The sequence below is a fragment of the Bacillus sp. XB1 genome, assembly GCF_053557995.1.
In genome coordinates this window covers 1,449,526-1,507,196 of the sequence record NZ_JBNRIL010000001.1, presented here as the reverse complement: position 1 = coordinate 1,507,196, position 57,671 = coordinate 1,449,526, and the positions used below count along the sequence as shown (strand labels likewise).

The 57,671-nt window shown below is 34.0% G+C and carries 55 protein-coding genes and 2 pseudogenes (1 of these 57 running past the window's edge); 47 read left to right on the top strand and 10 right to left on the bottom strand.

The features are described 5' to 3' along the window. Both ACK1U5_RS07560 and ACK1U5_RS07555 read left to right on the top strand, forming a co-directional pair. Nucleotides 1-509, top strand: partial view of an FMN-dependent NADH-azoreductase gene (locus ACK1U5_RS07560; protein WP_000170025.1) — the 3' portion only. It extends 127 nt beyond the left edge of the window; only the last 509 of its 636 coding nucleotides appear in the window; its start codon lies off the left edge, out of view; its stop codon occupies nucleotides 507-509. A gap of 110 nt (nucleotides 510-619) precedes the next feature. Further along, nucleotides 620-1,339, top strand: coding sequence for a lysophospholipid acyltransferase family protein (locus ACK1U5_RS07555; protein WP_000616577.1), 720 nt, complete (start codon nucleotides 620-622; stop codon nucleotides 1,337-1,339). 41 nt (nucleotides 1,340-1,380) lie between these two features. Here ACK1U5_RS07555 and trhA read toward each other — a convergent pair whose 3' ends face one another. Further along, nucleotides 1,381-2,037 (bottom strand): PAQR family membrane homeostasis protein TrhA, encoded by a 657-nt coding sequence (gene trhA, locus ACK1U5_RS07550; RefSeq protein ID WP_000136889.1) that lies wholly within the window; start codon nucleotides 2,035-2,037, stop codon nucleotides 1,381-1,383. 213 nt (nucleotides 2,038-2,250) lie between these two features. Here trhA and ACK1U5_RS07545 point away from each other — a divergent pair, with 213 nt between their 5' ends. From ACK1U5_RS07545 to ACK1U5_RS07530, 4 genes are all read left to right on the top strand, one after another. Continuing rightward, the gene (locus ACK1U5_RS07545; RefSeq protein WP_000492443.1) at nucleotides 2,251-2,436 is read left to right on the top strand and encodes a twin-arginine translocase TatA/TatE family subunit; all 186 of its coding nucleotides are present in this window, start codon (nucleotides 2,251-2,253) and stop codon (nucleotides 2,434-2,436) included. Between the two features lie 42 nt (nucleotides 2,437-2,478). Then, nucleotides 2,479-3,219, top strand: coding sequence for a twin-arginine translocase subunit TatC (gene tatC, locus ACK1U5_RS07540; RefSeq protein ID WP_069604970.1), 741 nt, complete (start codon nucleotides 2,479-2,481; stop codon nucleotides 3,217-3,219). A 329-nt stretch (nucleotides 3,220-3,548) separates the two neighbouring features. Next, the gene (locus ACK1U5_RS07535; RefSeq protein WP_000629012.1) at nucleotides 3,549-3,800 is read left to right on the top strand and encodes a DUF2535 family protein; all 252 of its coding nucleotides are present in this window, start codon (nucleotides 3,549-3,551) and stop codon (nucleotides 3,798-3,800) included. Between the two features lie 154 nt (nucleotides 3,801-3,954). Further along, on the top strand, nucleotides 3,955-4,797 hold the full coding sequence (locus ACK1U5_RS07530; RefSeq protein WP_001169470.1) for a DegV family protein: 843 nt from the start codon (nucleotides 3,955-3,957) through the stop codon (nucleotides 4,795-4,797). A 329-nt stretch (nucleotides 4,798-5,126) separates the two neighbouring features. Here ACK1U5_RS07530 and ACK1U5_RS07525 read toward each other — a convergent pair whose 3' ends face one another. Further along, entirely contained in the window at nucleotides 5,127-6,101 is a 975-nt protein-coding gene (locus ACK1U5_RS07525; RefSeq protein WP_001129628.1) for an MBL fold metallo-hydrolase, read from the bottom strand. A gap of 335 nt (nucleotides 6,102-6,436) precedes the next feature. Here ACK1U5_RS07525 and ACK1U5_RS07520 point away from each other — a divergent pair, with 335 nt between their 5' ends. Beyond that, nucleotides 6,437-7,024: an SCO family protein gene (locus tag ACK1U5_RS07520; protein ID WP_000833331.1), complete on the top strand. Its 588-nt coding sequence runs from the start codon at nucleotides 6,437-6,439 to the stop codon at nucleotides 7,022-7,024. A 34-nt stretch (nucleotides 7,025-7,058) separates the two neighbouring features. On the opposite strand, the gene ACK1U5_RS07515 is transcribed toward ACK1U5_RS07520, so the two are convergent. Further along, complete coding sequence (locus tag ACK1U5_RS07515) at nucleotides 7,059-7,526, bottom strand: Hsp20/alpha crystallin family protein (protein ID WP_016081782.1); 468 nt, start codon at nucleotides 7,524-7,526, stop codon at nucleotides 7,059-7,061. A gap of 217 nt (nucleotides 7,527-7,743) precedes the next feature. Between ACK1U5_RS07515 and asnB the strand changes: the two genes are divergently transcribed. The 17 genes from asnB to adhP all read left to right on the top strand — a co-directional run bounded on the left by asnB (nucleotide 7,744) and on the right by adhP (nucleotide 23,719). Beyond that, nucleotides 7,744-9,645 (top strand): asparagine synthase (glutamine-hydrolyzing), encoded by a 1,902-nt coding sequence (gene asnB, locus ACK1U5_RS07510; RefSeq protein ID WP_000333816.1) that lies wholly within the window; start codon nucleotides 7,744-7,746, stop codon nucleotides 9,643-9,645. A gap of 93 nt (nucleotides 9,646-9,738) precedes the next feature. Continuing rightward, nucleotides 9,739-10,098 (top strand): GNAT family N-acetyltransferase, encoded by a 360-nt coding sequence (locus tag ACK1U5_RS07505; RefSeq protein ID WP_000627522.1) that lies wholly within the window; start codon nucleotides 9,739-9,741, stop codon nucleotides 10,096-10,098. Nucleotides 10,099-10,149: 51 nt separating this feature from the next. Then, nucleotides 10,150-10,479: a hypothetical protein gene (locus ACK1U5_RS07500; RefSeq protein ID WP_000200459.1), complete on the top strand. Its 330-nt coding sequence runs from the start codon at nucleotides 10,150-10,152 to the stop codon at nucleotides 10,477-10,479. A 102-nt stretch (nucleotides 10,480-10,581) separates the two neighbouring features. Next, on the top strand, nucleotides 10,582-11,568 hold the full coding sequence (locus ACK1U5_RS07495) for an N-acetylmuramoyl-L-alanine amidase (protein ID WP_000779890.1): 987 nt from the start codon (nucleotides 10,582-10,584) through the stop codon (nucleotides 11,566-11,568). A 239-nt stretch (nucleotides 11,569-11,807) separates the two neighbouring features. Beyond that, a complete protein-coding gene (locus ACK1U5_RS07490) occupies nucleotides 11,808-12,770 on the top strand; it encodes an ABC transporter substrate-binding protein (protein WP_000581991.1) in 963 nt (320 codons plus the stop codon). A gap of 131 nt (nucleotides 12,771-12,901) precedes the next feature. Next, nucleotides 12,902-13,777 (top strand): D-amino-acid transaminase, encoded by an 876-nt coding sequence (gene dat, locus ACK1U5_RS07485; protein ID WP_044584419.1) that lies wholly within the window; start codon nucleotides 12,902-12,904, stop codon nucleotides 13,775-13,777. 98 nt (nucleotides 13,778-13,875) lie between these two features. Next, nucleotides 13,876-14,523 (top strand): nitroreductase family protein, encoded by a 648-nt coding sequence (locus ACK1U5_RS07480; RefSeq protein WP_001105284.1) that lies wholly within the window; start codon nucleotides 13,876-13,878, stop codon nucleotides 14,521-14,523. Nucleotides 14,524-14,781: 258 nt separating this feature from the next. Continuing rightward, nucleotides 14,782-15,270 (top strand): hypothetical protein, encoded by a 489-nt coding sequence (locus tag ACK1U5_RS07475; RefSeq protein ID WP_000713496.1) that lies wholly within the window; start codon nucleotides 14,782-14,784, stop codon nucleotides 15,268-15,270. 125 nt (nucleotides 15,271-15,395) lie between these two features. Further along, nucleotides 15,396-15,602, top strand: a complete 207-nt coding sequence (locus tag ACK1U5_RS07470) for a hypothetical protein (protein ID WP_061139345.1) — start codon at nucleotides 15,396-15,398, stop codon at nucleotides 15,600-15,602. Nucleotides 15,603-15,852: 250 nt separating this feature from the next. Continuing rightward, nucleotides 15,853-16,401 carry a cysteine hydrolase family protein gene (locus ACK1U5_RS07465; RefSeq protein ID WP_000816767.1) on the top strand — a complete coding sequence of 183 codons (549 nt, stop codon included), beginning with the start codon at nucleotides 15,853-15,855 and terminating at the stop codon, nucleotides 16,399-16,401. Nucleotides 16,402-16,751: 350 nt separating this feature from the next. After that, the gene (locus ACK1U5_RS07460; RefSeq protein ID WP_001245052.1) at nucleotides 16,752-17,189 is read left to right on the top strand and encodes an Hsp20/alpha crystallin family protein; all 438 of its coding nucleotides are present in this window, start codon (nucleotides 16,752-16,754) and stop codon (nucleotides 17,187-17,189) included. Between the two features lie 292 nt (nucleotides 17,190-17,481). Then, nucleotides 17,482-18,375 (top strand): mechanosensitive ion channel family protein, encoded by an 894-nt coding sequence (locus ACK1U5_RS07455; protein ID WP_000055433.1) that lies wholly within the window; start codon nucleotides 17,482-17,484, stop codon nucleotides 18,373-18,375. A gap of 179 nt (nucleotides 18,376-18,554) precedes the next feature. Then, a complete protein-coding gene (gene casK / locus ACK1U5_RS07450) occupies nucleotides 18,555-19,652 on the top strand; it encodes a two-component system sensor histidine kinase CasK (protein WP_170962673.1) in 1,098 nt (365 codons plus the stop codon). A gap of 14 nt (nucleotides 19,653-19,666) precedes the next feature. Further along, nucleotides 19,667-20,308: a two-component system response regulator CasR gene (casR, locus tag ACK1U5_RS07445; protein ID WP_069604971.1), complete on the top strand. Its 642-nt coding sequence runs from the start codon at nucleotides 19,667-19,669 to the stop codon at nucleotides 20,306-20,308. Nucleotides 20,309-20,511: 203 nt separating this feature from the next. Continuing rightward, nucleotides 20,512-21,366, top strand: a complete 855-nt coding sequence (locus tag ACK1U5_RS07440; protein ID WP_001119646.1) for a MurR/RpiR family transcriptional regulator — start codon at nucleotides 20,512-20,514, stop codon at nucleotides 21,364-21,366. Nucleotides 21,367-21,530: 164 nt separating this feature from the next. Further along, the gene (locus ACK1U5_RS07435; RefSeq protein ID WP_088045977.1) at nucleotides 21,531-22,388 is read left to right on the top strand and encodes a PhzF family phenazine biosynthesis protein; all 858 of its coding nucleotides are present in this window, start codon (nucleotides 21,531-21,533) and stop codon (nucleotides 22,386-22,388) included. 293 nt (nucleotides 22,389-22,681) lie between these two features. Then, nucleotides 22,682-23,719 carry an alcohol dehydrogenase AdhP gene (adhP, locus tag ACK1U5_RS07430; protein WP_069604973.1) on the top strand — a complete coding sequence of 346 codons (1,038 nt, stop codon included), beginning with the start codon at nucleotides 22,682-22,684 and terminating at the stop codon, nucleotides 23,717-23,719. Between the two features lie 150 nt (nucleotides 23,720-23,869). Here adhP and ACK1U5_RS07425 read toward each other — a convergent pair whose 3' ends face one another. Then, nucleotides 23,870-24,889 (bottom strand): ABC transporter permease, encoded by a 1,020-nt coding sequence (locus tag ACK1U5_RS07425; RefSeq protein ID WP_061139342.1) that lies wholly within the window; start codon nucleotides 24,887-24,889, stop codon nucleotides 23,870-23,872. Further along, entirely contained in the window at nucleotides 24,886-25,788 is a 903-nt protein-coding gene (locus ACK1U5_RS07420; protein WP_000932684.1) for an ABC transporter permease subunit, read from the bottom strand. Before ACK1U5_RS07420 ends, ACK1U5_RS07425 begins: the two co-directional genes overlap by 4 nt. 563 nt (nucleotides 25,789-26,351) lie before the next feature. On the opposite strand from ACK1U5_RS07420, the gene gntK reads away from it, so the two are divergent. Genes gntK through gnd form a run of 3 tightly spaced genes read left to right on the top strand, consistent with a single transcriptional unit; the run spans nucleotide 26,352 to nucleotide 30,169 of the window. Continuing rightward, nucleotides 26,352-27,890 carry a gluconokinase gene (gene gntK, locus ACK1U5_RS07415; protein ID WP_000450001.1) on the top strand — a complete coding sequence of 513 codons (1,539 nt, stop codon included), beginning with the start codon at nucleotides 26,352-26,354 and terminating at the stop codon, nucleotides 27,888-27,890. Between the two features lie 14 nt (nucleotides 27,891-27,904). Then, nucleotides 27,905-29,254 carry a GntP family permease gene (locus ACK1U5_RS07410; protein WP_000260202.1) on the top strand — a complete coding sequence of 450 codons (1,350 nt, stop codon included), beginning with the start codon at nucleotides 27,905-27,907 and terminating at the stop codon, nucleotides 29,252-29,254. Nucleotides 29,255-29,272: 18 nt separating this feature from the next. Further along, complete coding sequence (gnd, locus tag ACK1U5_RS07405; RefSeq protein WP_000765995.1) at nucleotides 29,273-30,169, top strand: phosphogluconate dehydrogenase (NAD(+)-dependent, decarboxylating); 897 nt, start codon at nucleotides 29,273-29,275, stop codon at nucleotides 30,167-30,169. A gap of 114 nt (nucleotides 30,170-30,283) precedes the next feature. Here the strand turns inward: gnd and ACK1U5_RS07400 are convergent. After that, nucleotides 30,284-30,363, bottom strand: a pseudogene (locus ACK1U5_RS07400) (DUF2711 domain-containing protein); the annotation flags it as partial. A 139-nt stretch (nucleotides 30,364-30,502) separates the two neighbouring features. Between ACK1U5_RS07400 and ACK1U5_RS07395 the strand changes: the two are divergent. The 3 genes from ACK1U5_RS07395 (at nucleotide 30,503) to ACK1U5_RS07385 (ending at nucleotide 33,593) form a co-directional block, all read left to right on the top strand. Then, on the top strand, nucleotides 30,503-31,723 hold the full coding sequence (locus tag ACK1U5_RS07395; protein ID WP_061139339.1) for a glycosyltransferase family 2 protein: 1,221 nt from the start codon (nucleotides 30,503-30,505) through the stop codon (nucleotides 31,721-31,723). Nucleotides 31,724-31,757: 34 nt separating this feature from the next. Continuing rightward, nucleotides 31,758-32,912 carry a hypothetical protein gene (locus tag ACK1U5_RS07390; RefSeq protein ID WP_061139338.1) on the top strand — a complete coding sequence of 385 codons (1,155 nt, stop codon included), beginning with the start codon at nucleotides 31,758-31,760 and terminating at the stop codon, nucleotides 32,910-32,912. Nucleotides 32,913-33,056: 144 nt separating this feature from the next. After that, complete coding sequence (locus tag ACK1U5_RS07385; protein ID WP_000780355.1) at nucleotides 33,057-33,593, top strand: NADPH-dependent FMN reductase; 537 nt, start codon at nucleotides 33,057-33,059, stop codon at nucleotides 33,591-33,593. 426 nt (nucleotides 33,594-34,019) lie between these two features. Here the strand turns inward: ACK1U5_RS07385 and ACK1U5_RS07380 are convergent, their stop codons facing one another. Further along, the gene (locus tag ACK1U5_RS07380) at nucleotides 34,020-34,829 is read right to left on the bottom strand and encodes a class I SAM-dependent methyltransferase (protein ID WP_000651153.1); all 810 of its coding nucleotides are present in this window, start codon (nucleotides 34,827-34,829) and stop codon (nucleotides 34,020-34,022) included. Between the two features lie 132 nt (nucleotides 34,830-34,961). Between ACK1U5_RS07380 and ACK1U5_RS07375 the strand changes: the two are divergent. The 9 genes and pseudogenes from ACK1U5_RS07375 to ACK1U5_RS07335 all read left to right on the top strand — a co-directional run. Then, nucleotides 34,962-35,459: pseudogene (locus ACK1U5_RS07375) on the top strand (MFS transporter); the annotation flags it as partial. A 64-nt stretch (nucleotides 35,460-35,523) separates the two neighbouring features. Then, complete coding sequence (locus tag ACK1U5_RS07370) at nucleotides 35,524-36,081, top strand: YdcF family protein (protein ID WP_003312004.1); 558 nt, start codon at nucleotides 35,524-35,526, stop codon at nucleotides 36,079-36,081. A 100-nt stretch (nucleotides 36,082-36,181) separates the two neighbouring features. After that, nucleotides 36,182-37,129 (top strand): ABC transporter ATP-binding protein, encoded by a 948-nt coding sequence (locus tag ACK1U5_RS07365; protein ID WP_145962409.1) that lies wholly within the window; start codon nucleotides 36,182-36,184, stop codon nucleotides 37,127-37,129. Nucleotides 37,130-37,132: 3 nt separating this feature from the next. Continuing rightward, a complete protein-coding gene (locus ACK1U5_RS07360) occupies nucleotides 37,133-38,644 on the top strand; it encodes an ABC transporter permease/substrate-binding protein (protein WP_113710716.1) in 1,512 nt (503 codons plus the stop codon). A gap of 213 nt (nucleotides 38,645-38,857) precedes the next feature. Continuing rightward, complete coding sequence (locus tag ACK1U5_RS07355) at nucleotides 38,858-40,285, top strand: basic amino acid/polyamine antiporter (RefSeq protein ID WP_448814784.1); 1,428 nt, start codon at nucleotides 38,858-38,860, stop codon at nucleotides 40,283-40,285. A 77-nt stretch (nucleotides 40,286-40,362) separates the two neighbouring features. After that, on the top strand, nucleotides 40,363-40,623 hold the full coding sequence (locus ACK1U5_RS07350) for a hypothetical protein (protein ID WP_000391445.1): 261 nt from the start codon (nucleotides 40,363-40,365) through the stop codon (nucleotides 40,621-40,623). A 105-nt stretch (nucleotides 40,624-40,728) separates the two neighbouring features. After that, nucleotides 40,729-42,546, top strand: a complete 1,818-nt coding sequence (locus ACK1U5_RS07345; protein ID WP_000766197.1) for an AAA family ATPase — start codon at nucleotides 40,729-40,731, stop codon at nucleotides 42,544-42,546. Then, nucleotides 42,536-44,386: a hypothetical protein gene (locus ACK1U5_RS07340; protein ID WP_001178734.1), complete on the top strand. Its 1,851-nt coding sequence runs from the start codon at nucleotides 42,536-42,538 to the stop codon at nucleotides 44,384-44,386. Before ACK1U5_RS07345 ends, ACK1U5_RS07340 begins: the two co-directional genes overlap by 11 nt. A gap of 276 nt (nucleotides 44,387-44,662) precedes the next feature. Further along, nucleotides 44,663-45,259 carry a hypothetical protein gene (locus tag ACK1U5_RS07335; RefSeq protein ID WP_000487794.1) on the top strand — a complete coding sequence of 199 codons (597 nt, stop codon included), beginning with the start codon at nucleotides 44,663-44,665 and terminating at the stop codon, nucleotides 45,257-45,259. A 96-nt stretch (nucleotides 45,260-45,355) separates the two neighbouring features. Here the strand turns inward: ACK1U5_RS07335 and racA are convergent, their stop codons facing one another. Continuing rightward, complete coding sequence (racA, locus tag ACK1U5_RS07330; protein ID WP_000456021.1) at nucleotides 45,356-45,898, bottom strand: chromosome-anchoring protein RacA; 543 nt, start codon at nucleotides 45,896-45,898, stop codon at nucleotides 45,356-45,358. Between the two features lie 354 nt (nucleotides 45,899-46,252). Between racA and ACK1U5_RS07325 the strand changes: the two genes are divergently transcribed. Both ACK1U5_RS07325 and ACK1U5_RS07320 read left to right on the top strand, forming a co-directional pair. Next, nucleotides 46,253-47,608 carry a hemolysin family protein gene (locus tag ACK1U5_RS07325; protein ID WP_061139334.1) on the top strand — a complete coding sequence of 452 codons (1,356 nt, stop codon included), beginning with the start codon at nucleotides 46,253-46,255 and terminating at the stop codon, nucleotides 47,606-47,608. A 132-nt stretch (nucleotides 47,609-47,740) separates the two neighbouring features. Beyond that, nucleotides 47,741-49,165: an aldehyde dehydrogenase family protein gene (locus ACK1U5_RS07320; RefSeq protein WP_000716459.1), complete on the top strand. Its 1,425-nt coding sequence runs from the start codon at nucleotides 47,741-47,743 to the stop codon at nucleotides 49,163-49,165. A gap of 102 nt (nucleotides 49,166-49,267) precedes the next feature. Here ACK1U5_RS07320 and ACK1U5_RS07315 read toward each other — a convergent pair whose 3' ends face one another. Then, nucleotides 49,268-49,660: a YueI family protein gene (locus tag ACK1U5_RS07315; RefSeq protein WP_061139333.1), complete on the bottom strand. Its 393-nt coding sequence runs from the start codon at nucleotides 49,658-49,660 to the stop codon at nucleotides 49,268-49,270. Nucleotides 49,661-49,894: 234 nt separating this feature from the next. Between ACK1U5_RS07315 and ACK1U5_RS07310 the strand changes: the two genes are divergently transcribed. Then, nucleotides 49,895-51,028, top strand: coding sequence for a BA2291 family sporulation histidine kinase (locus ACK1U5_RS07310; protein ID WP_000425086.1), 1,134 nt, complete (start codon nucleotides 49,895-49,897; stop codon nucleotides 51,026-51,028). 33 nt (nucleotides 51,029-51,061) lie between these two features. On the opposite strand, the gene ACK1U5_RS07305 is transcribed toward ACK1U5_RS07310, so the two are convergent. Continuing rightward, nucleotides 51,062-51,811 (bottom strand): DUF4397 domain-containing protein, encoded by a 750-nt coding sequence (locus tag ACK1U5_RS07305; RefSeq protein WP_069604897.1) that lies wholly within the window; start codon nucleotides 51,809-51,811, stop codon nucleotides 51,062-51,064. 949 nt (nucleotides 51,812-52,760) lie between these two features. Between ACK1U5_RS07305 and ACK1U5_RS07300 the strand changes: the two genes are divergently transcribed. The 5 genes from ACK1U5_RS07300 to ablB are packed head-to-tail and all read left to right on the top strand — an operon-like array spanning nucleotide 52,761 to nucleotide 57,593. Then, nucleotides 52,761-54,071, top strand: coding sequence for an aspartate aminotransferase family protein (locus ACK1U5_RS07300; protein WP_001205879.1), 1,311 nt, complete (start codon nucleotides 52,761-52,763; stop codon nucleotides 54,069-54,071). After that, nucleotides 54,068-54,766, top strand: coding sequence for an acetate CoA-transferase subunit alpha (gene atoD / locus ACK1U5_RS07295; protein WP_000208107.1), 699 nt, complete (start codon nucleotides 54,068-54,070; stop codon nucleotides 54,764-54,766). Before ACK1U5_RS07300 ends, atoD begins: the two co-directional genes overlap by 4 nt. After that, nucleotides 54,751-55,413, top strand: a complete 663-nt coding sequence (locus tag ACK1U5_RS07290; protein WP_000525278.1) for a CoA transferase subunit B — start codon at nucleotides 54,751-54,753, stop codon at nucleotides 55,411-55,413. Before atoD ends, ACK1U5_RS07290 begins: the two co-directional genes overlap by 16 nt. Before the next feature lie 15 nt (nucleotides 55,414-55,428). Then, on the top strand, nucleotides 55,429-56,697 hold the full coding sequence (locus ACK1U5_RS07285) for a peptidase (protein WP_069604896.1): 1,269 nt from the start codon (nucleotides 55,429-55,431) through the stop codon (nucleotides 56,695-56,697). Then, complete coding sequence (ablB, locus tag ACK1U5_RS07280) at nucleotides 56,694-57,593, top strand: putative beta-lysine N-acetyltransferase (RefSeq protein WP_069604895.1); 900 nt, start codon at nucleotides 56,694-56,696, stop codon at nucleotides 57,591-57,593. Before ACK1U5_RS07285 ends, ablB begins: the two co-directional genes overlap by 4 nt. Nucleotides 57,594-57,671 lie beyond the last annotated feature (78 nt).

The window sequence follows — 57,671 nt, the reverse complement described above, 5'->3', positions numbered from 1 at the left end:
ATTTATTCAACACTACAGTACCAGCAATTGATGCAGATGTATTTGCTGCTTGGGGTAAATTTGCAGCAGGTGAAGGCTTTGAAGCTTTAACTGAAGTTCAACAACAAAAAGTAGCAGCAATGAACACAAACTTAGAAACATTTATGAATGCAGATCGTTATGTATTCGTAACTCCAATGTGGAACTTTAGCTATCCACCAGTAGTAAAAGCATACTTAGATAACGTAGCAATCGCAGGTAAAACATTCAAATATACTGAAAATGGTCCAGTCGGCTTATTAGAAGGTAAAAAAGCACTTCACATTCAGGCAACAGGTGGCGTATATTCTGAAGGAGCATACGCAGCTGTAGACTTCGGTCGCAATCACTTAAAGACTGTATTAGGATTTGTTGGTGTAAATGATACTGAATATATCGCAGTTGAAGGTATGAATGCAAACCCTGAAAAAGCACAAGAAATTAAAGAAGCAGCAATTGCTAATGCTCGTGAATTAGCAAAACGTTTCTAATATAGAATGCTTAAAAAGTCCGAACACTTGCTGTTTGGACTTTTTTTCTTCTTTTTCCTTCGTTTGTCTAGTATAATGAAGGTCGGAATGATAATAGGTGGGGGTTCTGTATGATTCAAACGTTTTTTAAAATCTTTTATTTAATTTTAATCGTAATTGCGATTACACCGAGAATGTGGCGTCTTAAAAGACAAGTAAATACGATGGCGCCAAAAGAAAAAGATAATGCTGTGTATAAAACGACAAATTGGTTTGGTAAGAAAATGGTACGTGTAGCTGGAGGGGCAGTAGAAGTGAAAGGACTTGAAAATGTTCCGAAAGACAAGCCAGTACTAGTTGTAAGTAATCACCAAAGTAATATGGATATCCCTGTTTTACTAGGTTACTTAAATAAACCAATTGGATTCGTTTCAAAAGCAGAGATTAAAAAGTTCCCAGTTGTACCAACTTGGATGGAACTTATGAATTGTGTATTTATGGATCGTAGCGATCGTCGTCAATCTCTTCAAGCGATTAAAGATGGAATTGAACTATTAAAGAATGGACATTCTATCGTAATTTTCCCTGAAGGAACGAGAAGTAAGGGTGGCGAAGTTGGAGAGTTTAAGGCTGGTAGTTTTCATCTGGCAGTAAAGTCAGGTGTAGCAATTTTACCTGTAACGTTAGATGGTACATATAAGATGTTTGAAGCGAATGGAAATCGTATGAAGCCAGCTCATGCAACAGTAACAATTTCTAAGCCGATTACACCTGAAGATTATGCGAATATGGATATTAAAGAATTAACGAAGCATACACAGGAAGTTATCGCATCACAATTACATAAGTAATAAAAAAGGATTCAGCTTACGATAAGCTGAATCCTTTTTTATTATGCTGTAGGTAAGACATAAAAGAGTACACAGAAGAACATCATCGCACTACCACCTAAAACGAACAGGTGCCATATAGCATGGTTGAAAGGTAGCTTTTCCCAAAGGAAGAATATAGCTCCGACAGAATATAAAATTCCACCTGCTAAAAGTAGTGAAAAACCATGTCCAGTTAGATTTTCATAAAGTGGTTTAATGGCAACGATTATGAGCCAACCCATAATGATGTAACATAAAGTTGAAGCCTTTATAAAGCGACGTACAAAGAAAATTTTGAAGACGATACCTCCGATTGCTAGTGTCCATATTATAGCAAGCAACGTCCATCCTAATGGGCCACGAAGTGTAATAAGTAGAAAAGGAGTATACGTGCCAGCAATCAATAAGTAAATGGCTGAATGATCTAAAATAGTAAATATTTTTTCTACTTTAGGATGATGAATGCTATGTAGCAATGTTGAAAACAAGTACAGTAAGAACATGCTTACACCATAAACAGTAAATGCAACTACAGCTGATGCGGTACCGTGCTTAGAAGCATGAATAATCAATATGATTAAGGCAGGGATGCTTAAAATGGCACCGATACCATGTGTAATTGCATTTGCAATTTCTTCTTTTACAAATTGAGTCATTCGTGTCATTTTTTCAGTCATAATGCAAATCCTTTCTACTATCATAAAATAATATGTCATTTCCCTTACCATATCATACACAAGAGCAATAGAAAATGAAATTTGTATAATTGATTATATTTTTGAATTTTTTTGACAAAAGACAATGGATTTGTTGACGTTTTCAAACTTTTTTGACAAAATAAAATTATGTAATAGTAGGACAAGGAAACTACTAATAAAGGGGATGGGGAAATGTTTTCAAATATTGGCTTTCCAGGGTTAATTTTAATTTTAGTAGCAGTACTCATTTTATTTGGACCTAAAAAATTGCCGGAAATCGGGAAGGCTTTAGGAGAAACGTTAAAAGAGTTTAAAAAATCAACGAAAGAATTGACAGATGACGCATTTCAAGAAAAGGAAAAGAAAGAAAAAATGTAGTGTATTTTCCTTGTAATGGATAAATAAAGTGTGGTGAACGAGATGGAAGATCGGGAAATGAGCGTAGTAGAACATATTGTTGAGCTTCGAAAAAGAGTAATATATACGGTGTTATCCTTTGTACTATTTTTAATTATTGGATTTACTTTTACAAAGGATATTTATTTTTGGCTTGTAAAAGATTTACCAATGAAATTAACTGTTCTCGGTCCAAGTGATGTATTGTGGATTTTTTTCTCGATTGCTACAGTATTTGCTATCGTTTGTACAATTCCTTTTGCTGCTATACAAATTTGGTTATTTGTAAAACCGGGTTTACATCCAAATGAACAAAAGATGACAATAATGTATATACCGGTATTGTCTATATTATTTCTCGCAGGTTTATGTTTTGGATATTTCATTGTAATGCCGTTTCTATTTCACTTTTTAACTACGATAGGTAATGAAATGTTTAATACGATGTTTACGACAGAAAAGTATTTTCATTTTGTACTTAATTTAACAGTTCCATTTGCTGTGATTTTTGAATTGCCAGTCGTTGTAATGTTTTTAACTAGTATTGGAATACTTACGGCGGAATTTTTAATAAAAATAAGAAGGTATGCTTACGTAGCATTAATTATCATTGCATCTTGTATATCACCGCCAGACTTTTTATCTCATAGTTTAGTTGCAGTGCCGCTTATTTTTATTTATGAAGTAAGTATTGCGTTATCAAAGGTTGTTAGTAAGAGGAAAAAGAAAAGAGAAGAAATGCAGTCGAAAAGTGCCTCGTTATAAAGGCACTTTTTTATTTATTTGTTATACTATAGCTATAAACGTATACAATATATAGAAGAAAAAAATTATAGAATCTCCAAAATTTAGACAAACTTTGCGCTTTTATAAGCTTATACTAAATGTATTAAACAATTGATGGATAATGAGATTCCCGTCTCAGAGATATTTAGGACGGGAAGGTGAATTAGGTGGAGATGAATAGAGTATAAATCTTCTAGCCATAAGGACTACAGAAATCATATAAGTCTGATTTTACTCCACTTTAAACAACGTGTTACAGCGCAAAGTAGAGGAAGTTCAAAAATCCAATGAAAAAGAGGATTGATATTGTGATTACGAAAAGTTTTTATTTCACTCATTCAACAGGGGATTGCATTAAAATATTCGAAATCCCTGTCCTACAGGCACAGCATCCATTATCGTTTCTAATTCAGTCTCGTCTTCAATTATTTATTGCAAAAATTCAAAAACAAAAACACCCAAGATTTTCGTATTCTTTCCGTGAATATTTACAAAATTGTTTGAAGTGGAATGATTATTTAAATGTATATAAAACAAATACCCTTGAAAAAAATGCATGATACGAAGTACGGACAGGGTTAGTAAACTCTGTCTTTTTCATTTTAGATATGAAAATATAATTAATTTGATGAAATTTCGTTCCAAATTGTTGAAAGCAATGGGAATACTAGTATAATAACAAGGAGAGCGTATTGGAAAGGGAAGAAGTATAGTATGCAAAAAATTAAAATTGTAACAGATTCAACGGCAGATTTATCACAAGACGTAATCGAAAAGTATGACATTCATGTTTTACCATTATCAATCTCTGTAAATGGACAAACATATTTAGATCGCGTTGATTTACAACCTGACGAATTTATTGAAGAAATGATTAAATCAGAGGAATTACCAAAAACATCACAACCAGCTATGGGTACATTTGTAGAAATGTATGACAAGCTAGGGGAAGATGGAAGCGAAGTCCTTTCTATCCATATGACAAGTGGAATGAGCGGTACTGTAGCAACTGCAAATAGCGCTGCATCAATGACTGATACAAAAGTAACAGTTGTTGATTCTCAATTTATTACACATGCTTTAGCATATCAAGTAATTGAAGCTGCCAAAATGGCAAATGACGGACGCTCACTAGAAGAAATTTTAAAACGTGTAGATGAAGTAAGAAAGAATACTCGTTTATATGTAGTAGTGGATACATTAGAAAACTTAGTGAAGGGTGGACGTATCGGTAAAGGAAAAGCGTTTATCGGTTCGCTACTTAATATAAAGCCGATTGCTAGTCTTGAAGACGGTGTTTATAATCCTGTAACGAAAGTTCGTAGCCAAGGCCAAATTGTAAAAACATTAGCTAAGTTATTTGAGCAAGATACGGCTGGAAAAGTCGTAAAAGCTGTTGCAATTCCGCATGCGAAAGCAATTCCTTTAGCTGAAAGTATGAAAGCGGCGGTTGAAAAAGTGAGTGGATTTGCTCAATCAGAAATTTTCTACACAACGCCTATTATTAGTACTCATACAGGTCCGGGCGCAATCGGATTTATGTATTTAGCAGAGTAATAAAAAAGCTACTTGAAAATATATTTCAAGTAGCTTTTTTATGTAAATAGAAAGTAAGAAATAAGAAGAGCTACACAGGCACTACCGCTAATGATATAGCGAGTCTGTAAATATTCATTCATAGAAAACACCCTTTATCCCGCTATTTGCGGACAGTAAAACTCTCTACCTCAAATTTAGCTGGAGCAAAGAGGTTAGGTAGCGGGCTGCCCGTAAAAGCTTGATTGATGAAGGCAAATAATCAGTGGGGATGAAGAAATCCCACTAATTAAAGTTTCACTATAGGATTTTCTATATTATATGTTGGATATAGAAAATCAGTCATTACGTTACACATGTAAAGTTTCAATTTTTTCGTTTATTTGCTTATCATTTGTTGCGTTACTATAAATAAAAGTTTGACCTAAAAAGAGTACATGCAGTTGTTCCCACGGTAACATGCGCAAATTCCAATTATTTCGAAGTCTAGTTATTGCTTCACGAGGTGTTTCATCGGCGAGTGCAAAAGCTCCGTAATGCATTGGTATAAAATGTGTAGCGTTTAAATCTAAATAAGCTTGCACGGCCTCTTCAGGTGAAACATGAGATACTTTCATAAACCATTCTGGTTCATAAGCGCCAATGGGCATAAGAGCAATATCAATTAAAAAGCGTTCACCAATTTCTTTGAAACCTTGGAAATAGCCACTGTCGCCACAAAAATATATGGTTTCCATAGTCGTTTCATTATCAATAATCCATCCGCCCCAGTGAGACGTATTCATATCAAATAAGAATCTTCTCGTCCAGTGCTGAGCAGGTACGAAGTGAAAAGAAACTTCGTTAATTATCGTACTTTCCCACCATTTATACTCTTCTACATGTTTAAATTTCTTACGAGTAAATAATTTTTTTAATCCAATAGGTACAAGATATAGAACATCATCATTCAACTGACGAAGAGTTGAAAAATCTAAATGATCATAATGACCATGTGAAATAAGGACAATATCAATTTTAGGTAGTGCTTCTATAGAGAGTCCAGGTTCTGTAAGTCTTGGAACTAGCTTTAATTTATTAGCCCATACTGGATCTGTTAATATATTAAGTCCATTCGTTTGGATAAGAAAAGTGGAATGCCCAATCCATGTGATAGTCGTTTTTTCAACATTACTTTGCAAAAATGCACTTTGTTTAACGGGTGATTGTTCTACTAAGAAAGAAAAATCTTTTTTGTTTTGCTTTCGTTCTTTACGCCAGCGTAAAAAAGAGCGAATTGATTTTTTTGTACTAACATTATCCATATTTTCATAGCGCTTTGCCATGAACATCACCTCATTTAAAATCGTTGTATTTGTATTGTACCGAAATGTTGTTAAGGAATACAGTGTAAAACATGGATTAATGTTTAAGGAATTGTTAAAAAATAGGGAGAGGTATTTACAAAAGTAACAATGAAATTAGTTTTATCACTTTTATTTAGAGAAATAATAGTAAAAAAATATATTTTGTCTAGTAATTCGCTTGAAATAAAGAAGTAACATACGTAAATTCGTACGATTTCGTGAACAAATGTAGTAAACAATTTTCTCGTAGTGTTAACTTTTGTTATTATAAACATAACCTATTTAAATTTAGGATAGAGAAAAGAGGTTTATAAATGAAGCGTTATCAAAAAATAATTGGTCTTATGGTTGTATTTTGTCTCTTTGTACTTGCTGGATGTAGTGAATCAGGTTCAAAGCTTCGTAAACCATTAAATTGGGATTTAGAAACCTTCCAATTTACAAATCAAGATGGAAAGAAATTTGGTACAAAAGATTTAAAAGGGAAAGTTTGGGTTGCAGATTTTATGTTCACAAATTGTCAGACAGTTTGTCCACCAATGACTGCAAATATGGCCAAGCTTCAAAAGATGGCAAAAGAAGAGAAATTAGACGTTCAGTTTGTTTCATTTAGTGTAGATCCAGACCTTGATAAGCCAGAAAATCTGAAAGCTTTTATTCAAAAGTTTACAGAGGATACTAGTAACTGGAATTTATTAACGGGGTATTCGTTAGAAGATATTACAAAGTTTTCAAAAGATAATTTCCAATCACTTGTTGATAAGCCGGAGAACGGTCAGGTCATGCATGGGACATCATTTTATTTAATTGATCAAAACGGAAAAGTAATGAAAAAGTATAGTGGCATTAGTAATACGCCATACGAAGACATTATACGTGATATGAAGCGATTAGTGGGTTAAAAATAAGGGTGCATAGCACCCTTATTTTTTTGTATTAGTCTATCGATAAAATGTCATGTTGCTGGGGAAGTTTCGGCGCACGAATTTCTAATACGCCGTTTTGATAAGAAGCTTTTGCCGCTTTTTTATTAATTGAATACGGCAATTTAATCAATCTTGATGCTTCTGAAATGGAACGTTCTCGGCGATAATAGTTATGGGATGTTTGTTCTTCTTCTTCTTCTTCAAGTATCTCTTCTTTTACAGAGACTTTTAAGTATTCACTTTGTATTTCAATTTGGATTTGTTCTTTTTGTATACCTGGTAGTTCAGCTGTAACAACGAGTTCTTCACCAACTTCATATAAATCTACAGGGAATGTTAATAAACGGTTTCCTTTTTGGAAAAAATGATTTAAATCAGCGATTACATTGCGAAGAGGTGTTTGCTCGAAGAAATCATCAATTTGCTTTAAGTAATTACGAACCGGTGGGCGAGAAGAATCTTTTTTTTCTTCACTCATGGTATTCCCTCCTAGAAATCAATTTGCAATATCATATGACAAAAGCGGAGAAAGGTGAGTGCCTAGTTTTCATGTTTTCATAAAAAATTGTTAAAAATGTGAAATGGAGTGATTTTTTTATAGTTTTTGGTCGCCATATTCAGTTGATTATGCTAGTATAAATAGGGTTGATATAGTAGTATAGAGACAGAATGAAAACTGAAAGAGGGTAAGAAGTATGTGTGGTTTTGTAGGATGTTTATGTGAAAACCCTAGAGAGTTTTCAGAAACAGAAAAACATCAATTTGAAAATATGAACACGATGATTTTCCACCGTGGTCCAGATGACGAAGGATATTTTCGTGATGAACATGTACAATTTGGCTTCCGCCGTTTAAGCATCATTGACTTAGAGGCAGGACATCAGCCGCTAACTTATGAAAATGATCGATATGTAATTATTTTTAATGGTGAAATTTACAACTATGTAGAATTACGTGAAATGTTACTTGAAAAAGGTGCAACGTTTGCAACGCAATCTGATACAGAAGTTATCATTGCATTGTATGCACATATGAAAGAAAAATGTGTAGACTACCTTCGTGGTATGTTTGCATTTATGATTTGGGATCGTGAGGAAAAGAAACTTTTCGGTGCACGTGACCACTTCGGTATTAAACCTTTATACATTGCACAACAAGGTGATACTACATTCTTCGCATCTGAGAAGAAAAGTATTATGCATGTGATGGAAGATAAAGGCGTTAATCCAACGTCACTACAACATTACTTTACGTACCAATATGGTCCAGAGCCAGAAACGTTAACAATTGATGTTAATAAAATCGAGCCTGGTCATTATTTCGTAAAAGAAATCGGTAAAGAGATGGAAATCCATCGCTACTGGAAACCTTATTTCAACGCTTCAAGTGCAACGAAAGAGGAGCATATCCAAGCAATTCGTGATGTGTTATATGATTCAGTAAAAGTGCATATGCGTAGTGATGTACCAGTAGGTTCATTCTTATCTGGTGGTATCGATTCATCTATCATCGCTTCTATCGCAAGAGAAATGAATCCAAATCTTTTAACATTCTCTGTTGGTTTTGAGCAACGTGGTTTCAGTGAAGTTGATGTTGCGAAAGAAACTGCTGAGAAATTAGGCGTTAAAAACCATAACGTATTCATTTCAGCGAAAGAATTTATGGATGAGTTCCCAAAAATCATTTGGCATATGGATGATCCTTTAGCTGATCCAGCAGCTGTACCATTGTACTTCGTTGCGAAAGAAGCACGTAAACATGTAACAGTTGTTCTTTCTGGTGAAGGCGCAGACGAGCTATTTGGTGGTTATAACATTTACCGTGAGCCAAACTCACTAAAAATGTTCTCTTACATTCCTAGCCCAGGTAAGAGCGTTCTAAAAGCATTAAGTGGTGCTCTTAAAGAAGGATTTAAAGGTAAGAGCTTCCTAGAGCGTGGATGTACACCAATTGAAGAGCGTTACTATGGAAATGCTAAAATCTTCCGTGAAGAAGAAAAAGCTGAATTAATGAAGTATTACAATGAAAGTGTTAACTATATGGATATCACGAAACCATTGTATAACGAGATTAAAGATTATGATGATGTAAGTAAAATGCAGTACATTGACATGTTCACATGGCTACGCGGTGACATTTTATTAAAAGCTGATAAAATGACAATGGCAAACTCATTAGAACTTCGTGTACCGTTCTTAGATAAAGAAGTATTCGATGTTGCATCTAAAATTCCAACTGAATTTAAGATTGCTAACGGAACTACGAAAGCTATTTTACGTGAAGCAGCACGCGGAATCGTTCCAGATCACGTATTAGATCGTAAAAAACTTGGATTCCCAGTACCAATTCGTCACTGGTTAAAAGACGAAATGCATGATTGGGCTATAAATATTATAAACGAAAGTAAGACAGAGCATTTAATCGACAAACAGTATGTATTAAACTTACTGGAAGCACATTGTGCAGATAAAGGCGATTATAGCCGTAAAATTTGGACTGTACTTGCGTTTATGGTATGGCACCAAATTTATGTTGAGCATAAATACGATACGAATAAGTTCCATGAAGAAACAAAACGTGCGTATAGCTTAGTTTAATTAGAAAAACCTTAAGATCGCATACGGTCTTAAGGTTTTTTTCATAAATAGGAAGTATTATTGATACAATAATAGTAAAAGGATGGACAACATATGATTACGTTTGAGAAAGTTACTGTAGAAAATGAAAGCGTTGTTAAAGAAATGTTTAAATCGCATAGTTTAGGTGAGAAAAAGGTACAGTACTGTGTGAAAGTTGATGATACATATATTGGTGTAATAGATTATAGTGTACAAGAGGAACGGGCTGTTTTATCACAGCTAATTATTCATTTTGATTACCAAGGTTACGGTTATGGTACAAATACGTATTTTACATTTGAAGAAATGATGAAACAAAGAAATGTGAAAGAAATAAAAGTGCTACAAGAGAAATTAACAGAAAAGGCGAAGTCTTTCATAGAGAGTTTTGGTTTTGCTTCAGAAGATGAAGAGTATGTAAAGAAAATATAACGATGATTATTTATGCGATACAATAAATATAAGGCAGGTGGATGTATGACGATGACTTCTGGTCTTGTATTAATTGGAGGGTGCTTTATAGTAGCAGAATTATGTCATATAATCATTCGGAAAAGAATGAGTAAGAAAAAAAAGCCGTATGAATTACAATACATCCCTGTCTTTTTCATTATGTTTTGTATGCTTAGTACATTACAAAATTTAATGAACTTTCCACCACTTGTAAATGTTTTTTTAAAGTTTGGTTTACTTTATAGTGGTGTTGGAATAGCACTTTTATTTATTTTATTTTGCATACGTTATGTTCACTATCAATCGTATATATTTATTTTAAATTGGTTAAAGCAAGATGATAGAAACCGCCTTACATAAGGCGGTTTTTTTATTTGCAATTGTAACAGAACCTGTACATTTCACATAAAATAGGACGAGTAGAAATGCAAACATATTACAAGAAAGGGGCGGGGCAATAAAATGAAACTTGTTATAGACGCAGGGCACGGTGGATATGATTCTGGTGCTGTTGGTAATGGTTTAGTAGAAAAAAACTTAACACTTCAAATTGCTAGACGCGTTCGAGACATTTTAACGGTAAATTACCCAATTACAATTAAAATGACACGTGATAGTGATGTGTTTATTTCTTTATCGGAACGTGCTAATATTGCTAATGCTTTCAGTGCGGATTATTTTATTTCATTTCATATTAATAGCGGCGGGGGTACAGGTTTTGAAAGTTATATTTATAATGCGTTATCCAATAGCAGCACTGCATATGCAAAGCAACAAAAAATGCATACAGCTGTCAATCCTGTATTAACAAAATATGGTCTTCGTGATCGAGGAGCAAAAAAAGAAAATTATGCGGTATTAAGAGAAACCGCAATGGATGCAATTTTAACTGAGACTGCTTTTATTGATACAGCGTTTGATGCAAATTTATTAAAAAATCCACAATTTATTGAAGATCTAAGTCAAGCGTATGCAAATGGAATAGCAGCTATTTTTGGAGTAGCTCCAAATCCACAACCTCCTAACCCACAACCGACACCTCAAACGAAGGGAATCGCTTATATTCTTGGGAAAAATGTAAATTTAAGAAATGGTCCATCAACTTCTTCCTCAGTTATTCGTCAATTAAATTCTCCAGAATCTTACGTTGTATATCAGGAAAGTAACGGATGGCTAGATTTGGGGAATGGACAATGGGTGTATAATGATCCTTCGTACATTAATTTTGTAAAGACAAGCAATAGTGATGGAAGCCCGATTGGGGTTGCATATATACAAGGGATGAATGTAAATTTAAGAAGTGGTCCATCAACTACATCTGCAGTTATCCGCCAATTAAATTCTCCAGAATCTTATTTAGTATATATAAATGAAAATGGTTGGTTAAACCTTGGTGGAAATCAGTGGGTATATAATGACCCAGCGTATATTAAATATACTCAATATTAGGAATTAAAATGATAATGCAATATGGATGCGTATCCTTGTTATGTATAACAAGGATGCGCATTTTAATAACAACATTTATTTTCATACTTATGCACTATATTTTAAAAAGAAACATTAGAAAAGCGGATAGAATCTAAAAAGTATATATTAAAAAAGTTTTCTTATATACATTGACAATGTATGTAAGATACATTAATCTTTAAATGTTAATGATAATCGATTTCATCTAGGGAGGACATATGATACATACTAAAAAACTAATTATGTTCTGCATTATGATACTCATGGTTGTAATTGCAGGATGTAGTAAAGAAGAGAAAAAAGAAAATAATATATCAGCGAAAGCAAAAGATTCATATACGGTAAAGCATGCAATGGGTGAAACGACAGTAAATGGTACACCTAAAAAAGTTGTTGTTTTAACAAATGAAGGCGCAGAGGCTCTCCTAGCTGTGGGCGTAACGCCAGTGGGGACTACGAAACCACGTGCTGGTGATGAATGGTATCCTCATTTAGCGAAAGAGTTAAAAAACACGGAAGTTGTAGGAACTGAACGTGATATTAATTTAGAGGCTGTAATGAAGCTTAAGCCAGATTTAATTATCGGAAATAAAATGCGTCATGAAAAAATATATGATCAGCTAAAAGAAATCGCACCAACTGTTTATGCAGAAACATTACGCGGTGATTGGAAAGAAAACTTTACACTTTATACAAAAGCTGTAAATAAAGAAAAAGAAGGGCAAAAAGCTCTTGATGATTATAAAAAACGCATTGAAGGAATGAAAGAGAAGTTAGGCGATAAATTGAATTCTAAAGTTTCTATTATTCGTTTCGTGCCAGGTGATGTTCGCATTTATCAAAAAAACTCATTCTCGGGCGTTGTTTTAAATGATATTGGATTTAAACGACCACCATTACAAGATAAAGATGATTTTGCGATAAAAGGAATTACAAAAGAGCAGATTCCAAATATGGACGGAGACTACTTATTCTATTTCACGTCTGATAAAGATGCAGATAAGAATAATGAAGGAAATTCGTTAGCGAAGGAATGGACAGAAGATCCACTCTTTAAGCAACTACAGGCTTCTAAAAATAATAAAGTATTCCAAGTAGATGAAGTGATTTGGAATACAGCAGGTGGTATTGTAGCTGCAAATCTTATGTTAGATGATATTGAAAAATATTTTCTGAAGTAAATGAATAGTCGAGTGCATCCCTTTAAATAAGTGATGCACTTTTTTGTTTGTTAAAATACAGAAAATTCCTTCTTTTGAGTGTAGATAAGTTGTACAATTAAAACAATCATGTGATAAAGGAGTGGGGAAGAATGAAAGCTACTCATAAAGATTGGATTTTATTTAACGGAAGAATTGTAAATACGAAGGAAGAACAGCCGATGATTCCATTAGAGGAGAGAGGCTTTCAATTTGGTGATGGTATATACGAGGTATTCAGACTATATGACGGGAAGCCACATTTATTAGATTTACATTTAGAACGATTCTTTAACTCTATGGCAGAAATAAAACTAATTCCACCATTTACGAAGGAAGAATTAGTAGAAGAGTTATATCAAATGATTGAAAAAAATCAGTTTCAAGAAGATGGGAATGTATATTTACAAATATCAAGAGGTACACAACCGCGCAATCATGTATATGAATCAGATTTACAACCGACATATTTTGCAAATCTTGTTTCGTTCCCAAGACCAGTTGCTTCAATGGAGGCAGGGATTAAGGTGACAGTAGAAGAGGACATCAGGTGGAAGTTTTGCCATATAAAATCTTTAAATTTGCTTCCTAATATCATGATCAAAAACAAAATAAATGAACAAGGGTATCAAGAAGCAATATTAGTACGAGATGGTATTGTGACCGAAGGGTGTCATTCCAATTTCTTTATCGTGAAGAATAATAAGTTGATTACACATCCAGCGGATTATTTCATTTTACATGGTATTACACGTCACTACGTAATTACATTAGCGAAAGAGTTACATATCGATGTAGAGGAACGAGAGTTTTCATTACAAGAAGTATATGACGCTGAGGAGTGCTTTTTTACAGCGACGCCACTTGAAATATTCCCAGTCGTTCAAATTGGTGATGAACAGTTCGGGGCTGGTGAAAGAGGACCAATTACGAAAAAACTACAAGCTGCATACGAAGAGAGTATTCGTTTGTTTAAAGTGACAAATTAATCATGAAGAAAAAAGCTGGTATTCTTCCGGCTTTTTTTCATGATATAATTCAAGCATAGGACAAGTTTTGAAAACGCTGTAAAAAGGGGATTTAATATATGAATTATGAAGATTTTAAAGAAGTAATTCACGGAAGACGAAGTGTTAGAAAGTTTACAGATCAAGAAGTATCTACTAATGATATAAAAGAAATAATTGATTGTGCTCGTTACGCACCGAGTGATACGAATTCACAAACGTGGGAATTCTTAGTTATCATGAATCGAGAGAAGATTAAAGAAATTGAACAAATGACATGGGATGCATTACATAAACTTGCGGCAAAAGCAGCAGAAAATGGAGAAGAGAAAGCAGGGAAATTACTTACACGTTCTTTCGGACCATATGCAACAGCTTTCTCGGAGGCACCAGTATTAATCGTATGTTTGGCAACACCATATGAATCAAAGTTCCGTGAAAAGATATTTGATCCAATTGCTTTTGTTCCAGATTCAGTTTGGGAAGAAGAAGGCATTAAGAGTAGCTGTTTAGCGGCACAAAACTTAATGTTAGCTGCACATGCAAAGGGACTTGGTACTTGTCCAATGACAGGGCCAGTATTGCTAGCTCAAGATGAACTGCGCCAATATTTACAAATTGAGCCTGAAAAACAAATAAATATGGTTATTTCACTCGGATTTCCGAAAGATAAACCGAAGAAACTTCCAAGAAAAGAAGTAGATGAGATTACAACGTTTGTTTTTTAATTGCTGTATAGAAAAGACATTGAACTAACAATGTCTTTTTATTTTTGAGGGTATGTAATTCATATGTTGGGCTAAAATGATAGATAAGAGGGAATTACTATTTATTTCATAAAAAAAATTAATGTTCTATTAAGGAAAGTATGATACATTAATCGTGAGCAAGATTCTATTTGTTCATGAAAGTGTTGAAAGTAGTCTCAAAATTTAAAAGTTATTTTTGTATAATAAATTATAATGAAGTTACAGGGGGGATGAATTTTGAAAAAATTCATAATCACTGGATTGTCTGTATTGTTATTAGTTGGTTGCGGTGCTCCACAGGAAAAAGAGGACGCGCAATCAAAACAGGAAGAACAAGTTGTAAACGCAAGTGATGAGAATATGGTTGTATTTCCTGAAGGAGCAATGTCAATTGGAGAAGGGAAAGTAAAAGTTATTACTCCAGATGGTACTTCTGAAAACGGCAATATACCGACTGTATTCATCAAAAAGGATACGTTAATTCAGCAAGTTGAATTAGAACTTTCTAATTTTCAAAGTGATAAAGAAACATTCGTATTTGTAGATCAAATGTATACAGATAAACATCAAGTAACTAGTACAACGCAGACAACAGTGCAGTTAAAAGAAAAAACGCTGGAAACAGGTAGTCATACAATTACTGCAGTTCAGTATGAAAACAATGACCCGAAAGGAAAGGTTATTAGTTTTAATCAAGCAACATTTGAGACAAAACCTGCGTCTTAACAAGAATAAAAAGTACATTACTCAAAAAGTAGTGTGCTTTTTTGTTTGGACTAGAGTGTGCAAGAGTGAATAACTTATTTCATTTTCTAATACGATTAAATAGGAAGTAATCACTTGTTACTACTATGACAGAGAAAGAGGTTGAAGATGTGAATCGGTGTATTCGTATCGTCTTGATTAGTATGATGATGGCAGTATTTTGGTTTACGATACAAGAGATGATTCAAGCTACGCTCAATTATCAAATTCATGACTTATCAATAGGAGCTATTTGTTTTACCATTGTTTATCTATTATATCTCGCACTAACGGGCAGTAAGACCTTACCTTAAAACTCGGTATAGGTGAGGAGATTAGGTGGGAGATCAACTGCCTGTAAATGCACGATTGATGAGGGCTGATAATCATTGGAGATGAACAAACTCTCCAATGATTAAAGTTTCACTTTATGATAAACTCGGATTAAGGTGAGTTTTGCAAGAAAAATGTAGGTATTTCATTTGAAATGTCGAATAGTACATACGATGTCGTAATAACAAATTTTCTATTGTTTACTGTGAAACAGGAGAAGGAGAGATAGTAATGAAACGAGCTCTTATAAATATTGATTATACATATGATTTTGTAGCTGAGAAAGGCGCTTTAACATGCGGGAAACCAGGACAGGAAATTGAGAAGGAAATTGTACATATAACGAAGCAATATATTGAAAATGGAGATTACGTTGTCTTTGCTATTGATAAACATGAAGAAAATGATGTATATCATCCAGAATCAAAGTTATTCCCGTCTCATAATATAGCTGGTACAAGTGGAAGAGATTTGTTTGGTGAATTACAAGATGTGTACGAAACATATAAAAATGCAGAGAATGTATATTACATGGATAAAACACGGTATAGTGCATTTGCTGGAACGGATTTAGAGATGAAGCTAAGAGAAAGAGGAATTGAAGAGGTTCATCTTGTAGGGGTATGTACTGATATTTGTGTTCTTCATACAGCAGTAGATGCGTATAATAAAGGGTTTAAAATTGTTGTTTATGAAAAGGCAGTTGCATCTTTTAATGCGCAAGGACATGAATTTGCACTTGGACATTTTAAGTCATGCTTACATGCAGAAGTGAAGTGAAAAAAGAGGCCTTTAAAAAAGGTCTCTTTTATTTGTCCTTGTTCATTGAAAACAGCTACCGCAACGCCTAATAAATTGAGTGGTCTTGATCCGACAACTTTTCTAAGTTCTTCAATATATCCCATTGTATGTAACCTCCGTAAGAAAAAATAAGAGCAAATAAACTATTCGTTATTATGTAAATATATTCCTCTTTATAAGGGGAGAGAAGACATATAACTTATTTGTGTTATTTGGTAAAATATACATCAAAAAAGGTCAAACAAAACCTTTGACCTTTTTTGACCAAATGTTATAATAAAGGCAGAAAGAGATAATCTTTCATTCATAAATAATAAGGAGGAAAAAATATGCGTAATTTATTTCCAGAGATAACAAAACGTCAAAATGGTATTTTTGATTTTGGGCCTTCTTTATTAGAAGGGATGACAGATGCTTTCTTTAAGCCACTGAACATGGATACTTTTAAAGTAGATGTTCATGAGCAATCTGATAAATATACTGTGAAAGCAGATTTACCAGGTTTTCAAAAAGAAAACATTCAAGTTGATTTTGAACAAGATGTATTAACGATTCAAGCAACTAACCATAATGAAGTAGAAGAAAAAAATGAGAATGGCACATATATTCGTAAAGAACGTTCTATAGGTTCTGTAACTCGACGCTTTAGTTTTAAACAAGTTGAGGAAGAAAATGTTAGAGCAAATTATAAAGATGGCGTACTGACAATAGAATTACCAAAACTGAAAGAAGAAAAAAACAGTAAGACAACAATTAACATCGAATAAAAGAGCTGATGATTTCAGCTCTTTTTTGTACTTAGTTAATAAATTAATTGAAATCGTAATGAGTAGAATAAAGTTGTAATATTAAAAAATCACTATTAGCTCCCTTTAGATTATTAAAAAGGGTATATTTAAAGGGACAGGAAAAAGAACAGCTAGACATACTGTTTAAAGTGAATTAGTAATAGAGTCAAAATACATAGTAAGGGTAGTGGCATTTAAGATTAGGATAATAGATTTTTCTGGAACAAACTTAGGCGATTATGAATTTTTTAATTAGTAAGGAAGTGGTTAAATGAGCTTATTAACGTATACGGAAGAATTTTTTAATTATGTACGAGAGTTTTTACTTTTAAGATTTTTACTATTTGCTTTAGTTTTAATCATTATTTCTTTTGTAATAAACCGTATTATTGATTGGTTTTTTAGGAAATCAAGCTTTTTTGATGAAGAGGTAGAGCAGACAATTCAAAGTGTAATTCGATCTATTTTTAGATATATCATTATCATCAGTCTTATCATATATTTAATTAGCCAATTTGTAGATATAAAAAGTATTATTGCAGGTGCAGGGATAGCTGGAGTTGTCATCGGTTTTGCTGCACAACAGATGCTAAAAGATGTTATATTAGGCTTTGCAAGATTAGCGGACAAAGAGTTTCGGGTTGGTGATTTTGTAACTTTTAACGGAACAAATTCAGGAACTATTGAAGAGATTAGTATTCGTTTTATGCAAATTCGTGAATGGTCAGGAAAACTACTTACCATCCCGCACGGAGAGATTAGAACGATACAAAATTTTAATAAAGGATGGATGCGTGTAATTGAACGCATCACGGTAAGTTATCAGGAAGATCCAACAAGAGTGAAGGAATTGTTAGAAGAAGTATGTGTTATATGCAATGAAAAATTGAATCAAACTCTTTATAGAGTAGAGGATGAGGCTGTTGAACCATTTAAATACGTCGGTGTTACAGACTTAAATCCTAACTTGAAATATGTTGGCTATGAATTTTGTATTACAGGTTTAATAAAGCCAGAAGATTATTTTGAAACTTCTAGACAAGTAAGATTTGAATTAATGTCTATGTTCCATAAAAATCAAGTGCAAATGCCAGCAGCGAATATGGTTGTTACTACTGAAGGTTTACAGCATATCCATGGTGGACAATCTTTATCGGACAACTAAAGTAGAATCGTTTGTTAACAAAAATTCTGCTTCCAACATTGGATAGAATAACAATAATAAAATGATTGATATAAAGAAAGGGCTGAAGGAATTCGGTTCTTTTTTTATTTATAGAATTTAGAAATTTCTTAATGTTATAATTGTAGTTGGTGATGAGAATGAACTTTGAAGAAAAAGAGATGCGTCGTTTAGAAGCATTAAAAGAAATTGCTGAATTATTAAATGAAGCAACAAACTTACAGGATATGTTAGAAAAAGTGTTGCATACATTGTTACAAGTAATGAATTTACAAACAGGGTGGATATTCTTTATTGATGAAAGTGGAAAGCACAGCATGCTTGTAGACGAAAATTTACCAGAGGCTCTTACGTGGCAAAAGAAGAAGCCGATGTGTGAAGGAAACTGTTGGTGTGTAGAACGTTTTGTAAATGGGAGATTGGAAAAAGCGACTAATATTATTGAATGTAAGCGAATAGAAGATGCAATTGAATGTAATTGGGGAGAGACAGAAGATGTTACACATCATGCGACTATTCCGCTTAGGTCTGGATTAGAAAAATTTGGTCTACTAAATGTGGCTGCACCTCATAAAACTTATTTTTCAGAGGAAGAGTTAGCGTTATTAGAATCAATTGCATTTCAAATTGGAACGACAATACAACGTATTCAATTAGTTGAGAAAGAACGTAAATATGTAGTGGTAGCGGAAAGAAATCGACTTGCACGTGATTTACATGATTCAGTAAAACAATTGTTATTTTCTATTATGCTAACAGCGAAAGGTACTCTGAATATGACGCAAGATAGAGAATTGCAAGAGATGTTAAGTTATATTGGAGAATTATCACAAGAAGCATTACAAGAGATGACGCTATTAATTTGGCAATTAAGACCTGAAGGATTAGAGAAAGGATTAGCGGAAGCAATTCAAAATTACGGGAAGTTATTAGGAGTTCAAGTGGAAGTTCGAATTGATGGGATGGTTTCAATTGGGGATGAAATAGAAGAAGTTTTATGGCGTATTAGCCAAGAGGCGCTACATAATTGTAAAAAGCATGCTTCGTGTGAAAAGGTACATGTTCTTTTAAAAATAGAAAATAACCAGTTACATTTTTACATAGAAGATAATGGAATAGGATTTATACAAGAACAAGTAAGGGAATCAGCACTTGGTCTGAAAAGTATGAAGGAACGTATTCAGTTAATGAAGGGATCGTTTCAAATTATAACGGAGCTGAAAAAGGGTACAAAAATAGAAATTCAATTGCCGATTTGAAGGGGAGAATAAGGTTGAAGATTAAACTGCTACTAGTTGAGGATCATCATATCGTTCGAAGAGGACTTGTATTCTTTTTGAAAACGAGAGAAGAATTTGAAATTATTGGGGAAGCGGAAAATGGCGAAGAGGCATTACATTTCGTGCAAAAAGAAAAACCAGATGTCGTGCTAATGGATGTATCGATGCCGAAAATGGATGGAATTGAGGCAACAAAACGTCTAAAGCAATACGATGAGACGATAAAGGTACTTATATTAAGTAGTTTTTCAGAGCAAGATTATGTTATACCAGCACTTGAAGCTGGAGCAGATGGTTATCAATTAAAAGAAGTACAACCTGAGCAACTTGTCGCTTCTATTATTGCAATACATCAAGGAAATGCGAATTTTCACCCGAAAGTAACACCTGCATTAATGGGGCGTTCTGCAGTAAAGAAGGAAGTAGAAAATCCTTTTTCAATGTTAACGAAAAGAGAGCAAGAGGTACTTCGCGAAATTGCGAAAGGAAGAAGCAACAAGGAGATTGCAGCAGAACTTCATATTACAGAACAAACTGTGAAAACACACGTTTCAAACGTTTTAGCTAAATTGGAAGTGGATGATCGTACGCAAGCCGCATTATACGCAGTGAAACATGGAGAGAATTATTCATAAGCATGAATAATTCTGTTATATCGTATGACAGAATACATAGGAGCAATTAAAAATTATAGTAATCCCTAATATAGGTTTTTCTTCTTTCGATAATTAGGTACAATAAAGTGAAACTCTAATCAGTGGAGGACCATCCCCACTGATGATTAGTTTAACTAATCGGTTTTACAGGATAAAGCTACGATGGAAGGGGAGGATATGCTATGCCTGGTACAAGAAGTGGGATTGGAAAGATTCAGGCTTCGTTAAATGGTTTATCACCGAAATTGCGAAGTATTGCCGAACATATTTTGAAACATCCACAAGATGTTGTACATAAATCTATTACAGAATTAGCTGAAGTTACGAATAGTTCCGAAGCTACGATATTCCGCTTATGTAAAAACCTTGGTTTGCAAGGTTTTCAAGATTTAAAGATTACATTAGCTCGTGAAATTGTACATACACCGATGCAAAATATCCATGAAGAGGTATCAGCAGAAGATAGTATGGTAACTGTTGCTAAAAAAGTTTTTCATTCGCATATTACAGGACTGCAAGATACTTTACATTTGCTTAATGAAACGGCACTTGAGCAGGCTGTACGAGCCTTACAAGAAGCAAGTCGAATTGAGTTTTATGGAAATGGTGGCTCTGGTATTATTGCAATGGATGCGTATCATAAGTTTATGAGAACGGGTATTTCTTGTATCGCTCATACTGATTCGCATTTTCAAATTATGGGGGCAGGTTTACTCTCGGAAAATTCAGTTGTTATTGGTATTTCTCATTCTGGTAGCAATAAAGGATTACTTGAAGCGTTAGAAGTAGCGAAAGCAAGAGGAGCCAAAATTATTGCGATTACGAGCTATAAGAAATCAGCATTAAGTCAACTTGCTGATATAACGTTATATACATCAACACGTGAGACTGAATTCCGCACAGAAGCAAGTTCATCACGATTAGCACAGTTAAGCTTATTAGATACTTTGTATGTAGGGTTGTCGTTGCAGCGACAAGAGGAAACTCTAAAAAATTTACAAAGTATACGTGAAACGATTTCGATGAAGCGAATATAAAAAAAGCTCTTCAAATGAAGAGCTTTCAGACTGTAGACAAACTATTTTTGGAGAGTTCAAATGCTAAAAATAGTTTGTCTCTTAATTTATAGATAATTTATCCAATAGCATTTATATGTAGTTCTGTCTATACTACAATTTACTATAAGTGAGGAAGGTGTCTTATGAAAATATCTGTTTATGTTGCAAGTGCATTTAGCAAGGATCATAAAGGCGGAAATAAAGCAGGAGTGGTATTTATTGAGAATACATTGACCACTACTCAAAAAATGGAAGTAGCCAAACAACTGGGCTATGCGGAAACCGCATTTATATCAGAATCTGAAATTGCTGATTATAAATTTGAGTATTTTACACCAAAAGAAGAAGTTGATTTATGTGGTCATGCCACAATTGGCTCTTTCGCGATACTGATGCATTTAAATAAACTTTTCAGGAATCGCTATACGATTGAAACGAACAGCGGTGTTCTTACTATTACTATAAAAGATGACATCATATTCATGGAACAAAATAAACCGATATTCTATGATGTTGTATCTCCAAACGAGTTCATCGACTGTTTTGATAGTAAAGATATAGAAAATAAATACCCAATTCAAATTGTCTCCACGGGCTTAAAAGATATTTTAATTCCTATAAAAAGCGAAACACAATTACATGCACTGCAACCTAATTTTGAAAAAATTAAAGAAATCAGCAAGTATTATAATGTTGTCGGGATGCATCTATATACTTTTAATGACAATCGAATTATATGCAGAAATTTTGCTCCGCTATACGACATTAATGAAGAAGCAGCGACTGGAACTTCGAACGGTGCATTAGCTTGCTATCTTTATGAACAGGACTACTTGAAAAAAGAAGTCTATGTATTTGAACAAGGTTATTCTTTACACTCGCCTTCTGAAATATTAGTTAAATTAGCAACCAATAGCAAAAATAAAATAGAAAAAGTTTATGTTGGTGGCAAAGGATATTACTGTGAAACTAAGTGTTTACATGTAGAAAATATTGAGTGAAGAGCTTTTTTATCGGTGAGAAGTTTGTTAATTTATTTTGTTTTAGAAATATGTGACTTACTTATAGTCAATGATAAACTCTCATTTTTAAAAATTTAAAATAAAGACCGATTTGTGTAATAATTCAAATATTGTTCATAATTTCACAAGTTGTTTATGAAGTGTCATGTTATGATGAAGATGTAATGATGATTGAACACTTAAATTTGGTAGAATAACTAGCCAAAGTAGTGAAGAAAGTAGTTGTGAGATAAACTCATTAAAATGCTAAAACACTAAAGGGGAGATCACATATGAAAGCAGTAGTGGTTAATAAAAACAGCAAAGCAAACATCGAAGTGATTGACAAAGAATTACGTCCGTTACACTCAGGTGAAGCGTTAGTAGATGTAGAGTATTGTGGAGTTTGCCACACTGATTTACACGTTGCGAATCATGATTTTGGTAACACTGATGGCCGTATTCTTGGTCATGAGGGTGTAGGTATTGTTACGAAAATAGCTGATGATGTTACTTCACTAAAGATAGGTGACCGTGTAAGTATTGCATGGATGTTCCAATCTTGTGGACGTTGTGAATATTGCGTAACTGGTAGAGAAACATTTTGCCGTGAAGTTAAAAACGCTGGTTATTCAGTGGATGGTGGTATGGCTGAACAATGTATCGTTACAGCTGATTATGCGGTAAAAGTACCAGAAGGATTAGATCCTGCTCAAGCATCATCAATTACTTGTGCTGGTGTAACTACATATAAAGCTATTAAAGTATCAGATATTAAACCTAGTCAACCTATTGTAATCTATGGCTGCGGTGGATTAGGTAACTTAGCTATCCAATATGCTAAAAATGTATTTGGTGCAAGGGTAATCGCAGTAGATATTAATGACGACAAATTAGCCTTAGCGAAAGAAGTTGGTGCTGATATGACTATCAATCCAATTTCTCAAGGTCCTGCTGATAAAATTGTGCAAGAGGAGTTTGGTGGCGCTTATGCTGCGGTAGTAACAGCAGTCTCTAAAGTAGCCTTTAACTCAGCAGTTGATGCAGTACGTGCTTGCGGTAAAGTAGTTGCAGTAGGGCTACCAGTAGAAACAATGGACTTAAACATCCCACGACTTGTACTGGATGGAATTGAAGTAGTTGGTTCTCTAGTTGGTACTCGTAAAGATTTGGAAGAGGCGTTTATGTTCGGGGCAGAAGGAAAAGTAGTGCCAGTTGTTCAAACTTGTTCTCTAGATAAAGTACAAAATGTATTCGAAGAAATGGAACAAGGTAGAATTCAAGGGCGTATGGTAATTGATTTTAAAAAACATAATTGTGATTGCAAATAATTCACTTTAAATATAAAAAGCATGAGTCTAGCAAAGGACATGTAAAAAAGTTAGACAGTATAAGAAGATGATCCCTGTATTTAATAGGGTTCATCTTCTTTATTTTCTACTAATATCAATGCCAATTAATACTTGATTAATGAGAAATGATTAAAGGTTTACTTTATTTGCAAACGAAAAGGAATCTTTATGTTTAACAATTTTTTTATGATCTGGAACGTTTTGAATTGCTACAATTTGCGAATCTCTTACTTTCAGTGCATCTTGAATCCCGATGGTCATAAGCTTAATAAATAGAATCGTAATAAAGAATGAAGCGAGAGTATAAAAAATAATCCACCATGAAAGATTCATTTCATTACGATTTAATCCAATAAGACCTGCCCAATCATTAGATAGAGAAACAGGTTTGAGCACTCCGTCATAGAGTTCACGCATTTGTATGCCACCAATTACAATGTTAAGCAACGCTAAATGGATAACGAGTATGAGTGTTTGGACGATATGTTCCATAAATAATACAAATAAGCGGTCAAGTAATAAGACTCGTAAGTGTTTTTTCATAATATGAAAACGACTAGCCCCCAGTAATTGTGAACTTAAGATGTAATCTTGTTTCATAAATTCATCAACCTCTGAGGATATGTATAAAGAAAGTGTAGGCAGAGCGACGAAAATAAGTACGAGTACTTGATAAAACGTAAATGAAATATTTGGATCTACCCCATCAGCATTTGATGTGATTATAATATTAACGGGCGTGATGAGTATGAATGCGATAAATAGAGTTGGAATATAATAAAAAACTTCTGAGCATGACTGGAAAAATCTCTTGAGTTTTGGAGCAAATAAACTTAAGAGGATTCCTATACATGTTCCGCATAAAATTCGAAAGAAGCTAATTGCCACGGCTAATAAAATAGTGAATTTTGCTCCTTCTACAATTTGTAAGAAAACAGACTCTCCAAAACGATCAGATCCAAAAGGTGGAATTAACGATGGCGGAAAGGGGGCCTTTCCAAGTAATTCGTTATTTTCATTGTAAAGTAACTGAGGAGGTTTTGGGATGTTATCTTTAAAGAACCAACTATAAATAAAACTAGCTGAAATAAGTATGAATAGATAAGCAAAGCCGATTAAAAAGCGTTTTGATTTCCAAATAGATTTCATAATGATACTCCTTTCAATTGCTTTTTCCATCTATTCATCATGAATGAGACTATTTGGAAAATGGCGTAAAATGGTAAAACAATCATAACAAGTATGATAAATGCAGCTGGAGGTGAAACAAACGCCTTATTAAATAAAAATTGAATAATGCCTTCCATATTAAAAACAAATTCTAAAATGAATAAATTAGAAAGTAAGAAAACAAAAATCGTTTTTAAATGGTGGAAGAAGTGGATAGATATATTTTTGAATAAATGAATGCATAGTATATAACTTGATGAAAGGCCTTTTCCATATGCAACCTCTACGTAATGTTTTCCTTGCTCTTCTTTTATGTATAACACCATCATCCGAAACATTTGTAATGTAGGTAAGACAGCTAATGATAAAATAGGAAGTAAATAAGCTCGATTTTCATTAAAAGAAATAATAGTGACAGGAGATTCCCCAAATTTCTGAAGTACCCATATGAAAAATATTTGCAAACAAATCATCATCATCATATCAGGGACAGCTTCTAATATGAACACAATTCGGTTTATCCATTTTTTTATATAATCTTTTGCTAAAAAATAAAAAAATGCCATGCTAGATGATAAAAAGAGAGCAAGAAAAAAGGCTAAAAATAATATAGTAAATGAATATAGGTAAGGTTCTAAAACAGTTGGAAATAATGGTGTTTTTTTGAAATGGCCAAACTTCGGGTCTGATCCTATAATCACTAATGATTCAGGGGAAAAAACCTGTTTTAACATAGTAACGGTCTGATTAAAAAAATAAATTGGTTGAAAGGTAAATCCTTGTTGAGTGATAAATAAATAAGGTAAATTTAATAATAGTAAGAGTGATAAAAGAATTGATGAAAGCTTAATTGTGAATTGAGATATTTTATTTAACATTAAATCCCTCCGACATCTTTTTACAACATTATACAATAAATTTCATGTTATTGTTTTTATTTTTCTGAAAAATAAAAATACTTTTCGGTTTTATAGTATGCAAGATATATTTACAAGATAAAAAAGTGATAGTAGGGGGCCGCGCTCTATGTTTATCAAGATAAAAGGACTAGTGAACCTAAAACAATAAACAAGAGCAAAATGCACAGAATTCTCATTCTGCGGTTAGTTACTTTTCTTGGCTTGATGGTGATGTTACGTGAATCCTAAAAATGAATATTGCGTTTCAACTCTTTCTTCATGCAAATAAGTAGAACGTATGGAGGAGTATGTATGTATTGTTAATGGGAGGAAAGAGTGTATTGCGTAACGAATATAACGTAAGTTTACCGCATGGAAAAGCTAAATGTAGTATATAAGTGAAATGGAATGAGGGGATTTATTTTTTTGGTATGAAAAAAATTTTCTTTGTATAACTTGATAAATGAAAAAATATTTTATATACTAATTCATGTAAACGGTTTACTAAATCGTATTTTGCTAGAAATGAAGGGAAGATTCGCATGGAAACAAGGGGGAGAGTAATCGGGATTGATATCGGTACCACAAGTACAAAAACGGTTGTGTTCACAGAAAAAGGAAAAGTCATTGCATCACATGCAATCGATTACCCAATTATTCAACCGAATGTAGGATGGGCTGAGCAAGATCCTGATGTAATATGTGCCGCTGTATACAAAAGTGTAAGCGTTGCCATTGAAAAAGGTAATGTATTACCAGAAGATATTTCTTCAATCGGTATTAGTACAGCTATGCACGCATTAATTGCAGTAGATGAAAATGGTGCGCCATTAACGCGTTCTATCATTTGGGCAGATAATCGAAGTACGAAGCAATCAGAAAAATTATTACAACAAATGAATGGGCATGAAATTTATAGACGTACAGGTACACCGATTCATCCGATGTCACCACTTTCTAAATTGTTATGGATGAAAGAAGAGGAACCAGAGTTATATACAAGTGCCTATAAATTCATTTCCATTAAAGAGTATGTGATTTACCAATTATTTTCACGCTACGTAGTTGATTATTCGATTGCTTCTGCTACAGGGTTATTTAATTTAGAAACATTAAACTGGGATGAAGATGTTTTAACTATGTTACATATGTCACCAGAACAATTATCAACCCCAGTACCAACTACATATATTTTATCGGGTATGAAACGAGAAATAGCACAAAAGATGGGTATTCGTGAAGATACTCCAGTTGTTATTGGTGCAAGTGATGGTGTTCTTGCGAATGTAGGCGTTGGGGCAATATCGCCTGGCTCAGCTGCGATTACGATTGGAACGAGTGGTGCAGTTCGAACAATCTCATCAAATATAAATACAGATGAGAAAGGGAGAACGTTTTGTTACGCATTAACAGATGAGCACTGGGTAATCGGTGGTCCAACGAATAACGGCGGAATATTACTGAGATGGTTACGTGATGAATTTGGTAGTCCAGAGCAAGAAGTAGCAAGAAAGCTCGGCATTGATCCTTATGATTTATTAATTAAATATGCAGAAAGCGTACCAGCTGGAGCGGATGGGCTATTGTTCTTACCTTTCTTATCTGGAGAACGCGCACCTTACTGGAATGCAAATGCTCGTGGTACATTCTTTGGAATCAATCTTCAGCATAAGCGAGAACATTTTATACGTGCAGTGATGGAAGGTGTTTGTATGAGTGTATATTCAGTAGCACTCGCAATCAGGGATTGTACAGGGCCACTTACTGAAATACGAGTTTCAGGAGGGTTTGCAAAATCTGCATTTTGGAGACAAATGTTGTCCGATATGATGGGAAAAGAATTGCTTGTACCTGAAAGTCATGAAGCATCTGCGCTTGGGGCAGCGGCAGTTGCTTTGTATGCTGTAGGAAAAATTGATTCTCTTGAAGAGGTAAAGGATTGGATTGATATTGTCCATCATCATGTACCGAATAAAGAAAATACGGCTATATATTTAGAAATGTTTTATATGTATGAACGACTTTACAATCGCTTGAAAGAAGAATTTGATTGTATAGCTGCTTTCCAACGTAAAAAATAGGGGGATTGGGAGAAATGGTAGTTGGGATCGTACTAGCGGCAGTTGTCATACTACTTTTACTTATTACGGTAGTAAAATGGCATCCATTTGTCGCATTAATTTTAACAGCAATTGGTGTAGGATTAGCAATGGGAATGCCTTTAATTGGAACTTCACCAAAAGATCCAGGGATTATTGATTCTATTAAACTAGGGCTTGGTAATACGTTAGGATTTTTAGCAATAGTTTTAGCACTAGGAACGATGCTTGGAAAAATGATGGCCGAATCTGGTGGTGCTGAACGTATCGCTAACACATTAATTAATCGTTTTGGGAAGAAACGAGTTCACTGGGCGATGATGTTCGTTGCATTTTTAGTAGGGATTCCGGTATTTTTCCAAGTTGGATTTGTACTATTAATTCCGTTAGTATTTACAATTGCATTAGAAACAGGGGTATCACTTATTACAATCGGTATCCCGCTAGTAGCAGGACTATCCGTTGTGCACGGACTAGTGCCGCCGCATCCAGCGGCAATGGCGGCAGTTGGTATTTTTAAAGCAGATGTAGGGAAGACAATTTTATATGCATTAATTGTCGGACTTCCAACTGCAATTATTTCAGGTCCACTTTACGGGAAATGGATTGGTGCTCGTATACATAAGGAAGTACCATTAGATATAGCGGAGCAATTTATTGAAAAAGATAATAAAAAAGAGCTTCCAAGCTTTGGGAATACATTGTTTACAATTTTACTTCCAGTATTTCTTATGCTTGGTGCATCAATAGCGGAAGTTGCATTAAATAAAACAAGTCAACTAGCACAAGTATTACACTTTATTGGAGATCCGATTGTCGCTTTATTAATTGCAACCATTTACTCTTTCTTTAGTCTTGGATATGCAAAAGGTTTCTCAAAAGATAAAGTGTTACAATTTACAAATGATTGCCTTGGACCTATTGCAAACATATTGTTAGTGATTGGTGCAGGCGGCGCATTTAATAAAGTACTATTAGATTCTGGAATTGGAACGACAATTGCAGATATGGCGAAAGAATCACATATTTCACCGATATTATTAGGGTGGGGAATTGCGGCACTTATTCGAATTGCAACTGGATCGGCAACTGTTTCTATGATGACAGCAGCTGGTATTGTTGCGCCGATTGCAGCAAGCACACCAGGTGTAAATGTTGAATTATTAGCACTTGCAACAGGCGCAGGTTCATTAATTTTATCACACGTGAATGATTCAGGATTTTGGATGATTAAAGAGTATTTCGGAATGACTGTGAAAGAAACATTATTAACATGGACTGCAATGGAGACTATATTATCTGTAGTAGCACTTGGGCTAATTTCGATATTAAATATATTTGTATAGAATAGGAGATTGATTAATATGAAACTAGGTTTAATTGGATTAGGAAAAATGGGATTCCCATTAGCTGAACACTTATATGAAGACAAGCATGAAGTAGTAGTATACGATGTAAATAAAGAGCTTGTTGAAAAGGCAGGAAAACTAGGAATTACTGCACGTCATACATTAAAAGAAATGATCGCTGAACTAGAAGCTCCTCGTACAATTTGGGTAATGGTGCCTGCAGGAGAAGTTGTAGAGTCAGTACTAAAAGATGTTTATCCGTTATTAGATGAAGGTGATATCGTTATTGAAGGCGGAAATTCATTCTATAAAGATACGTTACGCCGTGCTGAAGAAGCAAAAAGCTTCGGATTACATTATGTAGATATCGGTACATCAGGCGGTGTAGAAGGAGCTAGATACGGTGCTTGCTTAATGGTTGGTGGAGAAAAAGAAATTTACGACCAATTAGAACCTTTATTTAAAGATTTAGCAGTAGAAAATGGCTATTCTTATGCTGGCCGTGTTGGTAGTGGTCATTTCTTAAAAATGGTTCATAACGGTATTGAGTACGGCATGATGCAAGCAATCGCTGAAGGATTTGAAGTACTAGATAAGAGTGACTTTGATTTCAATTATGAAGATGTTGCAAAAGTATGGGCGAACGGATCAGTTATCCGTGGTTGGTTAATGGACTTAACTGAAAAAGCATTTGCAGAAGATCCGAAACTAGATGGCATTAAAGGTGTAATGAACTCTTCAGGAGAAGGAAAATGGACTGTTGAAACTGCACTTGAACTTCAAGCTGCAGCACCAGTAATCGCTATGTCATTATTTATGCGCTATCGTTCTCAGGAAGATGATACATTCCATGGAAAAGTAGTTTCAGCACTACGTAATCAGTTCGGTGGACATGAAGTTGTGAAAAAATAAGGATGTTTTTGAAAAGAAACTTGTGCATAAGCGCAAGTTTCTTTTTTATAGTTTAAGAAACTACTAATTTAAAAATACCAATCAATCATCGTTTTTTTGTCACAAATGACACTAACCTCCTCTTAGACTTTGAAATGTACGGATTCCCGCATTATGTTTTTTGTATTGATTGTATCAAATATAAAGCGCTGCATGAAATATGTCCCAACATAAAAGTAAGAATAAATAAAATGAAGTTTTCATAAATAGTAAAAGGGTGCTTATGTCATCAGTATAGCTAAGAAATGTTGTTACATATGAGAAGAGCGTGTTAATAAAATATGAGGTGGTTAAATGGAAAATGAGCAAGTGAAGTCTGTAAAGGAAGAAAAAAAGTTATGTCTTTGTATGATCGTCAAAAATGAGTCTAGAATTATGGAAAGATGTTTAAATGCAACAAAATCAATTGTAGACTTTGTTTCTATTTGTGATACTGGATCGACGGATAATACGCCTGAAATTATTGAAAATTGGTGTAAGGAAAATGAGATACCTGGGACGGTTCATCATGAGCCGTTTAAAAACTTTGGTTATAACAGAAGCTTAGCTGTTTCGTTAGCGCAAAAAACATACCCAGAAGCAGATTATTTATTAATATTAGATGCAGATATGATTTTAGAGGTTGGTCCGAATTTCGATAAAACGAGCTTAGCGGAAGATCATTATCTTACATTACAATATGATGTTCATATTAAATATTGGCTTACGCGTCTTTTAAAAGCTTCTTTACCATGGAAATCTGTCGGTGTTACTCATGAGTATTGGGATATAGATCGTTCAAAAGTTGGAGCGAATTACAATACGAGGGTAGCTCGGTTAGAGACTCTTGTCGTGAATGATCCCGGAGATGGCGGGAGCAAAGCTGATAAATTTGAAAGAGATGAGAGGTTGTTGTTACAAGGAATAAACGACCCAGAAACAACGCCAGATTTGCATATAAGATATTTATTTTATTTAGCTCAGACTTATTTTCATTTAAGTCAATTTGAGAATTCAATTAAATGGTATAAAAAACGAGTGGAAGCAGGAGGATGGGTTGAAGAGGTATTCTATTCGTTATTGCGAATAGGATTTTGTTATGAGCAGTTAGCAAATCGTTCAGCAAATAAACAAAATGAAGTGACAGATGCTGATGAAAAAGAAACTGTTAAAGGGCAAGAAGAGCAATATTTAGCATTAGCTGTTTTTTATTTTCAAAAAGCTTGGGAATATAGACCAACCCGGGCTGAACCATTATACCAACTTGCAAGGTTGTATCGATTACGATCTCAAAACAATATTGCTTTGATGTACGCTCTGCAAGGGAAGGAAATTCCTTTTCCAAAGGATGATCTTCTATTTGTAGATTATCATGTGTATGATTACTTATTTGACTATGAAATTTCTATTAGTGCTTTCTATATACCTCATAAAAAACATTTAGGGGCGGTATCGCAAAAGTATTTGGAATCGATAAAAGAAAAGATTCCATTTCATATAGCAAATATAGTAGAGAATAATGCGAAATTTTATTAAATACATTTTCGGTTAAAGGAGTAGTGGAGTAATCATGGAATTAATGAGATGGGCGATTGAACTAGGAGAATCGGTGCATGGAAATACGTATGAAGAATTGATGCCACTACTAGACTATTATTATGATCGTGATCATTTAAAAGCGTATTGTATCGCAAATCTTCTTTTAAACATGGATGTATTAGATGAGGACCGGGAAAGAATCGAATTAAGAAGATGTATCGCTGCTTATTATGCTGGATTATATAAAGTAGCAAGAAAACATGCAAATGAGTTGGTACTTAAACATCCAGATGTAGATTTATATAAAAATAATTTAAGATTAATGGAAGTTTATTTGAATAAAGAATATGATTATTGTCTTTTTATATGCCCAAAGACATACGGTAGTTTCATAGATGTTGCGCGAGCTTTAAAGTGGCGGTTGGAGCAGGAGGGTAATACAGTAATTATATCAGAAACAATACTGGAAAATGCAAAGAATACAGTTGTTTTTGGAGCACATACATACGCATATAACCCGAATCTTCTTCCGAAAGATGCAATTATTTATAATTTAGAACAGCTATACGAAGGAAGTCCATATGCGCATCCCCTTTATTTAATATTATTAAAAGATAGAGTGATTTGGGATTATAGTAAACAAAATATAGAATGGCTTCAACATAAAGGGGTAGGAAAAGAAATAAAACATGTAGAAATGAACTATGCTCCAACTTTGGAAATAAAAAAAGATGCGTTTGAAGATGAGATTATTGAAGATATTGATATTCTGTTTATAGGTGCTCTTAATCCGAGGCGACAAGCTATTTTTGATCATCTAAAAGCGATTGCCCCGAATTTAAATATAGTTTTTAAAAATAATGCGTGGGGAATTGTTAGAAATGAATTGATTGCTAGAGCTAAAATTATATTAAATATTCATTTTTACTTATCAGGAATTCTTGAAACACCTCGCGTGTCTTATGCAGTTGCGAATAAGAAATTTATTATTTCCGAAAATAGTAATCCAGAAGATGAGGTAGAGTGGCCAGGAATTGTATTTACTCCGTACGAAAAAATAATTGAAAACGTAATGAAATATATAGAATTACCAGAAGAACGGAAAAGATTAGCGGAAAAAGCATATAATCATTTTGAAGCAAATGAAAGTTTAGGTACATTGAGCATGAGAGATGAATCAAAGTAATTGTACGAAACTCATACGAAAGTATGAGTTCTTTTTTGTTTATCATACTATTTTATGAAACAAGTTAACTCTTTATATTGTGTTTTGTATAGAAATTTCTGATAATATATAAGTAGAACTTGAAAACAAAGGGGAGAAATAATCATGAAACTAGTCGTTATTAACGGTACACCAAGAAAATTTGGTAGAACTCGCGTGGTGGCAAAATATATTGCGGATCAATTTGAAGGGGAATTATATGATTTAGCAATTGAGGAGTTACCTTTATACAATGGAGAAGAGTCGCAACGTGATTTAGAGGCAGTAAAAAAATTAAAAACGTTAGTGAAAGCTGCGGATGGGGTTGTATTATGTACACCAGAATATCATAATGCGATGAGCGGTGCGCTGAAAAACTCTTTAGATTACTTAAGTAGTAGTGAATTTATTCATAAACCAGTTGCATTGTTAGCGGTTGCTGGTGGCGGTAAAGGTGGAATAAATGCATTAAACAGCATGCGAACGGTCGCTAGAGGTGTTTATGCAAATGCAATTCCAAAACAAGTTGTGCTTGATGGATTACATGTGCAAGATGGTGAACTTGGGGAAGATGCAAAACCATTAATTCATGATGTAGTTAAAGAATTGAAAGCATATATGAGCGTATATAAAGAGGTGAAAAAACAACTAGGAGTGGAATGATATGTCCTCACTTTATCATGATTCTCGCTTGTATTACATTCTAGGAGCCAATAGTCTATCTGCTATTGGTTCCGGAATTGTATGGTTCGAATAAACCTTCTTTTTCATTATTAATTACTTTCCACTTTATTTCTTCTAGGTAAGGAACTCTTTTTTAAAAAACGAAAAACACCTCCTGAATTTGCATACTAAGTATGCAAATTCAGGAGGTGTTTTTATCATGTACCACTATTCGGGTTCACTTCAGTGAGAAATGCTCTTTTTTAGTGTAATCGTCATAAAAAAGAACGGTTGTTGATCTATTTTATGTAGTAATATAAAAAACAAAAAGAAAGAGCATCTAGAAACGAGGTTTGGTAAGATGTTTTTTTGACATTAACCAGTAGATACAGGGTGATTAGGATAAAGAACTAAAAAGTGTAATAGTTAATATTCTAAATAGTCAGGTTCAATGTATTTTTCTGTTTCAGGTGAGCTTTTAATTTCTATAGGATATTTCTTAAAAGCTACAACAGTAATTCTATCTCCTTGGACTAAACTTCTGGATTCATTTATAGAAGAGAAGCCTGTTCGCGTTAAGAAATTATATAGAGAAGGTTTTGTCATCCAAAAACTAGTAATGTTATCTAATGATGCCCACTTTGATTGTAAACGTTCTTCTAATGATGAATTGGCAGGATGTTCTGGTATTGTGTGTCCCTTATATTCATAATTTTTATAGAATACTGATATATTAGAGGTGTATGCAATATGGGTATCAATTATTACAAATCTTTTGCATACTTCATACAATTTTTCTAAAAAAGGAAATACGTCTGAACTGTCTAAATGGTATAAAATACCAGAACATAAAACGATATCAAATTGACCATATTTTTCAGCACTTAAATTTCTTACATCATCTTGATAAAAGGTTACATTTGCTAAATTTAATGTATCTTTAGCAAATATAGCTTTTTGTATGTTTGATTCTCTTCCTTCAATTCCTACAACGGTTGCTCCTTGCAAAGCAAATTCAATGGCATAATGACCCTCTAAACAAGCTAAATCTAAAATTCGAAGGTTTTTAAAATCACATTGTGTGATATCTTGAATCATTGTCACAATTTTTTTTAATGGAGGATTGGGTTGTCGAATATCCTTTGTATATAGAGTTTCAGTTAATTTAATATCATATGCAGTCCATTCACCATATTTACGAATAATGCTTTCTTTTTCGAAATCAAAATCTTTCATTATACACTTCGCCACCTTTTACATAATATTAGGGTACTATATACTTTTATACGATCAATGTATGTCTGTATAACTTGTATTTAGACGGAGATAAACTTTTTATTTCGCTCAAGTTACATAATTAATAACGAGAGCAGTTTACTAAAAGCCAATGCCTCTGTATACATAATAGAGGGCACGATGTACGGTGTCGGAGCGGTTGTTGCAGGAATCTGTATTCCACTCATAATGAAATATGTAAAAACAGAAGTTTCAATCGTTATGACGATGTTCATTTATGTAATTTCAATTACCGCAATGATTATTGAACCTTCCGTAATTTTCTTATATGGACTTGCAATTTTTCAAGCAGTTGGAAATGCGGGTACAAGAGTGGCGAGAAATGTATTGATGATGGAGGAAATTCCAAACGAAGTAATGGGACGTGTAGACAGCTTATTTCGCCTAATTGGTACTGGAATACGAATTGTATTATTAATGCTGTTTACAGCGGGTGTATCTAAAGCCGGAGTAATGCTTCCGTTTTACGTATTAAGCTGCATATTGATCTTCTCATTAGGAATCGCTATTTATTATGTACTATCACAACGTAAAGTAGCGGCGAATGTTTCTAATAAATCAATCGTTTAAAAAAACACTTCTGCCGCCCTTTCTTTTTCTGTATAATAAAAAGAAAGGGAGTGCAAACTTATTTATGAACAAATGGATCTTTCTTATCATTTTATTATTACCGCCACTATACATCATTTATATGACGTTTAGAATGAACAAAGTTGCTCGTGAAAAGTTGAGCTATCACTCTCCGTACGTTCTTATACTGGGTGCAAAGTTATTTGGAGATAGACCGTCTTTATCTCTTCAAAATCGTTTGGATGTAGCGTTGGAGTATTTATTTTCCCATCCTGAAGCGAAAGTAATTGTTTCAGGTGGTCAAGGAGAAGATGAAGATATACCGGAAGCTCACAGCATGAGAAACTATTTAATGGTACACGGTATAGATGAGAGTCGTATTTTAATAGAAGATCAATCTACAAATACGTATGAAAACTTAAAGTTTAGTATGAATTTATATAATGTGAAACATGCGGTAGTTGTAAGTAATACGTATCATTTATATCGAACGAAAATAATTGCAAAGCGTTTAGGCATGAAGATGGAGGCACTAGCTGCTGAAACACCAATTCGTTCTAAGAGAAAAATGTATGTTCGCGAATATGCTGCTATTATGAAAACAATATTGTTCGACCGTTAGAGCTCAAATGTGAGCTCTTTTTTAATTTAAAAGCGTATCATTTGAAATGAATGCCATATTCCATCAAAATAAAGGAAACAACAGTAAAGGAGTTGTATTTGTGATTCAATTTAATCATGTGTCAAAATCGTATGAAGATGGCACGAAAGCAGTGGATTCATTGCATTTAGAAATTAAAAAGGGAGAATTTTTTGTTCTCATCGGTCCGAGTGGTTGCGGGAAAACAACGACAATGAAGATGATTAATCGTTTAATCGAAACGACTGAAGGATCGATTTTAATCGATGGAAAAGATATTCAACAATATAATATAAACGAATTACGTTGGGATATAGGATACGTGTTGCAACAGATTGCTTTGTTTCCTCATATGACAATTGCTGAAAATATTGCAGTTGTTCCTGAAATGAGGCAATGGAGCAAAAAAGAAATTAAAGCACGCGTCGATGACTTGTTACATATGGTTGGATTAGATCCGGATATTTATCGAAATCGTATGCCTGATGAATTGTCAGGAGGACAAAAACAACGTGTCGGTGTCGTGCGAGCATTAGCCGCAAACCCGAAAATCGTTCTTATGGATGAACCATTTAGTGCGTTAGATCCATTAAGTAGGGAACAGCTTCAGAAGGATATTGTACAGTTGCAAAAAAAGATTCAAAAAACAATCGTGTTCGTAACACATGATATGCAAGAAGCATTATCACTTGGAGATCGCATTTGTATTATGAAAGAAGGAAAAGTTGTTCAACTAGATACACCAGAAGGAATTATACATAATCCGAAAAATGAATTTGTAGAGGAGTTCATTGGAAATCATGGGCGAACTTGGTATGAGGGGAAAAGTGTAGCAGATGTATTGCCACTTGATCAAAGTGTGCAATTAGAAGGGCAGGCGCTATCATTACATTCTTCCTTACAAGAAGCACTAGTTCGTGTGCGTGATGAAGAGGTCGTTCCAGTTGAAGAAAACGGTCAATATATTGGAGCGTTAACAAGTCGTCATATTGTCAATTACATTGTTGAACAAATAAAGGAAAGAGGCTAAACAGTGACTAATTTTATACAAACGTTCCAAGAACGAAAAATAGAATTACTAACTGCATTAAGTGAGCATTTACAAATATCGCTTATTTCATTATTTTTTGCAGTAATTATAGCAGTGCCACTTGGCATCTTATTAACAAGAAAAGAACGAATGGCTGAATTTATAATAGGAACTTCTGCAGTAATGCAGACAGTGCCATCACTTGCATTGCTTGGACTCTTAATTCCGTTAGTAGGAATCGGAAAACTTCCAGCGATTATCGCATTAGTTGTGTATGCACTATTACCTATTTTACGAAATACATATACAGGAATAAGGGAATTAGATGAATCTCTAATAGAAGCCGCGAAAGCTATGGGGATGAATAGTTGGAGAAGATTGTGGAAGGTAGAACTTCCTCTTGCATTGCCTATTATTATGGCCGGTATTCGTACAGCGATGGTATTAATTGTTGGAACGGCTACATTAGCAGCTCTCATTGGTGCTGGTGGGCTCGGTAAGCTTATATTATTAGGTATAGATCGAAATGATCATGCACTTATCATTTTAGGGGCCGTACCAGCCGCGTTACTCGCTTTATTCTTTGATATAGTACTTCGCATACTTGAACGACCAAAACGCTCTTCTAAGCGTGTTATATTGACGATATGTTTTGTTTGTATAATGATTGCTTCTCCACTTCTTTGGAGTACAGAAAAGAAAGATATTGTTATTGCGGGCAAACTTGGATCAGAACCTGAAATTTTAATTCAAATGTATAAGCAGCTTATTGAACAAGATACAGATTTACACGTACAATTAAAACCAGGTCTTGGGAAAACAGCATTTGTATTTGAAGCGTTGAAATCAGGAGAAGTAGATATATACCCAGAATTTTCAGGAACAGCTTTATCTACTTTCGTGAAAGAAGAACCAAAGAGTACAAATCGTGATGAAGTATATGAGCAGGCTCGCATTGGAATGGAAAAGAAATATAATATGATTATGTTGAAGCCAATGGAGTATAACAATACATATGCACTAGCTATGCCGAAAAAAATAGCAGATCAAAAGAATATAAATACAATTTCTGATTTAGGGAATGTTGCGCAGGAAGCCAAAGTAGGATTTACATTGGAATTTGCTGATCGTGAAGATGGTTATAAAGGAATGCAAAAATTATATAACTATAAGTTCTCGAATGTTAAAACGATGGAGCCGAAGCTGCGTTATAGCGCAATTGAATCTGGAGATGTTAACGTAATTGATGCATATTCAACAGATAGTGAATTGGAGCAATACGGACTGAAAGTGCTAAAAGATGATAAAGGGTTATTCCCACCTTATCAAGGAGCACCATTATTAAGAAAAGAAACGTTACAGAAATATCCTGAACTTGAAAAGGTATTAAATAAATTATCTGGAAAGATTACAGATGAAGAAATGCGAAAAATGAATTATGAAGTTAACGTAAATGGTAAAAGTAGTGAAGAAGTCGCAAAACAATTTTTACAAAAAGAGAAGTTACTTCGTTAAATTTACAAGAAATATACAAATTTATATGTTTGAAATGGCCGTTCATTACAAAATGAGCGGTTTTTTTGTGCATACTTATACATTTTTTCAAAAAAGTATTCCATTTTTGCTCATTTTCTTTTAGAATAAGTAATGTTTTCCTGAAAAAATATAAGAGAAACGTCTATTAGAGAAAAAGGTGACTTTAATAGTTGAACGAACATAACACCTAGAATGACAGATGGGGTGGTACAAATAGAAAAGAAGTTAGGATTTTTTCCATTAATCGCATTAGTAGTTGGAACAATGGTTGGTGGCGGTGTTTTTAGTTTACCGCATGATTTAGCAGTAGGAGCAAACAGTGGTGCAATAATAATTGGCTGGTGTATTACAGCGATGGGAATGATTCCACTTGCGCTCGTATATCAAACGTTAGCAAGACAAAAACCGGAACTTGAAGGTGGAATTTATAGTTATGCACGTGCTGGTTTCGGTGAATATATTGGATTTAATAGTGCTTGGGGATATTGGCTAGCAGGAATCTTAGGTAATGTCGCAACAATTATGTTACTGTTTAGTACATTAGGTTATTTCTTTTCAATTTTCAAAGGAGGAAATAATGTTGCGTCTATCGTTGGGGCATCACTTTTATTATGGACACTTCATTTTTTAATTTTATTTGGAATTCGTGAAGCTTCTATTATGAATGTGATCGCAACAATAGGGAAGTTAGTTCCAATCGTTTTATTTATTGTTGTAATGGTAACAGCCTTTCGCTGGGACACATTTACACATGATTTTTGGGGAGAAGGAACGATCTCACTTTCCGCTATACTTGGTCAAGTGAAAAATACAATGCTTGTAACACTTTGGGTTTTCATTGGAGTTGAAGGAGCAGTTGTATTATCTGGAAGAGCGAAGAATAGTCGAGATGTTGGAAAGGCAACAGTATTGGGACTTATTTTAGTAATGTCCATTTATATTTTAATTTCTGTCCTGTCAATGGGAGCTATGACAAGAGGCGAACTTTCTGTGTTAGAAACCCCTTCAATGGGGCATGTATTAGAGCACGTTGTTGGTCCATGGGGTGCAGTTGCGATTAACATCGGATTAGTTGCTTCACTTGTCGGTACATTAATTGGTTGGTTTTTACTTGTTTCTGAAATTTCTCATGTGGCAGGAAAAGATGGCGTATTTCCGAAAGTCTTTACGAAAACAAATAAAAAGCAAACACCGCACATGGCATTATGGATTTCAAATGGTGTTGCCCAAACTATATTTATCATCGTTTTGTTTTCGGAATCAACATATCAAATTATGTATTTCATTGCCTCAACATCAATTTTATTACCATATTTATTATCAGCGTTATTCCAATTTAAATTAGTCATTACAAACGAGCTAAAAGACGCTAAATTAAAAAACGGAGCGTTAGCTTTAATTGCTTCTATTTACTCTGTATGGCTTCTTTATGCAGCTGGTTTAAAGAATTTACTACTCGTTTCAATTGTGTATGGAATTGGAATTATTGTTTACACATTTGCAAGAAAAGAACAAGGGAACCGTTGCTTTGTAGGTGCAGAGAAGTATGTGATGTGGGCAATTATTGTTGCGGCTATCACATCCATATATATGTTATTAACTGGAAATATAAAAATGTAAAAAGTCCTTTTCATTTAAAGGGCTTTTTTCTTTGTTTAGAGAATATTTACTACATAAGATATTCAGGAGGGATGAGAATGGAAGAAAAAGAACAGTTGTCTAGAATAATTGATTTAGCTAGTGAGTTAAGGAAAGTATTAGTGCAAGAATCTTTTTTTAATCATCATCCTGAACTAAGAGGAGTCATTGAAAATTTAGCAAGTTCTGTTGAAAATTTGGCGGAATTACAAATAAGTAAAGATGAAAACGCTGAAGATCGATTACGTTACGTACTTGCGAAAATGAAAATTGCTCATAATGCAATTTTACAGGAGAAAAAAGCATTTCCTTCTCATTAATATAAGTTTTTATTTTGAACCTGGCGGATAACGTCAGGTTTTTTATTTCTAGTTTTTCGTTTCTTTCATACACTAAGAATAGTATGAAAAAAGAAGGTGACTAAGGTGAAATTACATAAAGCTCTTCAGCCAAGTTTTATAAAACGAATGTACTATATGAGATTTTTAGGGAAATTTACAAAAGCTGAGAAAGAGAAGAGTGGAGAGAATTTCTTTGTACAATGCTTATCGCCAATACCATTCACTTTACAGGAACAATTTACAAATGAACCATATGTATTTGAAGGGTTATGTAGCAATAAAAAGAATGAAAAAATCTTTTCGGAATTAAAGAAGAGGAAATTAGAAAAGCAACTAGTAATGTTTCGTCTTTATTATGAAAGAGGAAATGTATACGTGGAGTTAATATGTACAGAAGAACCGAAAGAAATAGCAAGCAGCTATAAAATGATTCCGGCACCTAAAGTTACAAATAATAAAAAAAGAGAATCTTTAGAACGAAAACTTAGCAACGGTTATTTATCATTTCTTATGCCAAAATTTCCGAAAGACTTTGAGCCTCCCGAATTATTGTGGCACGATGGAAGACTTTACGGAAACATATCCCTAAAGTCATCAATTAGCTCAATCGCCTATTTTGAACAGAAACGTGAGTGTAAATATATAAACTGCAGTGACTGGACGAAGTATGTAGAAATAGCGGTAGAAGATCAATTATATTTTGTAAGTGATTATGTGTATGAGCAATTAAAAAAACGAATGCATGAAGAAGGTAAGCTAGTTGAAGTAGAGGATATAAAAGTACAAAAAGATGAATGGGAATGGGATGAGCGTGAATCGTCTTTTTTACAGTATGTACAAAGTATGGTGCATAATAAAGGGTTATATTTGGATGAAACGGATATTTATAATTTCCATATAAGTGTAAAAACAAATATGTTAACGATTCTTGGTGGTATACCGGGCGTTGGGAAATCACGGTTTGTGCAAACTTATGCAGAAGCATTAGGGTTACAGTATGGGGAAGAGTTGGTTTGGATTCCGATTTCGCCATCGTATCAAGAACCACATGATTTACTTGGTTACCTTCATCCAAATGGTACTTTTATTGAAAGTGAAACGAAGTTAGTTAGGACGTTAATGAAGGCGAAAGAAAATCCAAATCAACTGTATATAATCGTTTTTGATGAAATGAACATGTCTCATATTGAGCATTGGTTTACTCCGTTTCTATCTGTTCTTGAACTTGAAACAAAAAATCGTATTTTAAACTTGTATGAGGGTGTACAGGACATAGAGAATTCAATTCCATCAACAATTGAAATTGGAGAAAATATTATATTTGTAGGTACTGTGAATTTTGATGAAACAACAAAAGAGCTCTCTGATCGATTATTAGATCGAACGAACCTAATAACGTTACAGAAAATTCCGTTTTGTGAGATGGACATGGAACAGGGGAAAGTCGTATTACATCCACCTTTGAAAGTAACAGCGGGAGAATTTCGGATAAATTGGATGAGAAATAAAGCGATGATTGAAGTGTTTTCTGAAGAAGAATTAGAGCTATTAGATAAGTTGCATGTCGTATTGTCATCACATGACGCGTCTAAGGGAATTTCTTTCCGATGTGCAAATGCAATTGCGACTTATTTGCAAAACATACCGTTCCAAAATAATCATACCTATATGATCAGTAGAGAAGAGGGGTTTGATTTACAAATAAAGCAGCGTGTATTGACGAAAATCAGAGGGACCGAAATGATGGTTGGGCCTTTACTTTCTGAAGAAGCAAAAAGGGGGGCGACCTTAGTACCTCTTTTGCAATCTGCACTTGCAAACAGAGTATCTACATTTGAACACTCTTTAGCATATATACGAGAAAAACGTAGAGAACTGGAGCTGTATGGATATGCAAAATGAAGGGCGTTACGAAACAAAAATCGTTGATACGAATGAAACGCTCCCTTTTGTATTAAAGTTAATCATTGGAAATGAGGGGAAAGGAGATTATATTTTATTAAATCGTCTTTGTACATCTACTACAGCATTAGTTCAATGTATTTATAAAGTACAAGAATTAAAACCAATAAGATTGCAGTACAATTATGAAATTCCAATGAATATTACTTTTATATGGAATAAAGTATATGAGGGACAGAAAAATATAAAAGAGGCTCAATATGAAATAAATGAAAAAAAACAAAGAGTATTAATATATGAACATGGGAAAACAGAATTCTTTTATCCATGGCGCTGTGGTTTATACCATTTTGAAGTGCGTATAGAAGATACAACGTATTATGGCGCATTTCAAATCGTACCGAAAAACTTTTTTGATGATCAATTTGAAATGATTCAAGACTATGTGAAGTCAATTTTAAATGAGTTGATTTTGGATAGAGGTTACTATAAAAAGACCTTCTCTGCACTTAGCGATATTGAGGATTCTTCTTATTTAGTGTTACTTAGAAAGTTACCCCAAAAAATGAAAATGATAAAGCAAATCTTTAAGAAAATAGAATCAAGCTCAAAATTTATAAATGAATATAAATGGGAAGGAAAAGAGCGAAGGCCAACAAGAAAAGGAACTATAGTGGCAGAACGAAAACCTTATGCCAAACATTATAATCGTAAGTTTATGGAACAAAAAAATAGTAAGGAAAATGCATTTCTTAAATATAAAGCGATGCAATTTTATCATTATTTAATTGAAGCAAAAAGTTTTTTACGTCAAACAATTGAAATCTTAGAAAGAGAAAAAAAGAAAAAATCAGAAGAGTTTCAAGCCGTAAAAACGATTATACAAACAATTGAGCGTAATGGATCGGTAACTGATAGAGAGAAGCAAAAATATAAAAATATACATTTACTAAAAGAAGCCGATTTACGAAAGAGCTCAATGAAAATACAAGAATATAAAATATTGGCGCATATTGTGCGTGAAAATGTACAATACTTTCAAATGTTAATGCATTCTTCGTTTTGGAGGGAAGTTACTGAAACAAGTAACATGAACTTACATGATTTACCGATACCACATCAACAATTACTACATCATTTAGAAGTACTCCCGCAATATACGGATCAATCTCCATCGTTATTATTTGTTTATAAGCCAACGTTTTTAGTGTATGAATATTACGCTTTTTTTATCGTTATTTCAATTTTAGAGCAAATTGGTTTTGAAGCTAGAAACTCTATCCGTGAACAAATACAAGAACATTTTTATGTAGATGGATTACAAGATGGAACGACAGTAGTTTTAGAACGGGATGATATAAAGGTGCATGTTGCATTTAATGACTTAATTGAAACACATCCTCTTATTGCATTAAGTAAAGGTAGTAATTTTTACAATGGTGAGGATACGAAGAAGCCAGATATTCGCTTAGACTGTTATGTAAAAGAAGATGGGAAATACGTATATAAATCTTCTATTATTATTGAAGTGAAGTATAGTCCAATGTACAATATTTTTCAGCACGTCGGAAATACGAAAGCAACTGAGCAAATGTATAAGTACTGGTCTATAAAGTATGTAGAAGAACAGGATGGAAAGCGAGTCTATTATCGAAGGTCAATTTATGAAGTCATTTGTGTATATCCAGGAAGCCATATGCACAGTAAAAAAATTGAGTCTGGATGCGGTGTTTTCTTGCAGTTATATCCATATAAGACGAAACAAGGGGAAGAGAAATTAGCTGGAAAACATGGGATGGTACAAATTTTTGAAAAATGGTTAAAAAGCATTAAGAAGTAAAAGAAATCCTTTTTCATAAAGGATTTCTTTAGATTAAGAAGAATTATATGCTGTATGGAAAGAAACATAATGTAATTTAGATTTGAAAAGTGCTACAAATGTGTTATTAAAAGGAATGTGAGCGCGGGATAAAAGTCGATTAAATTGGAATCTAATTCATTTTGCAGAATATAATAAGTCATAAATATTTTTAGTTGCATACGAAGATTTGTTCTTATATGATAGATAGTGAAAGCGTTATCAAAAACAGAGCGACGATGGGAAAGGCGGTTAAATATGTTCCAGCGTGTTCAAACAAAGGAAGAACATTTTGGGTTCGAGCAACTATGGGGAGATTTTTGTGAAGAAAGAAACTTAATGTTCGTAGAACGTAATTTAAATCCATCACGATTTTTATTAATAGAAGATGAACATCCTATTGGTACAGTAGAATGTATTAAGTATACGATACCTGAACAATCAAATTCTGAGTTTTTCTATCCGTTTTCTAAAAATGATTTAGTAAAAGATTTGAAGAATGTATATGAAATAGGCAAGTTAAGTATTTCGAAAACGTCTCGTGGGAGAGGACATTTCAAAAGGCTAACAGCTATTTTATTTATACATGCGTTAGAAACAAAAGCTGAATGGTACATTGCAGCAGTAACAAAAAGAATGTATATGTATTTACTTACACTTGGTTTTCCAATTGAGCCAATAGATAATCCATTTCAGTTTCATGATACTTTACAAGGTGTACCAGTAAGAATTCATGCTCGAAAAGGGGTTACGCATTTGTATTCTTTAAAAGAATTTCGTGATGTGATTCAAGGGAATGCTCATGCACAGGCATTAATTGCAGAATACAGTAAAAATATTATGTTAACGAAATAAAGCGAAGTGAATATGTATAATAAAGAGAATAATATTTGTATAGGATATAACTCTTCATTAAAAAAGACCCTTATTATTTTAATAAGGGTCTAAAAATTATAATCCAAATATACTAAAAATCATTTTGCGGCGCTTCGGTTTCTTTTCTCGTTCATATGTTGGTTTTGAATCAGGAGTAATATAAATGGGTTCTTCTTTCGTTAGGGCAGCTTCTAATTTTTGAATTCGCTCTAACATTTCCTCCATTTCACGACGGTGTTGTAAAAGTTGGTACGTGACGACATCATTTGCCTTATCTTGCATTTGTTCTTCCATTCGATCAAGTCTTCTCGTAATAGTGTTTAATTGATCAGCTAATTGCTCAAAATCATTGGGTAATATGTTTTGAACAATTGTATTAACTTGAGTTTTTAATTCCTCAACTTCATTTGAGGAAGCCTTTTGAGTAGATTGAGAATTTTGAGATTGCTCTATTTGAAATCGATGGTGTTCTAACATTTGATCGACATCCTCTTGTGTGAAAATAAAGTGGCCATATTTGTTTTTCTCTATCGTAAGATTTAATTGTTGTGCGATCCGGACAACAGCCTTTGGGCTAACACCTAATTTCTTTGCGATAAATGGTGTTTTATATTCCAAAATAATCCCTCCTATATATATCCTGTTGAATGATTTCGAGCTATGAAGTAAGTTCCCTTCTAGTGCGACAAAAGAAGTGTGGAATCGGCAAAGAAAGTGTTTTTTCACGAAATTGAGTTGAGAAGAATAGTTCGTTTAAATAAAAATGTTTTATCGTAACATTTAGAATAATTTGACGAGTGTAAATGAATTAGATTATCATAATGATAAATATCTTTTTTATGTATGCATATAATATATAAAAAGGTGGTTGCTAATGTAGAATTTTGTTAGAGTATTAGAAGGCTTACTTCACTTGAATAAAATTAAGTAGGAGGTGGCTTCCTTGCTTACAAAGTAAGTAAGGAAAAGTATTTGGACATATATAGTATAAGTATAGTGATTGTTTTAATTGCTTTAACGGCATTTTTCGTTGCAGCAGAATTTGCAATTGTTAAAGTGAGAAGTTCACGAATTGACTATTTAATTGCAGAAGGAAATAATCGTGCAACATCGGTCAAAACAGTCATTACAAACTTAGACGAATATTTATCTGCTTGTCAGCTGGGAATTACTGTTACAGCTTTAGGAATTGGGTGGTTTGGTAAACCTGCGTTAAAGCAAATATTTGATACGCTTTTTGCAAATTGGAATATCTCTACTCAACTAGCAGACATTTTTGCTGTAATTTTAGTGTTTTTGTTAATTACTTTTTTACATGTTGTAATAGGTGAATTGGCCCCAAAAACATTTGCAATTCAAAAATCTGAACAAGTGAGTTTACTTGTTTCTAAGCCGTTAATTTTCTTTTATCGTATTGCATTCCCATTCATTTGGCTATTAAATGGTTCAGCTCGAATCATTACGAAGCTGCTAGGGCTGAAACCGCCGAAGGGACATGATGAGGTTCATTCAGAAGAAGAATTACGGTTGTTAGTTTCAGAAAGTTATAAAAATGGTGAGATTAATCAATCTGAATATAAATATGTGAATAAAATTTTTGAATTTGATGATCGCATTGCAAAAGAAATAATGGTACCTCGAACTGAAATGAATATTATAAGTAAAGAGATGCCTGCTGAAGAAGCTTTGCAAAAAATGTCTCGTGAAAAATATACAAGGTATCCAGTTGTTGATGGCGACAAAGACCACGTAATAGGTTTTGTGAATTTTAAAGATATTTTTACTGAATTTGTACAACATAAAGCTGTTAATAAGAAGACAGTAGAGCAATATATGAGACCAATTATTTTAGTTATCGATTCTATTCCAATTCATGATTTGTTTTTAAAAATGCAAAAAGAAAGAACACATATTGCTATATTGATAGATGAATATGGTGGAACATCTGGACTTGTTACTGTTGAAGATATTCTGGAAGAAATTGTTGGAGATATTCAGGATGAGTTTGATACGGATGAGCAGCCAGAAATTCAAAAGGTTAGTGAAACGAAGACGATACTAGAGGGAAAAGTACTTGTTAGTGAAGTGAATATGTTATTTGGTTTAGGGATTGATGATGATGGTGTTGATACAATCGGTGGTTGGATTTTAACGAAGAATATAGAGATTGCTGAAGAGGATTCCATTGAAATTGAAAATTATAAGTTTTGTGTGAAAGAATTAGATGGACATTATATAAAAAGATTAGAAGTTACAAAGATAGTAGAATCGATTGTTATTTTAGAAGATGAAAAACAAATTTCGTTACAAGAGCAAATTAGCTCGTAAACTCTGCTATATAGCAGAGTTTTTTTGAGCATAATGTTTTTTGAGGGATAGGAGCTATGATACAATGACATAAGTCAAACCTTTCACTAGGTGAAGTATTGTTGTATACATATATTTGGAAGGAGAAGAAGTATGAAAAAGCATTTATATATAAATGGAGATTGGAAATCTGTAAACACGTATAAACCATTATATGCACCATATTCTGAAGAAACATTAGCGGAAATTGCACAAGGCACGGAAGAAGATGTAAAAGAGGCTGTTACCGCTGCAAAAAATGCAATGACAAAAATGAATACATTATCTGCATATGATCGTGCGACTATTTTAGAGAAAGTTGCACAAAAAATGGATGAAAGAAGAGAAGAATTTGCAGAGATTATTGCAAAAGAAGCTGCAAAACCAATACGTGCTGCAAGGGGAGAAGTAGATCGTACTGTTCAAACATACAAATTTGCAGCTGAAGAAGCGAAGCGTATATATGGTGAGACATTGCCATTAGACGCCGCACCTGGTGCAGATGGGCGTATTGCATATACAATCCGAAAGCCGATTGGGGTTATAGGGGCTATTACACCATTTAATTTCCCATTAAATTTAGTAGCGCATAAAGTTGGACCAGCAATCGCTGCCGGAAATACAGTTGTATTAAAGCCAGCTGATCAAACGCCATTATCATCTTATGCATTAGTTGAGTTATTTGAAGAGGCAGGATTGCCAAATGGAGCTTTAAATATCATTTCTGGTCCTGGCTCCACGGTTGGTGAGGCAATCGTCAAAAATGATTACGTTGCTTCTATTACTTTTACCGGAAGTCCAAAAGTTGGAATCGGAATAAAACAAAAGGCTGGGCTAAAACGAGTTACGTTAGAACTAGGCTCAAATGCTGCTGTTATCATTGATGAAGATGTAGAGTTAACAGATGAAATAATTGAACGTGTAAAATGGGGAGCATTTGTTAATAATGGGCAAGTTTGTATTTCAGTACAACGTGTTTTTGTACATGAAACGAAAATGCATGAATTTCTTTCGAAGCTAAAGAAAGCGATGGAATCAGTTGTTGTTGGTGATCCACTGCTTGAGGAAACGGATGTATCAGCTTTAATTTCAAAAAGAGATGTAGAGCGAATTGATATGTGGGTTCAAGAAGCAATTAAGGAAGGAGCAACTGTTTTATGCGGTGGTAAGAAGCGGGATGCAAGAATTTTTGAACCGACTGTATTAACAAATGTTCCAGATCATGTATCTGTGCAGTGCCAAGAAGTATTCGGTCCACTCATGACAGTAAATACATTTAAAGAATTTGATGAAGCGATTGAACAAGTAAATAATTCGCGTTACGGCTTACAGGCAGGTGTATTCACAAATAATTTATTTAAAGCAATGCGTGCAATTGATGAGCTAGAGGTTGGTGGTGTCATGATTAATGATATCCCAACGTTCAGAGTAGATCATATGCCTTATGGTGGTGTGAAAGAAAGTGGTACGGGGCGTGAAGGAATTAAATATGCAATAGAAGAAATGACAGAAATGAAATTAGTATGTATTAAAAAATAAAATAGAAAAACTTAAAACTTGCACTAAAAAACGAGTAGGAAATGTTTACGATTCCATACTCGTTTTTTACGCTGCTAGTAACTATTTAATTAAGTGTAACTTTTACTTCATTTCTTGTTTGAAAATAGTATCTTCTACATAAATTTGTTCTTTATCTATAGCAGTAGCATGAGTTAATACTAAACCGATGGGTGTTTTTGTATCTTTATTTTGAACAATTGTAAAAGGAACATTTTTTTCGTTTGCTAATTTAATGTATTTTGATAAATGTGGGTAAGCAATGCCACCATTTAGGAGGAGTTGTAATGATTGAGAAGGGCGCATGCTACCCGCCACTTCAGAGTATACATTACTTTGCATTACTTGACCGATCGTTAAAGCGATTTCCACACGCTCACGTAATGTAGTTAAATACATATTACGTTCTTCTGGTTTGTTTTGCTTTTGGCCGTAAATGCCTTCTTGGAGATAATCTTCCACATTTTTATTTACCATATTTTTCACACCTTTCATTTTCTATTGTACGCAAGAATTAAAAATGATGCAAAAAAGTCGTTTTGATTACGGAAATAATGAAAATATGTGAAGGAAAAAGGGGATTTGCATACAATTAGTTAAATAAGAAAGAAAAAATAATTTTATCAACAGAAATTAACAAAATGTGACAAAAATCTATTAACGAATCGTATTTTTTGTGTTAATATTCAAAATATAAAGGGTATTCGTCGTATGGAAATGGAGGGAATGGAGGTTTTTCCAATCGATAAGGATATTAAAGAAATATTTTGTTCACACTTGAAAAACAATAGGCACCAATTCGTAGAGAACTGGAAAAACAAAATGATAATTTCCGAAAAAGATCCATTTAAACTAGAAGTAGTTCAAAATGGAGAGGATTTACTAGAGTTAATTATCGAACTTACTATGGAAGATAAAGATATAAATTATCTTCAACCGTTATGTGAGAAAATTGCTATTGAACGTGCTGGAGCAGATGCGAATATTGGAGATTTTGTTTATAACGCAAACGTGGGAAGAAATGAACTTTTCGAAGCGATGTGTGAATTAGATGTTAGTGCTCGTGAATTGAAACCAATTATGGCAAAAATACATACTTGTTTTGACAAATTAATTTATTATACCGTTTTAAAATACTCGGAAATTATATCGAAGAATTTAGAGGAAAAACAGCAATATATTAACGAAACACATAAAGAAAGACTGACGATTTTAGGACAAATGTCAGCTAGTTTTGTACATGAATTTCGTAATCCGCTTACTTCCATTATGGGGTTTGTCAAATTATTAAAGGCAGATCATCCGAGTTTATCGTATTTAGATATTATTTCGCATGAATTAGATCAATTAAATTTTCGTATTTCGCAATTTTTACTCGTATCAAAAAAAGAAATGTGGAATGAATCGGAACGGTTTTGGCTTAATGACTTGTTTCAAGACATTATACAATTTTTATATCCGAGTTTGGTCAATGCGAATGTTTTGATTGAAAAGAATTTACCGTATCCAATTCCGCTTGTTGGTTATCGAAGTGAAGTGAGACAAGTATTTTTAAACATATTAATGAATTCAATTGATGCTCTTGAATCAATGAAAGAAGAACGAAAAATTATCATTGATGTATTTGAAGAAGATCAAGCTATTCGAATTGTGATAAAAAATAATGGACCAATGATTCCAGCTGAAAATGTAGAAACGATTTTTGAACCATTTGTAACTACTAAAAAGTTAGGGACTGGTATTGGATTATTTGTATGTAAACAAATTGTGGAAAAACATAATGGATCCATTATGTGTCGATCAGATAACGATTGGACAGAATTTCAAATTGCATTTCAAAAATAAACAGTCTACACCAAATGAATGGTGTAGACTGTTTTAATTTGTGAGTATAACGGCTTCTAATTTAGGATCTTTAGTTGAATAACCTACTATTGAAATTGTATAAATAACATTTGGTTCAACATTGAATTTCGGTATAGTCAATAAAACGTTTTTATTATCTGCGAGTGAAATTTCAATATCTGCTGTACCAGGGCTAACTTGCAAAAAATCGGTTATTTGTTTAAAGAGTACATTTTCAAATAAATGATCTCCATCTTTTAAATCTACATTTACAACAGGGGTATCTGGAGAGAAATGTGCAAAGCGTATTTTTGCTTGACCAGCTGGTAAATGTGTATTATCAAGTATAGGTTGTAATTGTAGGTGATTATCACTATTTATTGCAGCAAGAGTATAAGTATGATTTCCCATTATTGGTACCAACGCTGAAAAGATTGGAGTTTCATTTCCGACAGGAACAATATCTATACGGTATTTACCTTGCACTAATGATAAATAAGGGCTGAATTGCTTAAATGAAATATTTTTAATAACCTTTTGTCCGTTTACTAAAATGTCAACCGCCGGTATATTTGGATCGGCATGAAAAATTCTTATATGTGATGGTAAAGCAGCTTCTTGTGAGTCTCTTGTTTCATACGTCTGTACAAGTTTTGATAGTGCATCGTAATATTTCATATATAATTCTATATATTTTTTAGGGTTACGAAACTGATAGTAACGTGCGAGCTGTTCGTATTGCGTAACTTCTTGTCCATATTTTTCGATTTCAGATTGAGACATGAACATTCCTCCTTTGTCATCATTAAAACTATATGCGAAGCAAGAAAGCGGTTATGCAAAAAAAATGATTTTATAAAGGGAAAATTAAAAAGTGACAACAAATATGTTTTCATAAAGAGGTGCTGGTGCTTACGAGAATTTCACAGAGTAAAGCAGTACATATGACTGTACGAAAGTAAAATAAATGCCAAATTGAAAGTGCATTTCAATTAACATATTGAATACATGTCCAAAAATCGCTAGAAAACTAGGGATTTTTTTAATTATAGGCAAATACACATACAAAGTGATAATTGTCCTACATAAATTATAAAGGAAAGATACTTTGAATCTGAGGAAAGGAGTGCCACTTCGGGATAGGGATATCCCGATAGTAATTGTGAATGAAGTTATGAAAAGGTTTTGTGTTATAGACTGTAGGATGAATTTGTAAACTTCATTTTTCTATTTATTTTAGCAATTGACAGTATTAACCCATAAGAGAGCGTCATGACGAACTGATTAGTGTGGTTAATCGGTTCTTTTTTTATAGTTTAAAAATGAAAAGTTTACATAATGAATAGGAATCTGAATTGATTAGTAAGGTGGGTGTCGAAATTTGTTTTAAAATATGCAATTTAAAGTAGGATAATAGGAAGGAGTTTAACGGGAGTTCCGTCGAAGTGTACAGAATGTCGGTATTTAAGGACAGCTGGCATTATGCTATAAAAACATTTGGTGATGCAGTCATTTCATATAAAAAGGAGGGTCATTTGGGCGTATAGAAAAGGGTTGGTCTTCGGTTTTTTAGTTCTGAATTTTCTGTTTTATAAAATTTTTTAAGCACTCATTTGTATATTTTATAATAGTTTTTTGATAAATTCACTGCTTTTGCAGAGGATTCTTTTTTATGAAAGAAACGTCAATTTTCTTCATATATATATACAAATTGGAGAAATGGGGGAGCGCTATGCGCGATTACTTAATTAAACCACTTGTTGGTCAGCCGTATCCAATGATTTCACATGGAAAAGGTGTTTATTTGTATGATCAAAATGGCAATAAATATTTTGATGGTTCGTCAGGAGCAATTACGGCAGGTATTGGGCATGGCGTAAAGGAGATTGCAGACGTTATTAAAAAGCAAGCTGAGGAGATTGCTTTCGTTTATAGATCACAGTTTACGAGTGAACCAGCTGAAAAATTAGCGAAGAAGTTAAGTGATTTAAGTGTAGGAGATTTGAACTGGAGTTTTTTTGTAAATAGTGGTACGGAAGCGAATGAAACAGCTATGAAAATTGCAATTCAGCATTTTCAAGAGCGAGGTATTCAAGGGAAACATAAAATTTTATCAAGATGGATGAGTTATCACGGTATTACGATGGGTGCTTTATCAATGTCTGGGCATCCACTACGTAGACAACGTTTCGTATCTATTTTGGAAGATTATCCGACTATACCAGCTCCATATTGTTTCAGATGTCCTGTTCAAAAGGTATATCCAACTTGTCAGCTGGCATGTGCGACTGAACTAGAAAGATCAATTGAAAGAATTGGTGCAGAGCATATTGCTGCTTTTATTGCTGAGCCGATTATCGGAGCAGCTGGAGGCGCGGTTGTTCCGCCGAAAGACTATTATAAAGTCATTAAAGATATTTGTAATCATTACGATATTTTATTTATTGCGGATGAAGTAATGACTGGGCTTGGTCGTACTGGAGCATGGTTTGCGATGGAGCATTGGGGCGTAGAACCGGATATTATGACACTTGGTAAAGGGTTAGGAGCGGGATATACACCGATGGCAGCGACAGTTGTAAGTGATCGTGTTATGGAACCAATATTACGTGGATCACGTTCAGTAATGAGCGGTCATACGTTAAGTGCAAATCCATTGTCTGCAGCAACGGCTTTAGCTGTTATTGAATATATGGAGAAACATAATCTTCCTGAAAAAACAGCAGAAAAGGGAGAGTATTTAATAAAAGGCTTACAGAAAGTTCAGCAACAATCGACAATCATTGCTGATGTGCGCGGAAAAGGGTTGCTAATCGGAGTAGAATTGCAACCGTTTACAAAAGCGTCGGAGCTTATTTCAGTTGCAGCTAAAAACGGCCTGCTTTTATATCAAGCAGTTTCAGGGCAAGCAGGAAAAGAAGATAGTGCGCTGCTTGTAGCACCGCCAATGACAACTACATATTCCGAGTTAGATGAATTACTTTCAATTTTCTCTAAAAGTGTGGAAGAGATGATGCAAAAAGGAGGGCATAGTATCGCATGACAACTATTACAAATACATTCGGTAAATTAAAAGAAATTGAGGAAGTAATTTCTTTGTTCCATGATGATATGACATTAATGTTTGGGGGATTTGGAGGGATTGGATCCCCTCCATCTTTAATACAGGCAATTTTAGAAAAAGGCGTTACAAATTTAAATTTGATTGGAAATGACACTGGATTTCCTGATGTAGGTATCGGTCGTCTTGTTACAAATGAAAGAGTTAAATCACTAATTACTTCTCACATTGGCTCCAATCCAAATGCAGGAAGGCAACTAAACGAGGGAAGATTACAAATTGAGTTTTCTCCGCAGGGAACATTAGCAGAGCGCATTCGCGCTGGTGGCGTTGGTCTTGGTGGTGTTTTAGTTGATGTTGGTGTTGATACGATTGTGGAAGAGGGAAAACGAACAGTTGAAATGAATGGTAAGACCTACTTAGTTGAAACAGCATTAACTGCTGAAGTTTCAATTGTATATGCAAAAAAGGCAGATCCGTTTGGTAACCTTGTATTTGACAAAAGTGCACGAAATATGAATCCTCACGTAGCGATGGCTGGGGATATAACAATTGTAGAAGCGGAAGAAATAGTCCCGCTTGGAAGTTTAGATCCAGAGGAAATTGTCGTTCCAGGTGTTTTCGTAAATTATATTGTACCGTCGGAAGGAGTGAACTGGAAATGGGTATGGGCGTAGAAGTGAGGGATAAGATTGCTAGGCGTGCGGCGAAAGAAATACAAAATGGTATGATTGTAAATTTAGGTATTGGCATACCATCGCTTGTACCAAATCATTTGCCTGACGATATAAATGTTATGTTTCATGCGGAAAATGGAATCGTGGGCATGGGACCAACGCCAAGTAAAGGGAATGAAGACGAAAATTTGTGTAATGCAGCAGGTTTACCAACTTCTCTTATAACAGGAGCGAGTTATTTCGATAGCTGCACAGCGTTTGGGATGATTCGAAAAGGTTTGCTAGACATAACGATCCTTGGTTCATTACAAGTAAGTGAAAATGGCGATTTAGCAAACTGGATTGTACCTGGAAAACGTGTTCCAGGTATTGGTGGAGCAATGGATTTAGCACAAAAAGCGAAGCGGGTCGTTGTTGTGATGAATCATGTTGATAAGTACGGAAATGCAAAAATTGTTTCAGAGTGTACATTGCCATTAACTTCAAAGAAATGTGTAGATTTAATTATTACTGATATGGCAGTCATGGAGGTAACTCCGAGTGGACTTATATTACAAGAATTAATGAGCCCATACACAGTAGAAGATGTAAAACGACATACAGAAGCTGATTTTCAAATTAGTTCTAACTTACTAGTAATTGAATGAAGGGAGATGTAATATATGGAGCAATTAAAAAAGCAAGTTTGTGATTATATTGAGAGCCATGAAGAGGAAAGTGTGAAATTTTTAAAACGATTAATTCAAGAAAAGAGCGTATCTGGTGATGAAAGCGGTGCGCAGGCAATTGTGATTGAAAAATTACGTGAATTAGGTTTAGATCTCGATATATGGGAGCCCTCCTTTTCTAAAATGAAAGATCATCCTTATTTTGTATCACCCCGTACAAGTTTTTCAGATAGCCCAAATATTGTAGCAACTTTAAAAGGAAGTGGCGACGGGAAATCTATGATATTAAATGGGCATATTGATGTAGTTCCAGAAGGGGATGTGAATCAGTGGGAACATCACCCTTATAGCGGTGAGAAAATAGGGAATCGTATATATGGCCGTGGAACGACGGATATGAAGGGCGGAAATGTCGCACTTATGCTTGCGATGGAAGCGATCATTGAATCTAGTATTGAATTAAAAGGAGACATCTATTTTCAAAGTGTAATAGAAGAGGAAAGTGGCGGAGCAGGGACATTAGCAACTATATTACGAGGATATAAAGCAGATGGTGTCATTATTCCAGAGCCTACTAATATGAAGTTTTTCCCGAAACAACAAGGTTCCATGTGGTTTCGTCTACGTGTAAAAGGGAAAGCTGCACACGGTGGAACGCGCTATGAAGGGGTTAGTGCAATTGAAAAAAGCATGTTTGTTATAGAACATGTAAGAAAGCTAGAGGAGAAAAGAAATAGTCGAATTACAGATCCGTTATTTAAAGGAATTCCAATTCCAATTCCAATTAACATTGGCAAAATTGAAGGAGGGAGTTGGCCAAGTTCTGTTCCCGATGAATTAATTTTAGAAGGAAGATGCGGTGTTGCGCCGAATGAGACTATAGAGGCGGCAAAAGAAGAGTTTGAGAATTGGATTGCTGAATTAAATGATGTGGACAATTGGTTTGTTGAAAATCCGGTAGAAGTAGAATGGTTTGGAGCGAGATGGGTTCCTGGTGAATTAGAAGAAAATCATGAACTCATTACAACACTTCATCATAACTTTGTTGAAATCGAAGGGAACGAACCAATTATTGAAGCATCTCCGTGGGGGACTGATGGAGGTTTATTTACACAAATTGCAAACGTACCAATAATAGTATTTGGTCCAGGAGAGACGAAAGTAGCACACTATCCAAACGAATATATAGAAGTTGATAAAATGATAGCTGCCGCAAAAATTATTGCATGTACATTACTAGATTGGTGTGAGGTGAAAAAATGAAATACTATGAATCTTTTAGAGAACAGACGAATTGTTATACAGTAGAAGGCGTTTTAGATTATTTTAATAAACGTATCCGGGTAGATCACTATAAAGGAAATGTTGAAAGTATTATACAGACAATTGACGAACTAGCAGAGAAACATTCTTTCACTAAATGTATTATTAAAGGAAAGGGAGAGCATGTTTCAACATGGCTCTCTTTCGGTTTTTTGTTGGAAGCAACGATACCTCATTATTTTCAAGGACACGATGCATACTTTTTTGTGAAATATAATAATGATGAAAGACGAAATAGTATGCATTGGACTGAGGAAGATACTATATTAAGCGGTGTAAAAGGAAAAGAAATAAAAGAAAAAGTAGTTCCAGAGAAATTTTTGCTGAGAAAAGCGACTGAAGAAGATGCAGAAGAATTAGCAACTGTCTTCGGAAAAGTATTTGAAGTGTATCCGACACCTTTAAATGAAGCGAGTTATGTATTACAGACGATGAAAGAAGACGATACAATTTACTACGTGTATGAATTTGAGGGGAAAATTATTAGTACAGCATCTGCAGAAATGAACATAAAGGAAGGGAATGCAGAATTAACGAATTGTGCTACTTTACCTGAATATCGTAAACATGGATTTATGAAAAGTTTATTAATTAAATTAGAGGAAGAGCTTCGAGAAAGATCTATTTTCTGCTCCTATACAATTGCTCGATCGCTTTCTTTCGGAATGAATGCTGCCTTTCATCAATTAGGCTATACGTATACAGGAAGACTGGCGAATAATTGCTACATTTTCGATAAGTTGGAAGATATGAATATATGGGTGAAAGATCTATCTAGTTATTCGAAAGCAGTAAAACTTCCGTCTCAAAATTTGGCTGTAAAGCAAAACAGTTAGGTGGAGCTGGGTGTTCGAAAAGCTGTACTAATTAGAGTTTCGAGTTATCTAATTAAAATATAAAATTGGTCAAAATTA

Bases quoted from the DNA above. Each gene is read 5' to 3' on its own strand.
- ACK1U5_RS07340 (WP_001178734.1), top strand. From the start codon at position 42,536: ATGCAAAATGAAGGGCGTTACGAAACAAAAATCGTTGATACGAATGAA.
- ACK1U5_RS07285 (WP_069604896.1), top strand. From the start codon at position 55,429: ATGGAGCAATTAAAAAAGCAAGTTTGTGATTATATTGAGAGCCATGAA.
- ACK1U5_RS07515 (WP_016081782.1), bottom strand. From the start codon at position 7,526: ATGAGTGAAGAAAAAAAAGATTCTTCTCGCCCACCGGTTCGTAATTAC.
- ACK1U5_RS07500 (WP_000200459.1), top strand. From the start codon at position 10,150: ATGACTTCTGGTCTTGTATTAATTGGAGGGTGCTTTATAGTAGCAGAA.
- ACK1U5_RS07355 (WP_448814784.1), top strand. From the start codon at position 38,858: ATGACAGATGGGGTGGTACAAATAGAAAAGAAGTTAGGATTTTTTCCA.
- ACK1U5_RS07520 (WP_000833331.1), top strand. From the start codon at position 6,437: ATGAAGCGTTATCAAAAAATAATTGGTCTTATGGTTGTATTTTGTCTC.
- dat (WP_044584419.1), top strand. From the start codon at position 12,902: ATGAAAGCTACTCATAAAGATTGGATTTTATTTAACGGAAGAATTGTA.
- ACK1U5_RS07495 (WP_000779890.1), top strand. From the start codon at position 10,582: ATGAAACTTGTTATAGACGCAGGGCACGGTGGATATGATTCTGGTGCT.
- ACK1U5_RS07530 (WP_001169470.1), top strand. From the start codon at position 3,955: ATGCAAAAAATTAAAATTGTAACAGATTCAACGGCAGATTTATCACAA.
- ACK1U5_RS07480 (WP_001105284.1), top strand. From the start codon at position 13,876: ATGAATTATGAAGATTTTAAAGAAGTAATTCACGGAAGACGAAGTGTT.
- tatC (WP_069604970.1), top strand. From the start codon at position 2,479: ATGGAAGATCGGGAAATGAGCGTAGTAGAACATATTGTTGAGCTTCGA.
- ACK1U5_RS07465 (WP_000816767.1), top strand. From the start codon at position 15,853: ATGAAACGAGCTCTTATAAATATTGATTATACATATGATTTTGTAGCT.
- ACK1U5_RS07335 (WP_000487794.1), top strand. From the start codon at position 44,663: ATGTTCCAGCGTGTTCAAACAAAGGAAGAACATTTTGGGTTCGAGCAA.
- ACK1U5_RS07395 (WP_061139339.1), top strand. From the start codon at position 30,503: ATGGAAAATGAGCAAGTGAAGTCTGTAAAGGAAGAAAAAAAGTTATGT.
- ACK1U5_RS07420 (WP_000932684.1), bottom strand. From the start codon at position 25,788: ATGTTAAATAAAATATCTCAATTCACAATTAAGCTTTCATCAATTCTT.
- asnB (WP_000333816.1), top strand. From the start codon at position 7,744: ATGTGTGGTTTTGTAGGATGTTTATGTGAAAACCCTAGAGAGTTTTCA.
- ACK1U5_RS07300 (WP_001205879.1), top strand. From the start codon at position 52,761: ATGCGCGATTACTTAATTAAACCACTTGTTGGTCAGCCGTATCCAATG.
- ACK1U5_RS07380 (WP_000651153.1), bottom strand. From the start codon at position 34,829: ATGAAAGATTTTGATTTCGAAAAAGAAAGCATTATTCGTAAATATGGT.
- ACK1U5_RS07490 (WP_000581991.1), top strand. From the start codon at position 11,808: ATGATACATACTAAAAAACTAATTATGTTCTGCATTATGATACTCATG.
- atoD (WP_000208107.1), top strand. From the start codon at position 54,068: ATGACAACTATTACAAATACATTCGGTAAATTAAAAGAAATTGAGGAA.
- ACK1U5_RS07455 (WP_000055433.1), top strand. From the start codon at position 17,482: ATGAGCTTATTAACGTATACGGAAGAATTTTTTAATTATGTACGAGAG.
- ACK1U5_RS07390 (WP_061139338.1), top strand. From the start codon at position 31,758: ATGGAATTAATGAGATGGGCGATTGAACTAGGAGAATCGGTGCATGGA.
- ACK1U5_RS07350 (WP_000391445.1), top strand. From the start codon at position 40,363: ATGGAAGAAAAAGAACAGTTGTCTAGAATAATTGATTTAGCTAGTGAG.
- trhA (WP_000136889.1), bottom strand. From the start codon at position 2,037: ATGACTGAAAAAATGACACGAATGACTCAATTTGTAAAAGAAGAAATT.
- ACK1U5_RS07370 (WP_003312004.1), top strand. From the start codon at position 35,524: ATGAACAAATGGATCTTTCTTATCATTTTATTATTACCGCCACTATAC.
- ACK1U5_RS07435 (WP_088045977.1), top strand. From the start codon at position 21,531: ATGAAAATATCTGTTTATGTTGCAAGTGCATTTAGCAAGGATCATAAA.
- ACK1U5_RS07440 (WP_001119646.1), top strand. From the start codon at position 20,512: ATGCCTGGTACAAGAAGTGGGATTGGAAAGATTCAGGCTTCGTTAAAT.
- gntK (WP_000450001.1), top strand. From the start codon at position 26,352: ATGGAAACAAGGGGGAGAGTAATCGGGATTGATATCGGTACCACAAGT.
- ACK1U5_RS07315 (WP_061139333.1), bottom strand. From the start codon at position 49,660: ATGGTAAATAAAAATGTGGAAGATTATCTCCAAGAAGGCATTTACGGC.
- ACK1U5_RS07460 (WP_001245052.1), top strand. From the start codon at position 16,752: ATGCGTAATTTATTTCCAGAGATAACAAAACGTCAAAATGGTATTTTT.
- ACK1U5_RS07555 (WP_000616577.1), top strand. From the start codon at position 620: ATGATTCAAACGTTTTTTAAAATCTTTTATTTAATTTTAATCGTAATT.
- ACK1U5_RS07290 (WP_000525278.1), top strand. From the start codon at position 54,751: ATGGGTATGGGCGTAGAAGTGAGGGATAAGATTGCTAGGCGTGCGGCG.
- ACK1U5_RS07505 (WP_000627522.1), top strand. From the start codon at position 9,739: ATGATTACGTTTGAGAAAGTTACTGTAGAAAATGAAAGCGTTGTTAAA.
- ACK1U5_RS07545 (WP_000492443.1), top strand. From the start codon at position 2,251: ATGTTTTCAAATATTGGCTTTCCAGGGTTAATTTTAATTTTAGTAGCA.
- gnd (WP_000765995.1), top strand. From the start codon at position 29,273: ATGAAACTAGGTTTAATTGGATTAGGAAAAATGGGATTCCCATTAGCT.
- ACK1U5_RS07410 (WP_000260202.1), top strand. From the start codon at position 27,905: ATGGTAGTTGGGATCGTACTAGCGGCAGTTGTCATACTACTTTTACTT.
- ACK1U5_RS07385 (WP_000780355.1), top strand. From the start codon at position 33,057: ATGAAACTAGTCGTTATTAACGGTACACCAAGAAAATTTGGTAGAACT.
- adhP (WP_069604973.1), top strand. From the start codon at position 22,682: ATGAAAGCAGTAGTGGTTAATAAAAACAGCAAAGCAAACATCGAAGTG.
- ACK1U5_RS07425 (WP_061139342.1), bottom strand. From the start codon at position 24,889: ATGAAATCTATTTGGAAATCAAAACGCTTTTTAATCGGCTTTGCTTAT.
- ACK1U5_RS07525 (WP_001129628.1), bottom strand. From the start codon at position 6,101: ATGGCAAAGCGCTATGAAAATATGGATAATGTTAGTACAAAAAAATCA.
- ACK1U5_RS07320 (WP_000716459.1), top strand. From the start codon at position 47,741: ATGAAAAAGCATTTATATATAAATGGAGATTGGAAATCTGTAAACACG.
- ACK1U5_RS07305 (WP_069604897.1), bottom strand. From the start codon at position 51,811: ATGTCTCAATCTGAAATCGAAAAATATGGACAAGAAGTTACGCAATAC.
- ACK1U5_RS07470 (WP_061139345.1), top strand. From the start codon at position 15,396: ATGACAGAGAAAGAGGTTGAAGATGTGAATCGGTGTATTCGTATCGTC.
- ACK1U5_RS07310 (WP_000425086.1), top strand. From the start codon at position 49,895: ATGGAAATGGAGGGAATGGAGGTTTTTCCAATCGATAAGGATATTAAA.
- casK (WP_170962673.1), top strand. From the start codon at position 18,555: ATGCGTCGTTTAGAAGCATTAAAAGAAATTGCTGAATTATTAAATGAA.
- ablB (WP_069604895.1), top strand. From the start codon at position 56,694: ATGAAATACTATGAATCTTTTAGAGAACAGACGAATTGTTATACAGTA.